Origin of the sequence: Paenibacillus plantiphilus (assembly GCF_927798095.1) — a bacterium.
Classification (GTDB): Bacteria; Bacillota; Bacilli; order Paenibacillales; family Paenibacillaceae; genus Paenibacillus_Z; species Paenibacillus_Z plantiphilus.
In genome coordinates, this window is record NZ_CAKMMF010000002.1 from 240457 (window position 1) to 282066 (window position 41610).

The window sequence follows — 41610 nt, forward strand, 5'->3', positions numbered from 1 at the left end:
ACTTCGGTCCATTCACGCCCGGCTTCCTTACGGTTGCTTACGGGGATGCAGCAGCGCTGGAGCAAGCGATCTCCCCTCGGACAGCCGCATTCCTCGTCGAACCAATCCAGGGCGAGGCCGGCATTCGCATCCCGCCGGACAACTACTTGAAAGAGGTTCGCGAGCTGTGCAGCAAACACAACGTCCTGCTCATTGCTGATGAGGTGCAGACGGGCTTCGGCCGAACTGGCGCCCGATTCGCCTGCGACCACGAAGAGGTCGTTCCCGATCTGTACGTTCTGGGCAAAGCGCTCGGCGGCGGCGTGCTCCCGATATCCGCCGTCGCTGGCGGCACAGACATCCTCGGGCTGTTCGAGCCCGGCTCGCATGGCTCGACATTCGGCGGCAATCCGCTCGCCTGCGCTGTAGCCCTCGCAGCGCTCGATGTTACCGAGGAGGAGCGGCTCGCCGAGCGCTCGCTGCGATTGGGCGAGCAGCTGCTCATACGGCTGCGAAATATAAGAAACCCCGCAATCAAAGATGTGCGGGGTCGCGGCTTGTTCATAGGCATGGAGCTGCATGAGCCGGCTCGCCCCTATTGCGAGCGGCTCATGGCGCTTGGTTTGCTGTGCAAAGAAACGCACAAGCACACCATTCGTTTCGCGCCGCCGCTAATCATTACGGAAGCGGAGCTGGACTACGCAGCTTCCAAGGTTCAGGAAGCGTTCATGCCCCTTGACTTAAGGAACAGCAGCATATTGAACTGATTATGATTTGATATCAAATGAGCTTTTGAGTGAAACAATCCGATTAAACACCAGTCGCTCCGCGCCGGTATGCTTGGGATCGACGTTGAAGTAGCCGTGGCGGAAGAACTGGAACTTGTCTTGTCCGACTGCATCCTTCATGTTCGGCTCGACAAAGCCTTGCAGCACTTCCAATGAATTAGGATTGATACGCTCCAGAAACGGCTTGCCCGCATCCTCCGCATCATCAAGGATCAGCGGCTCATACAGACGGAATTCCGCCGGCACCGCTTGGGATGCCTCCACCCAATGGATCGTTCCCTTCACCTTGCGTCCAGTAAATCCGCTTCCGCTCTTCGTCTCCGGATCGTAGGTGCAGCGCAGCTCGACAACATTGCCCGCCTCGTCCTTGATGACCTCTTGGCATGTAATGAAATACGCATGCTTGAGCCGCACCTCGTTGCCTGGGAACAAACGGAAATATTTGCTCGGCGGATTCTCCATGAAATCGTCTCGTTCAATATAAATCTCGCGCGAGAATGGAATTTCACGGCTGCCCATCTCTTCGTTCTCCGCATTATTCTCAGCTGGCAGCAGCTCAACTTGCCCCTCTGGATAGTTCGTAATGACCACCTTGAGCGGCTGCAGCACAGCCATCGTACGCAGCGCCTTCAACTTCAGATCCTCGCGGATAAAATGCTCCAGCATCCGCTCGTCCACGACGCTGTAAGCTCTCGCCACACCGATCTCGCGGCAGAAGGCGCGCAGCGCCTCCGCTGTGTAGCCCCGTCTGCGCAAGCCGCTGATCGTCGGCATGCGGGGATCATCCCAGCTCTCAACGACTCCTTCGTCTACGAGCATCTTGAGATAACGCTTGCTCATGATCGTATTCGTCACATTCAAGCGAGCGAATTCATATTGATGCGGCTCGGATTCCATCTCGCATTCTGCAATGGTCCAGTCGTACAACGGACGATGGTCCTCGAATTCCAGCGTGCAAATGGAATGCGTTACGCCTTCAATCGCATCGCCGAGCGGGTGGGCATAGTCGTACATCGGATAGATGCACCATGCATCGCCAGTCCGATGATGATGCGCATGCGCAATACGATATAGTACAGGGTCGCGCAGATTGATATTCGGAGACGCCATATCAATCTTGGCGCGGAGCACCCGCTCCCCATCCTTGAATTCGCCTGCGCGCATCCGAGCGAACAGATCGAGGTTCTCTTCCACGCCGCGGTCGCGGTATGGGCTGTTCTTGCCCGGCTGAGTCAGCGTCCCGCGAGCCTCGCGAGTCTCCTCTGCAGACAGGTCGCACACATACGCCTTGCCTTTCTTGATCAGCCGCACAGCACGGTCGTACATTTCCTCGAAGTAATCCGAAGCAAAACGGAGATTATCCCATTCAAAGCCAAGCCAGCGAACATCCTCCTGGATCGCGTCCACATATTCCGTATCTTCCTTGAGCGGATTCGTATCGTCAAAGCGCAGATTCGTAATCCCTTTCAGCTCATCCGCAAGCTCGAAATTCAGACAGATCGACTTGGCATGGCCGATATGCAGATAACCGTTAGGCTCCGGCGGGAACCGCGTCACAATCTCGCTTACTTTACCGGTTTTCAAATCTTCTGCAGCAATATTTTTAATAAAATTCGAGGATGATGTCTTGTTGTCCACAGCGACCAACCTTTCCCAACGTAAATTTCTATTCTACTATAATACACAATTTCCCGGTTGATTATAAGAGAGAACGCAATCCTTGGAGCCTCAGAACCGATGAATGATACAAGAAAATAAGCAGGCTGTCGGGGTCCGCACCGAGCGCCTCACCGAGCGCTGCTCCCAGCGCACGTTGTTTCGCTGCATCACGGCATCGGCGGGCCACACCCTAAGACATGGAGCCATCCTCTCGCGAAGGAGTTGCTTCCGCTGATCGCTTTTGATTGCAGGGCGGCTCTTTGCAGTGCCCATATGCCTTAGCTCGCCTCGTTTGGATATTTACAGTAGTATGGCCTTCGGCAGCAATGTCAATCCAGCGCTCATTACCCTATAAGTACTTTCATACGAACCTGTTGAAACCAACCGCTGAATAGGCTTCAGCAGGCATAAAATTGAATACATGAGGCCACGACGAACAAAGAAGAACCTTCAGGCTGCTGCATCATGCATAGCCTCGAAGGTTCTTTGGTATAGTCTTGAAGATTCTTCTTTTACAACCTCAAAGGTTCCTTTGTACAGCCCTTGAAAAGTTCTGCTTGTATAGGTATAGCGAGCGAGTGGCAGGGGAACCTGCTAATAAAGCGAAGGTTACAGCAGCGCTTCAATATCCGCCTTCATATCGAGCGGCTCCACCGTCGATTCAAAGCGCTTGACAACCCGCCCCTCACGGTCGACGAGGAACTTCGTGAAGTTCCATTTGATCGAATTATCGATCATCCAGTGCGGAAGCTTTTCATTCAAAAATGAATGCAGCATTTTACCGCTAGGCTGCGTAGTGTCGAAGCCCTGGAACGGAGCAGCTTCCGTCAAATATTGAAACACCGGATGCGCATTCTCATCCCGGACATCCGTTTTCGCGAATAACGGGAACGTAACACCGTAATTAATCTGGCAAAAGCTTTGCACATCCGAGTTGCTGCCCGGCTCCTGCTCTCCAAACTGATTAGAAGGAAACCCAATGATTTCAAGTCCTTCGCTTTGATACTGCTCATACAGCTTCTGAAGGTCTGTATATTGCGGCGTAAATCCGCATTTGCTGGCGGTATTGACTACGAGCAGCACCTTGCCCTTATAATCGGACAATGCCTTAGCCCCTCCATTAATCGTCTCTGCTTGAAAATCATATAGTGTAGTCATCGTTGGTATCCTCCTATAATTTAATTTCTTGCGAAGGCAGTGCGTTCTAGCAGTCCGAAGCACGTCCGGGCGTTAAGCCAAGCGATAGCAGTCTCCATCCAAACTGCCGAAGCTCGTTCTGGCAGCGCACACAGTCGCCTCCGCTTAGTCCAAATTGCTGTACTCGCTTTGATGAATCGTCTCGGTCAGCTTGTGAAGCTGCTCTCTTAGCAGCGATAATTCTTCCAGCGGCAAGCTAGTCTGACATAGCACCTTGTCTGGAATTTCAAGAACAAGAGACTCCAGCGCCCGGCCTTGCTCCGTTAATCGGACAATAACACTTCGTTCGTCAGCGGCATTCCGTTCTCGAATAATCAACCCCGCTGCCTGAAGCTTCTTCAGCAAGGGTGTGAGCGTTCCAGAATCGAGATGCAATCGCTGCCCCAGTGTTTTCACTGGTATTTCATCTGTCTCCCACAGGACGAGCATCGTCACATACTGGGTATAGGTCAGCCCGAGCTCATCAAGAAAAGGCCGATACAGCTTCGTCACCTCTCTGGCACAAGCATACAGGGCAAAACAAAGCTGATTATCCAATCGAAGCCTGTCATTACGACTCATACCTTCCGCCTCACCCCCTGTTTTGTCGACTGTCGATATCATTAGTATTTAATAAAATTAAATTGTATACAATCAATATACATATAATATCAAGTACCGCTGCACGAGTCAAGCGTCCTGTCTATTCAACCTGAATGTGTACCGGCTGGGTATGCTCCTCCGCTTCTGCAGGTGATATTTTATGAAAACCATTGTCTCCCCAACCCCACATCGTTCCATCTCGTTTCATCGCTAACGAATGGTTCATGCCTGCAGCAATGGAGGCCACATGGTCAAGTCCTGCAACTTGCTTCGGAATAGAACGGCTGCCGTGCTCCTTCAGATGCCCTTCACCCAAGTAACTTTTCTCCTGATCGCCCCACTCCCACACATTTCCGCTGCCATCAAGAGCCAGAGCGTAACTCAATCCGGCAGAGATCTCTACAATATTGCTTAGATCTTTGGTTTGGGAGGGCAGCTTGATGTTGTTATCCAGTCCGTTCCGATCGATAGGAGTGCCATCGCCAATCTCTCCTGAAGAATTGCTTCCCCAGGCCCATACCTCTCCTTCCTTGGTTAATGCCATGGAAAAGTCGTAGCCAGCATCAATAGCCGTTATATTGCTCAATGATTCAATTTGTTTCGGAGAAGACTTAGGAACGTCAGTCCCGTCTCCGAGCTGCCCGGATTCGTTGGCCCCCCATGCCCATACCGTTCCGTTCTCAGCCAATGCCAAAGCATGCTTATCACCTGCGGCAATATCCATCATCTTAGGTATTCCCGTAATTTGTGCAGGTACAAAAACTTCCTTGTAATCAAACGTGTCCGGATCAGAACCCAAATCAATCTCATCGCCATTGCCCAGTTGGCCTGTATAGTTCGTCCCCAACGACCACACCGTACCATCCTCCTGCAAAACAACGAGAAAGGAGTTGCCGATCGCCACTTTACTTACATGGGCTAATCCTTCCACCCGCCGGGGAGAGATTTCTCTTTCCTCCGTATCGAATATCGAACCATTGCTCCCCCAAACCCATAAAGCCCCGTCATGCGCAGCAGCAACGCCCCATTTGGCGTCTATGAATTTGATATCCTCTATCTCTTCAACAAGCTGTGGCGCATCGTTAGCTACATCTGGAGTGAAATAGACTGCATCATGCAGTTTCATGCCCCAATGATACACGCTGCCTCCTTCCATAAGCGCCAAGGAGAACAGACTCCCAGCAGCGATGTCTTTGATCTTGTTGTCTGAATTCCCCAATGCTGCTTTATCTAAAAGGGTATTACGATCTGACGCAACCATATAAACGGAAACAGCCACGATCAGAATGCCTGCCACGATTCCAATGTATAGCTTGCTTGCGAACCTCATGCCACTCTTCCCTTCCTTCCAATCCTAATCAGCTATTTATACTTCTACGAAAAAATGTAAAATCCTGCGAGTGATAGCTGCAACGCGCGGTCACCCCCTGTCCTCCTCAGAATCGGGACGATTCTCGCCCTGAGCCAAGGGGATAGTGGCCATAAGGCGCTCCCCCTCCAGCAGAACCCCCTCTTTACAGTGAGCCTATTGTTTGATAAACTGGCTACGCTAATTGTTAACCAACATTATTTATACATGGTTAACAATTAAAAGAATCGGAGCGTGATCCCTCATGGCATTGGAATATGAATATTTGGCGGCTATGAACAAGGCGCACTTATGGCATCCTTTTACGCAAATGAAAGACTACAACAGCACGGACCCGCTCATTATTGAACGGGGTGAGGGCGTTAAGCTGTACGATGTGCAGGGACGCGCCTATTATGATGGATTCTCGTCGGTTTGGCTCAATGTGCACGGTCATAATGTGCCCGAGCTGAATCAGGCTATCATCGATCAACTACAGAAGGTTGCTCACTCCACCCTGCTCGGCATGGCGAACGTGCCTGCCATCGAACTCGCAGGAAAGCTGTCAGCTATCGCTCCCGAAGGTTTGACGAAGGTGTTCTTCTCAGACTCTGGCGCGACAGGCGTGGAGATCGCATTGAAGATGGCTTTTCAATATTGGCACAATCGAGGCATAACGGGGAAACAAAATTTCATAACGATGAGAGAAGCCTATCATGGAGATACCATCGGCGCGGTAAGCGTGGGCGCGATTCCGCTCTATCATGAACGGTTCCGCCCGCTGCTTTTTCAACCCTATGTCATTCCATATCCGCAAGCCTATCGCCACTCCGGCGGTGCTGCTGGCGCAATGGAGGATACTCTCGCCTCCTTGCGCGACACCCTGCAGAAACATGGCCATGAAATTGCGGCGCTCATCGTCGAGCCCATTGTACAGGGAGCCAGCGGCATGATGATTATGCCTTCCGGCTGCCTCACTGAAATCGCGGCGTTATGCCGCCAGCACGATGTGCTGCTCATTGCCGATGAGGTGGCGACCGGCTTTGGACGGACAGGAGCCATGTTCGCTTGTGATCTGGAGCAAGTGTCTCCCGATCTGATGGTTGTCGGCAAAGGGTTGACAGGCGGCTACCTGCCTGTTGCCGCGACGCTGGCTACGGATGAGGTTTACAGCTCTTTTTATGCTGATTATGAGGAACAGAAAACTTTTTTCCATGGCCATTCATTTACCGGCAATCCGCTTGGCTGCGCTGTGGCGCTTGCCAGCATCAAGCTGTTCGAGGAACGCCGCATTGTAGAGGGTACTGTGGCCAAAGCCGCCAGTGTGGCTCGAAGACTTGCCCCTCTCGCCCAATGGCCTCATGTCGGTGATATTCGGCAGCAGGGACTTATGATCGGCATTGAGCTGGTGCGCGATAAGGCAACCAAAGAGCCCTACGCTTGGGAAGATCGCATCGGCGTTCGCACCTCGCTGCGGGCAAGAGAGCTCGGAATGCTGACGCGTCCACTCGGCAATATCGTCGTCTTTATTCCACCGCTGTCCAGTACGGAGGCAGAGCTTGCAGCCATGACAGACATTCTCGCTGCCGCCATCCAAGATGTGACTCAGAAGGATTGGCGGCCATGACTCTGAGTCAAGCGCGTGGACTTTTCGTGACAGGCACTGACACAGGTGTCGGCAAAACGGTCATTACCGCAGCGCTTGCCGCCGCCTTGCGGGCTGAAGGCCGAAACATCGGCGTATGGAAGCCTGTTCAATCCGGGGCGCTGCTGGGGAGCGGCATTACCGATGCCGAGCGGCTGCTGCAAGGCTCAGGCATCAATGAGCTTCCCGAATCGGTAGCTCCCTATACCTTCGAAGCTCCCTTGACACCGTTGCTCGCGGCTCGGGCCGCCCATGTGGAGCTCACGCTGGAGGCTCTGAGCGCAAGCGGACTCCCGCTCATGGCGCGTTACGATTCACTGCTCATTGAGGGCGCGGGCGGCATTGCCGTTCCGCTGACGAATGAGGCGCTCGTCATTGATTGGATCGCTGAGCTCGGTACGCCCGTGTTGATCGTTGCCCGTTCCTCTCTTGGCACCATCAACCATACGCTGCTGACAGCAGCTATGCTCAAGCAGCGCGGCATTCCCGTCGTTGGTGTCGTATTGAATGATGGTTTTGAGGAGGCCATCCATGACGCAGAAGACCCCAGCACTTCTACGAATGCAGCTCTAATTGAGCAGTTTGGCGACGGCCTGCGAGTGCTTGGCCGATTCCCCCGAATTGTGGAGGAAAGGCCGAGCCCTGCGAAGCTGGCGGACCTCATCGGTCGAACGATAGATTTGTCGCCTGTGAGACAGGCTTTGGAATAGACAGTTACCTTGGGAGGATGATTAGATGACAACTTTATCAGCCACAACAGATTGGCAGCTTTTAGCACAAAAAGCACTGAGTGGAGCAAGATTGACGATGGAAGAAGCGTTGGCTGTTCTGGAGGCGGATAATGATGAGGTGCTGCCGATTCTGCAGGCCGCCTTCACGGTGCGGAAGCATTACTACGGCAAGAAGGTAAAGCTCAATATGATCATTAATGCCAAAAGCGGCCTGTGCCCGGAAGACTGCGGCTACTGCTCGCAATCCATTGTTTCGACTGCGCCCGTGAAGAAGTACACCTTGCTTGACAAGGATACGCTGCTGGCAGGCGCTCGTGAAGCGATGTCGCGAAAAGCAGGCACATACTGCATCGTAGCAGCAGGCAAAGGTCCGACAGACAAGGAGCTGGAGCAGGTCGTAGAAGCAGTTAAGGAAATCCGCGACACGATGCCGCTCAAAATCTGCGCATGCCTTGGCATCCTCAAGGACGGACAAGCGAAGAAGCTGGCTGAAGCCGGTGTTCACCGCTACAATCACAATCTGAATACGAGCCGAGCGAACTATCCCTCCATCACAACAACCCACACCTATGATCAGCGGATCGAAACGGTCGAGGAGGTCAAATCCTATGGCATGTCCCCTTGCTCCGGCGTTATTATCGGCATGGGCGAATCGATGCAGGAAATCGTCGAGATGGCTTATTCGCTTCGCGACCTGGATGCGGACTCCATACCGATTAACTTCCTCAATGCAATCCCGGGAACTCCCTTGGAAAATGCAGGGCGCACGCCAGCTATGACAGCATTGAAGGTGCTGGCCTTATTCCGTTTCATCTGTCCATCCAAAGAAATCCGTGTAGCTGGCGGACGTGAAGTTAATCTGCGCACCCTGCAGCCCCTGTCGCTCTATGCAGCCAACTCGCTGTTCGTCGGTGATTATTTGACCACAGCGGGCCAGGAAGTAACGTCCGACCATCACATCATTGAAGATATGGGCTTCGAGATCGAAATGTGTGCGCTCTAGGCGGTGCATGGTATGACGATGAAATGGATGGAGCAGGAGCTCCAATCACTGGCTGGCGAAGCGCTCGAACGGAAGCTCCGCGACAGCGCCCCTGTCTCCGGTCGGCCAGGCTACATATTGCGGGACGGGCAGGAGCTGCTCAATCTGTCGTCCAACGATTACCTTGGTCTTGCACAGCATCCCGCGATTATTGAAGCTATGCGCACGGCGCTCTTGACCGAAGGCGCAGGATCAGGGGCATCGCGCCTCGTCACCGGCAATCGGACACCCTATCGCGAGCTGGAGGATGCGCTTGCGGATTGGCAGCAATGCGGCGCGGCGCTTGTTGCCGCGAATGGCTATATGGCCAACACAGGCGTCATAAGCGCCCTCGTCGGTCGTGGCGATGTCGTGTTCAGCGACCGGCTTAACCATGCGAGCATTGTGGATGGCGTGGCGCTTAGCCGTGCGGAGCATGCCCGTTATCGCCATAACGATATGGAGCATTTGCGCCATCTGCTGCACAAGCATCGCGGGGCAAGGCGCAAGCTCATTGTGACAGACACGATTTTCTCGATGGATGGCGATCAAGCGCTGCTGCATGAGCTGGTGCAGCTCAAAGGACAGCACGGCGCGATGCTCATGGTAGACGAGGCGCATAGCGGCGGCATATACGGCGGGAACGGCGAAGGTCTATGCCATTCACTCGGCATACATAGCGACATCGACATCCATATGGGAACGTTCAGCAAAGCCTTCGGCTTATACGGCGCATATGTATGCGGCAGTGAAACGCTTGTACGCTGGCTCGTCAACAGAGCAAGGCCATTTATTTACTCTACAGCGCTGCCCCCCTCCATCTTAGCCGGTATTTCGCAATCGCTTGAGATTGTGCGAAGTGAGAGTGACAGACGCCGGCTGCTCCTCGCAGCAAGCCGCAAATTCCGCACTATGCTGAGGGACGGCGGCTTCCAGACCAGCGACGGCGACTCGCCCATTGTGCCCGTCATTGTCGGCGACAATGCGGCAGCTCTGCGGTTCAGCGCAGAGCTGCAAGAGGCGGGCATCGCAGCTGTTGCGATTCGCCCGCCCACTGTGCCGGAGGGGACAGCCCGGATCCGCTTCTCGCTGTCCGCTGTCCACACAGAGCGCGAGCTGGAGCAAGCGGCCTCATGCATCCGCAGCATCGGCTTGAAGCTGGGGGTGCTGCCGCTATGACAGTGGGGACAGAACAGCACTCGCATCCGGCTGTGACCGTACTTTGGCTCAGCGGCTGGAGCTTCGACGATGCTGCATTCACCACGCTCAGAGGCCATCTGCCGGCAGAATGGCGGCATGTGCCGGTTCGCTATGAGCATGCGGACTCGCCTGAGCAGTTCTATGCGATGGCCTCCACAGCGGCGGAGGCTTGCCGTCGCTCGGCAGCAGGGCGACTGCTCATCATCGGCTGGTCTCTCGGCTCCCTGCTTGCGCTTCGCATCGCAGCAGACGGCTTGGCGGACGGCATTGTCCTGCTGAATGGAACAGCCCGCTTCGTCCGACCCAAAGGAGAGACGGAGCTCGGCTGGCTGGATGCCTATGTCAGGCAGATGGGAACGGAGATCAAGCATGACCGCGCAGCCGTCGAGCTGAAATTTCGCGAAGCTCTATTGACAGCGCAAGAGCTTGAGAACGGCTGCGTTCAGGAGTTGCCGCCAGCGGAGAGCTGGTCCACCGAAGCGCTGCTAGCCGGCCTTAATGTCCTTCGCAATGAGGATTGCAGAGGCCTGCTGTCCACAATTACCCTCCCGGCACTGCTCATTCATGGTGTGGAGGATACGATTTGTCCGATTGGCGCAGCTCTGGAATTACAAGTTAGGCTGCCCCATGCGAGGCTGATCACATTGGAAGCCAGCGGACATGCGGTCTGTATAACCCGACATCAGGAAGCATCAGATGAGATAAGGAGATGGTGGCATGAATGGCAAGCTGCGAGCGATACAGCGGCGATTTGATCGAAGCGCGGATAGCTCATACGATGCACATGCCAGTGTACAGCGGTTAATGTCGCACTCACTTTCCACCGCTATCTCCCCGCTAACCCACGGTTTACATCCAGGCCCAATCAATATTTTGGAGATTGGCTGCGGTACGGGAGCATTGACGGAGAAGCTCGCGTCATTATTTCCAGAGGCATCGATAACGGCGCTTGATCTGTCTCCCGCCATGCTGGAAGCGGCAAAGCAGCGTCTCGCAGGCAGACGCCTGACCGCTGTTACTCATGCCAGCATCCGCGCCGGGCAAATGAACTGGATACTTTCTGATGCTGATAGCTGGCTCGCCAAGCAGAGCGCGGAGAGCTGCTCCTTCGACCTGATCGTCTCTAATGCCTGCTTCCAATGGCTGCCAGATCCTGCAGGGACGCTCTCGAAACTTGCCCAACTGCTTCAGAAGCGGGGCGGGTCACTCGCCTTCACTACCTTCGGACCGAAAACATTCCATGAGCTGCACCAATCGTTCGCAGATGCTTACAGCTCAAACAATCTGCCTCCCCAGAGGCATGGGCTGTCCTTTCACTCTCCTGATCAGTGGCAGCAGCTCCTGGTGGAAGCCGGGCTCGCAGACATCGTGATTGAGCGCAACGTCCACTGTGAACGGCATGCCTCGGTGCGCGATTTCCTCCTTTCGATTAAAGCAGTCGGGGCCAGCACTTCAGAAGCAGCACCCCTTCATGGAATATCGCGGCGTATGCTTTTCACGCAAATGTATCGTTCATACGAAGCTCGATACCGCGCGCCAGACAGCAGCATTCCCGCTACCTATGATCTCATGCTGCTGCATGCGCGCACCCGCTCATAAACATAGGCCCGCACGCTGCAGTAGCCGTTGCTTGTATTTACGTTGCTGCAAAAATACAGGTAATTGGACCAGAAAGGACCATTTCAAGTCACTTACCTGCAAAAATACACCAAAAAATCAGAAAAGCACCGTATATGCGGGATTCCGGAAATATTTGATGTATTATTGAAGTTACTCTGGCTGCAAGCAGCAGTTTTGGATACAGGAGGTGTATTTTTGCAGGTGCGCGCGAAGATAGTTGCTTTTACCCGTCATTCACATTCCATACATCTACCCGACAAATAAACAAGCAGCTGCCCGAGGTGTCATCCGCCTCGTACAGCTGCTTCTTGCTTCTATGCTCATAGGTTCAACTCTTTCGCCGATTGCTTGACCATTCCACGAACAGCTCATAATCAAGCTCGACCTGTTCGGCATAAGACAATGCCCACTGTGCGATAGACGCGCAGAACGTATCCTCGTCATTGCCCATCGCGCGCACAATCTCTGTTTCACTGTGATAGTCGAGCACGCCATGCTCCACATCCGCATCTGCCCGTGCGTGCATTTTGGCGGTGATGCCGCCCATCCCCTGAACAACCTTCAGCAGGTCCTGCTCCGTCTCCAACTGCTCCAGCTTCAGACGCTTCTTGTAAGGGGACCGCTCCCTCACGTAGAAATCACGGTCATCAAGCGACATATAGCCGAGATAAGGGTCTGCCTCATGGTGCATCGCTTGCTGAGTCATCGTAACCCGTTTGCCCTGATGCCCGAATGCTCGCCAGAACATTTCGTCGTAAGGAAGGAAATACGCCGGCACGGGTACGCGAACCTCCTTCACTTCCAGAACTACATCGTCCAAGCCCTGCTCCCCATCGCCGCCTTCAATCAGGACATAGAACCGGTCAAGTCCAATGGAGGCCGTGCCAGAGCCGTGCTTGACAGCAATATCCTTAATTCGAAAATGCCGTTCCTCCGCCCCGCCGCGTTCACTCATGCCCTGCAAATATTGCGGCCAGGCCGCAAGCAGCGCCGCCCGCTCCTCCACTGTCGCCGGCACGATTTCCTCACTGGCCGAAAATTGACGATCCTCCTGCTGCATCATCGCCGTCACCTTCTCAAGGAAGTGCTGCTCCTTGCGCTTGCGCAGCTTCTTGAGCAGCTTGCGGATAGGCCCGTCCGCCCGTTCCTCGTTCATATAGAACGTTGCAGGATCTTCCTTCCCCTTGGCGAATCGGCGCATCTGAGCGGAATATGCACGCAGATAAGCAACGATGATATGTGATTGAGACTCTGCTGGCAGCTCCTTGATCCGGCATACGAGCGTAATACTGACTGACATGCGAAGCAGATCATATAGATACGAGCCCAAGTAGCCCTCGTCAAAATCATTCACATCATAGACAAGCTCCCCTGTCTCGCTGCGAAAAGCGCCGAAGTTCTCGAAGTGCAGATCGCCTTGTATCCATGTCGGCCGATCCGGCTGCGAATGATAAGGAAACCATTCCCGCGTCACGTCAAAATAAAATAAATAAGCGCTGCCCCGAAAAAAAGAAAACGGCCCGCTCGACATTTTCTTATATTTTTCCGTCCGTTTCTTCCTATCGAGCTCCATCAGCTTGCCGTCAAATTCATCAAAAATAGCGGTCAACGTTTGTTTTCTTAGCTTCCGCTGGGTTTGCTTCACTCGGTCAGTCATTTGCGCATTCATAGAGCAGCTCCCTACTTGTCAAATGTCGTCATTATATAAAGGATTCTCCTTTATTCCGACATTTCCTGCTCTACAAGCCGATCCGCGCTTCTAGCTCCTCCTTCTGCCACATATGATGACGGAAATGCATGGCGGTGAGCTGATGTCATTCTGATTGAGTGGGGTTGTTTCGACCCAACGCCGAGACGAGAACCGACTTAACATAAGGGAGACGATGGAAGTGAGACCGACAAGACGCGATTCGATGGAGTCGATGGGCTTACCGTTGGTGAACAGCCATAGTGTGCGAATAACGGCATGCGCTGCACATAGCTGTCCCGCTAATTAAGCAGCCTCTTGCCATAGTACACACCGCGCGCGGTGTTTCGCTGCATGACGGTGGTCGATCAACCGCAGCTCCCAGCGCGCACGGTGTCGCGCTGCATGACAGAGGTCGACTATTGACAGGTCGACGTACTTTCTGCACCGCGAGCAGAGCGCGGTGGGGCGGTACAGGCGCCCCAACAATTCATCCTTGCATTTACTGCGATATCGTAGTAACATATGTTTTAGATAATACGATATCGTAATAAAGAGGATAAATATGGACCAATTAATTGAATTATTGTTCAAGCAAGGATTGCGGCCTCTTAGTGTTTTTCCCGATGCTTCTGCGCTGGAGGAGCAATTGAGCAGTACAGATTTGGGCGCATTGATGGTGCTGCAATTCCATGGAGAGATGACGATGTCAGATTTCGCTGGCGAGCTTGGCGCACCGCTTAGTACTGCCACTAGCATTGCGAAGCGGCTTCAGAAGAAAGACTGGATTGCGCGCAACCCCTCAGATATTGACCAGCGTAGTATTCTGATCTCGTTGACAGCCGAGGGCAAGCGGCTTGCGGACAAGGGCAAGGCAACCCTGACCACGATGTTCGAACGCGTGCAGGAGGCGCTGACACCGGAGGAAATCGCTCAATTCGTGCAGCTTATGATTAAAGTCGGCAAGGCGCTGCAACAGCAACCGTCCGGCAAACCGGCGGGATCGGCACAGAAGCCGCGCAGCATTCAAATCGAGGACTAAATTTTTTTGCTCATATACTACGATTTCGTAGTAATTCGCATGAACAATCTGGAGGGATTTGAGATGAGGATTATTATATACACCGGCAAGGGCGGCGTCGGCAAGACAAGCATCGCTGCAGCGACAGCGGTGCGTCTTGCAGCACAAGGCAAGAAGACGCTCGTCATGAGCACAGATGCGGCGCATAGTTTATCAGATGCGCTTGATCTGCCGCTTGGTCCAGATCCGGTCCAAGTTGCGCCTGATCTGTGGGCCCAGGAAATTGACAGCATGCAGGAGACCGAGCGCAATTGGGGCGCTGTGCAGAGCTGGCTGGCGCAGTTCATGAACTGGGCCAAGCTGAATGATGTGACAACCGAGGAGATGCTTGTTTTTCCTGGAATGGAGGAGCTGTTCTGTCTGCTTCAGATTAAACGGCAAGCGGACAGCGGCCTGTTCGACACATTAATCGTCGATTGTGCTCCTACCGGCGAAACGCTGCGGCTGCTGAGCTATCCCAATGTGCTGAACTGGTGGCTGGAGAAAATCTTCCCTTACGAGCGCCGTCTCATTAAAGTAGTACGCCCTGTCGCCAAGCTGGTGACTGGCGGTCTGGAGCTGCCTAGCGATGAGACGCTGGAAAGTGTAGAGCGCTTCATTCGTGACCTGGAGGATCTGCAAACCATGCTGCTCAATCCAGAGGTTACTTCTGTGAGAATCGTGCTCAACCCGGAGAAAATGGTCATCTCCGAAGCAAGGCGTTCCTTCACCTATTTGAATTTATTCGGCTTTCATACCGATGCGGTAATCGTGAATCGCGTGCTGCAGGGAGATGTGGGTGAAGGGTTCATGTCCCAATGGAAGGAGCTTCACGAGCGATATGCGGAGGAGATCGAGCAATGCTTCAGCCCGCTGCCGATTCTGCGCGTACCGCTAATGCCGGGCGAAGTATTCGGACTTCAACCGCTTCAGCAGGTTGGCGAGGAAGCATTCAGAGATGCGGATGCCGGGTCCATCCTATACGCCAGCCGCTCTGAGACCATTCGCAAGGACGGTGAAGCTTATTCGCTTGAACTCCTGCTGCCCTTTATTAGCAAGGAGGAGGTGCAGCTCACTCAGCTTGGCGACGAGTTGACTGTGCATGTCGGCTCCTACAAGCGGAAAATCCATCTGCCGCGAACACTTATGGGCCGACCGATTGAAGGCGCGCGCTTCCGCGACGATGCCCTCCATATCCGCTTCGGCGGCCGCGAGCCGCAGCACTAGCATGATCAACGATTGAGTCGAGGCTTTGCGATTGTATCGCAAAAACTTGGCGCATGCTTACGTAGCTAGTTTTTGCTCGCCGGAGGCCTCTACGTTTGTATCGCAAAAACTTGGCATATGCTTATGTAGCTAGTTTTTGCTCGCTGGAGGCCTCTACGTTTGTATCGCAAAAACTTGGCATATGCTTACGTAGCTAGTTTTTGCTCGCTGGAGGCCTCTACGTTTGTATCGCAAAAACTTGGCATATGCTTACGTAGCTAGTTTTTGCTCGCTGGAGGTCTCTACGTTTGTATCGCAAAAACTTTTGGGAGGAATAAAAAAATGGACACTCACTTGGTTAGGTTGGCACGATTGGTGTCAGAAGTAAGCGGGGCTGTAGGCCGTGAGATGGTCCCTGAGGAGGCAAAAGAGCATTTTCGCACCTCAGCTCGTGAAGCCTTGCTCGGTGGAAAAGCCATACTAAACAGTCTGATTGAGCAGTTGGACAACTCCAGTCATTCCATGAAAGAGAAGACCGGCTCCAAGCGAACTACCGGTTCTGCTGTGTCCGTCGTCATAGAAGACTAAATATCCGCCACTCTCTCTTTCTACAAATATCGTCCCAAACTACTTGAGAACCATTAGACTATTGAGCAATCCCGATGGACAACGAGCAAAAACTATATACGAAAATAGAAGGTTACTCCCAGCCCCTATTTTGATTCTAGTGGGGGATGTCGTCGACGTACGTTATGTGAGCATCGCATTCTGTTTGAAAAAATCCATGGGGACATTTTTCAGCGGGGCGGAATCCACACCAGCCGTCGTCTTGCATTTCGAAAATGCTCGTGTTACTTTTCCGTGCTGTAATGCGGTATTTCCGCCTTATGGAGATAAACGAGGAGCTTTCTGCTATGCCTTGCCAGCTGTAAGAGGGTTTTTCAGCCTTTCAGCGCTCCTCACTCCCTTTTTTCGTGCTGTAACGCGGTATTTCCGCCTTATGGAGATAGTTGAGGAGCTTTCTGCTGCGCTTTGTCATCTGTAAGAGGGTTTTTCAGCCTTTCAGCGTACTTCGCTCCCTTTTTTCGTGCTGTAACGCGGTATTTCCGCCTTATGGAGATAGTCGAGGAGCTTTCTGCTGCGCTTTGTCATCTGTAAGAGGGTTTTTCAGCCTTTCAGCGTACTTCGCTCCCTTTTTTCGTGCTGTAACGCGGTATTTCCGCCTTATGGAGTTTCCGTGCTGCAACACTGCATTTCCATTTCCGTCATATACAGCAAATATCAGGACCGACTTTCTCTACAGCCTGACTTTATAAGAAAGTAGAAGGTAACTCCCAGCTCCCATTGTCATTCTGGGTGATGTCGTCGACGTCATGAGAGTTTTTGCATCTACGCGTAGTAATTCAGAAGCAAGCAACGGCTAGTGCAGCGCACCCAGGGGCTATGGTACTGAGGGGATATGGCATCGGCGGGCTATGGTACTGGGGGATATGGAATCGGTGGGCTATGGTACTGAGGGCTATGGCATCGGCGGGCTATGTGTACCAGCAGGCTATGGAATTATTAAAGCCGCAACGTGCTGCTTCTGCCAAGTTGAGAAAGGGGAACATGACTATGAAAAGCATTCAGCGGTACAGTCCGCTTATGATGGAGCTTACAGCGTACATTCACAGTGCGCTAGGTCTTATTCTTGCGTGGGGAACTATTCGGACCATCGGCTCCGAGGGGTTCGTGAATACCATTGCCGGCCAACATGATCGGGAAGCCGCCTTCTGGTTTCTATTCGCAGGCGCGATGATGTGGCTGCTCGCCCGCTTCATGCGCTGGACGGTTGTCCAGCAGCGCCAGCCGCTTCCTGCCAGCCTTGGCTGGCATCTTATCACGATCTCCGCTGTCGGCGCTATTATGATGCCAATTTCCGGCTTCTGGCTTGTGCTGGCCCAGGGAATTATTATGGTTTGGAATCGCCGCTGACGATAGCTTTTATTCGTCCCACCTCGCCGCTCTGCAGTCTAACTTTAATGCCATGGGGATGGTTCGGGGATTTGGTCAAAAGATCCTTCACTACGCCGCGGGTCGTCTTCCCCGTGGCTTGGTCCTGTTTCAATACAATATCAACGACCAGACCGGGATGTATAGCCGACCGCTGCTGTCCATTGCTGCTCATATCTCCGTCACGCTCCTTTGTTGTTCGACCGTTCGACCTCAGAGGGGAACAGACCGGGCCATCACAGCCCAACCCTTATCATACGGCAGCAGCAAGCTCACCCGCAACTTGCGCGGCTGCCTGTCCTCTTTGTTCCATGCTGGCTTTACCCGACATCCTCTATCATTATCTTCCTCATTCTTCTATATTCCTGTACAATCTTCTATATTCCTGTACAATCAAGTGGTACAGCAACCATCCTCTACTTCTATCAGAAAGACGGTGTTCTCTTCATGCGCAAATGGCTCCTTGCTTGCAGTGTACTGACTCTGCTGCTAACTGGATTCCACGAGGCGGTCGCCGCTTCACCAACGAGAACGATTACGAATATTGCTCAGTGGCAGCATCCCACCAAAGAAATTTTCACTGCTTATGACGTCGAGCTTTTGAAGGTCGTCATTAAAAACGGGAATTACCCCGTATTCAGCATCAAGCTGCCGCAGCCCTCCGGCCTTCAGGCAGAAAATCTGTTCAATAAGTTCATCAAAGATATCGCCAAAGCGAACGGCTACTGGCCGTTCAAGATCGTCCAAGGCGAATTCGCCGCAACGGTTGGAACTATTCAGCAATCCAAGCTTGTTACGTCCATCTCATATGCCCAGAAATATACCTATATTACGAGCGCATCTGCCGCCATTCCGACAAATCTAGCCAAGGCAGGCCTGCATCCCGTACCGATTGCCGCCACGTTCAAGCATGCCATCGACAAGCGGATTGCTGCGCTTTTGAGCCAGCCGTCCTCTTATACGGATAGCGATTGGTCGAGCGGTCTCATCCAGACCGATTCAAACAACATGATTATTAATGACAGGTTCAAGGCTGCTATTGTAGGAACCGTCCGCATCGGCGATACGATCAAGGACATTCGGACAAAGCTCGGAACGCCCGGCTTCTCCGAAGGAGACATGATTTTCTACCGGACAAGCAACTACTATATCGGCTTCAAAGGCAAGAACCGGCTGGAGCAGGCGATTATCGGCCGCAGCCCTGCTCTTGGCGCTACCGATAAAGACATATTGAAGAAGCTTCTCGTCACAATGAATGGCTCGCCCAAGGTCCCTGATGTGTTATCGGCGGTCACTGCCGATCCTTCTCTGGATGCGTTCTTCGACCAGCTCTATCATTTGCACGGAATCGGCGGATACCATGCCTCCTCCAAGCATGGCATTGAGATGAGTGATGGCGAAGAGCAGCATATTGGCATCTACAATAATTTTACAGGGAATCTGTATGCCAATGCCTCAGGCGGCTCATACAAGATATCCTACATCGACAAGGACCTGACGATTGAGCGTCTTACGAGCGACAATAGTGTGTTTGATTATAGCAATGAACAGTTCCGCTCCGCCGGAACCCTTTCACCAAGCGGCAACTATACGATGTATTACGAGTGGGTATATTCCATGCTGCAATATTTTCATATCCGAACCGTGGACAACAGCAAGCCTGACTTCAAAATCCATATTGCATCCCTGGATTCACGCTGGATTACGGATCAATATCTGCTCACAATTGATTTCTACAGCAGCAAGCCGGAGCTGATTCCAGTCCTTCCTGACGGGGATGGGAATTCCGCGAAGCGCATCGATGTGTTCAAGGCAGTCGGCATCCCATTCGATGAGGACGCCTACTCTGCTGTTGAGATTGTTAAAGCAACAGACTCCTCCTTCACCCTGAAGGTCGATGAGACCAGCTTCACAATCGCCTACCGCCTCTATAAGAACGGCGATATCAAGCTCCAACGAATCTGATCGGGCTATCTGGCATACACTTGTAAAAATATCGCAATCACATCCTGATCCATTCCCGAAACCCTCAGCCGCACTCATTCGCAGCTGGGGGTTTTGCTCGTCCTCCGAAACAAGCATGCAAAGAAAGAGATTGACTTTTATAATGAGAATGAATATCATTGAGAAAGAAAATCAACAGTTACCTCAGAGAGGTTGATACGGACGATGAAGAAAATCAATTACTGCTGCAAAAACTTCAAGAACGGCTCCAAGTCGGTCTACAAGTCACTCAAGAGCAAATTCCCTGACGTCAAGCAGAAGAAGAAGGATTGCCTTGGCAACTGCCGCCTCTGCTCCAAGCAATGTATCGTCAGAATCGGGAAATCAGAGATCCTCGTCGCTCCCTCCGCCAAAATCTTGTATAAAGAGCTCAAGAAGCGGATAGGCTAGTCGAGTAAAATGTGATAACATATAGCATATATTGTTAAACCCCTCGCTGAAGGTGCAGATTCGCACTTTATAGCGCAGGGGTATATATTGGTTAGGAACGAATAGAGAGGTGTGTGCGACAGATGATGAACGATACACTTAGTGAAGCTCTGAATGAACAGATGAATTTCGAATTCTACTCTGCTCATGTCTACTTGGCCATTGCAGCCTACTGTTCTGGAGAAAGTCTGGATGGATTCGCCAACTTCTTTATCGTACAGGCTGAGGAAGAACGATTCCACGCAATGAAGATTTACAAATTTCTGAACGACCGCGGGAAACGCGCCACTCTGGCCGGCATGGATACGCCTGATAATGAATACAGCTCCATTCTGGCAGCCTTCGAGCATGCCTATGAGCATGAGCAGGCTGTTACGAAGCGCATCTACAACCTTTCGGATATCGCGATGAATGACCGTGAGCATGCCACCATTCAGTTCTTGAAATGGTTCATCGATGAGCAGGTAGAGGAAGAATCCATGTTCGACAGCATCATCAATAAGCTTAAGCGGATTGACAAGGACAGCAACGCATTCTTCATGCTTGATAATGAGTTTGCACAGCGCACCTTCACACCGCCAGCCGTATAATAAGTTTAGCATCAACGGGGCTGTCTCCCAGTAGTTCATCAAACTACTGGGAGACAGCCCTTTCTGCATGCTTTTCTATGCGCCCATGGGCTGCTGTTCCACGATAACTCCCCGCTGGCTCCCCGATCGCCCTGCTCAATACCCCGAAGCCCTGGATTGTAACCAACATGCTAGAAATGGACAATTATTGAAACCAATCATGATGTGAAACGTCTCTATAAAAGGATGCATCCAAATGAGGAGAGGAAGTTGATTCATGAACAAGGTTACTGCACTACTAATGTCGCTCGTCCTGTTGCTGGCATTCGGAACAGCTGCACAAGGCGCAGCGGAGCCTGCAAAGCCGATTTCCGTCTGGCTTGGCGAGCATCAGCTTCAACTGGACAGCCAAGTGCCGCTCATCCAGCAGAGCACGACGCTAGTCCCGGTAGAGCCGCTGCTGAAAGAGCTTGGCTTCACCGTGAGCCGTGATGAACAGAGCAAGGCTGTCAGCGGCGCCAAAGATAATCTGACGATTTCTATACAGGCCGGCAAGCATGCGGCTGTCGTGAACGGTCAGCAGGTCGCGCTTCTAGTCGCACCGAAGACAATAGGAAAGGTTACATATGCGCCTGTCCGGTTCATTGCCGAGGCGGCGGGCTACAAGGTCCTTTGGAACGCCGAACTGCGCACAGTCGTGCTTCAGACACAGCAAGCGAGCAAAGGTTTTCTCTGGAAGGTGGAGAATAACGGCAGCACCGTGTATTTGCTCGGCTCAATCCATGTGGCCAGCAAGGAGATGTATCCGCTACGTCCAGCTATTGAGCAAGCCTTCTCGGAGGCGGATTATTTGACGGTTGAGGTCGATATTTCGAAGCCCATTGATGCAGAGACGCAAAGCCTGGTTGCCTCGCTTAGTACCTATTCGGACGGAACGAAGCTGCAGGATCATATCTCGCCGGAGTCTTATAAGAAGGTGGGCGAGTTTTTAACGGGAATTGGGCAGAAGGCAGATGCATTCGATGCATTCAAGCCCTGGAATATTTCGCTTGCGCTGAACCAGATCAAATGGATGAACTTAGGGTATGACAGCTCGCTTGGCATTGATGCCTATTTTCTAAATAAGGCGAAGGAAAGCATGCTGCCTGTGCTTGAGCTGGAATCGATCAAGCTTCAACTCGAACTGTTTGACGGCTTCTCCCCTGAGTTTCAGGAGAAACAGCTGCTGAGCTCGCTCGAATCCCTCACAAGCGGAGATTCCGACATCAAGCAAATGTCCGAGGCGTGGGCTGCAGGCGATGAAAAGGCGCTGCTTGAAAGCATCCAATCCTTAGACGAGGAAGAGGAAGAATATACTCAAAAATTGCTTGTTGACCGCAATATACCGATGACCGAGCATATCGACGCGTATTTGAAAAAGGGAGACAACAAAACTTATTTTGTCGTAGTCGGGGCCGCCCATTTAATAGGTGAATGGGGCATTGTTCCATTGCTTGAGGGGAAGGGCTACACCGTAGCAAGACAGTAGTCCTATAATATTGCAATAGCCGTCTACCATGCAGCGCAGACGGCCTGAGAAGGGGCGAACGAGACAGCAGTTCGCTCCTTCATTTTTTAATTCTTTTATGGAACCGCATTTATTCCCCATATGGATTTCTTCATCGATTACAGACATTTGTATTCCTATACGTATCATTCCGTCTCCATGGATAAAAATGCATGAACAGAAGCGCAGCACCACTACCTTCAGGACATGCGTTCTTCCCTACTAGTTGATTCTTCCTATCTGGGATGCTCTGTCCTATAAAATCAGTTCTCCACTCCGACGATCTCGCCAGCGAGCGAGGATGCCCGTTGGGCGTAGGGATGCTGGTGGCTATGGTCGGGCAGCTGAAATGGCGCAAACCTGAAATTTGACTGCACTGCAGCAACGCGCTCTCCAGCGCCAATAACGGTGACATCGCCATTCGGGCTGCCTATAACCGCACCATCCTCCACGTACGCACCTTCCCCCAGAATGACCCGTGACAAGCTGGCGTTCCGTCCGATGCGCGCATTGGGCATAATGATGCTCTCACGAATATCTGCCCCGCTTCCAATCGCAACATCGCCGAAAATAAAGGAGCGATTCACATTTCCTTCTACCGTACTGCCGGAATGGATATAGGAGTTCCGGACGTCCACTTGAGGACTGACATAGCTTTTGAACGAGCTTGTCCATCGACGTGTCTGGATCGGCCATACCTCCTCATCATGAGCTTCGCCGTCGATAATATCCATATGAGCTTCCCATAGACTCTCCACTGTGCCGACATCGCGCCAATACCCATCGAATGGATGCGCCTGGAGCGTCATTCCACTGCGCAGCAAGCGAGGAATGATATCTTTGCCGAAGTCACGGCTGGAAGCATCGTCATTCCGATCCTCCAGCAGCACCTCGCGCAGATTCGCCCATCGGAACATATAGATCCCCATCGATGCAAGATTGCTCTCCGGCCGTCCAGGCTTCTCCACAAAGTCAACAATTCGATTGCTCTCATCTGTATTCATAATGCCGAACCGGCTCGCATCCTTCCATGGCACGCGCTTGACCGCAACCGTAGCCGCTGCGCCGCTGGCGATATGAGTCCTCAGCAGTTCATCATAATCCATCCGGTAAATATGGTCGCCTGACAAAATTAGCACATGCTCCGGTCCATGCCACTCGATATAATCCATGTTCTGATAAATGGCATCTGCTGTTCCTGCATAGCCCTCGCTGCTGATTCGACTTGACGGCAGCAGCGTAATATCGGCAGCGGCCTCGCTGTCCCTCATCTGCCACGCTGTCCCATCCCCGATATGCCGATGAAGCGACGATGCTTCATATTGCGTAAGCACGCCAATCGTGCCGATGCCGGAGTTGACACAGTTGCTCAGCGTATAATCGATGATGCGGCAGCGGCCTCCGAACGGAACTGCCGGCTTCGCCATATTGGATGTTAACGGAGATAAGCGGCGGCCTTCTCCGCCGGCAAGCAGCATAGCCAAGCAAGTACGATTCTTTGTCATTCCATATACCTCCCGGTGTCTATTGTAATAGGTTAATACACTCCCCGTTCAGCAATGAAACGACACCTAAAAATTTCCTTGTCCGCATCCGATTTCATGTGTCAACAATGCGCGGGTTGGGTATGGCGATGACGGTGCAGTGGTTGACCACCGTCATGTGACGCCAAGCACCGCGCGCCGGGAGCTGCGCGCGGTGCGGAAACAGACAGCCGGAACAAATCCTCGGCAGCATTATAAATGACGATGGAGAATGCGGTATCCGTATGGCTCCAGCTCCACACGCTGCTCTCCGTCCGTCACCGGGACATGGTCGCCGGTCAGCGCGTCCTTCCAGTCATCGGTATTCATCGCGTGTGAAAGCACGGCATGCTCACCGGTATTGTTCATCCAGATCGTGAAGTGCTCGCCCTCGCCCAATCGCTCATAGATCAGCCGCCCATTGTCATCCTCCGCTTGGAGGAAACGGAACCGTCCGCTTCGAAGGACCGGATGCTCCTTGCGCAGATCAATGAGCAGCTTGTAAAAGTCGTACAGCTCGCGATCCTGCCCCTCCTCCTCCCAAACCATGCATACACGGCAATCGGGATCGTCACCGCCCTTCAATCCGATCTCATCACCGTAGAAAATACAGGGTGTGCCAATATAGGTCAGCAGGAATACGACAGCCAGCTTCAGCCGCTGCTTATTCTCTCCGACTCGCGTCAGAACGCGGGCGGTGTCATGGCTTGACAGCACGTTGAAGATGACCTCATTCGTCTGCTGCGGGTAACGCATCAGCAAATTATTCATCTGCTCTGCAAATTCACGCCCGCTCACATCGTCAGAGGTGAAGAAGCCCATCACTTTGTTCGCGAATGGATAGTTCATGACTGAGTCGAACTGGTCGCCCAGCAGCCACATCCGCGAATCGCTCCACACTTCACCGATGATGTAGGCATCGGGCTTCGCTCCCTTGACCGTTTTGCGGAAATCGCGCCAGAAGTGATGATCCACCTCATTGGCTACATCCAGCCGCCAGCCGTCGATATCCGTATCCTCAATCCACTTCTTGGCTACATCGAGCAAATATTCCTTCACCTCGGGGTTGGACGTATTCAGCTTGGGCATATGCCCAAAGAAGCCGAATGTATCATAGGTCGCCCCGCCGTCCTCCTTCACCTCAACGGGATAGGAGCGGATATGGAACCAGTCGGCATATCGGGATGCCTCTCCGTTCCTCACAACATCCTGAAAGTGCGGGAACTGCTCGCTTGTATGGTTGAACACAGCGTCCAGCACGACGCGAATGCCGCGTTCGTGGCATTCCTGCACCAGCTTGCGCAGCAGCTCCGCATCACCGAAATGAGGGTCAATCTTGCGGTAGTCTATCGTATCGTATTTGTGATTGGAGGGCGATTCAAATATCGGTGTCAAATACAGCGCGGTAATGCCAAGGTCCGTCAAATGATCCAGCTTGTCAATCACGCCTTGCAAATCGCCGCCAAAATAATTGTCATGCGTAGGCGGCGAGCCCCAATCCGCAATCTCCTCCGGGTTCAGTTTATCGTTGCCGTTTGCGAAGCGGTCAGGCATAATTTGATAGAAGACCGCTTCCTTGGCCCACTCCGGAGCGGTGAAGATATCAATCTCATGCAGGTACGGAAATTCATAATAGCCGCCTGCCGGATGAGGCTGCTCCCCATAAATTCCGGATTCTGTCATGTATACAGCCTCATCCCCGCTGCGCAGGCGAAACCCATAGGAGAACCGTTTGTATTGCGGCCGGACGGCGGTCTCCCAATAGTCGTAATAACGATCAGCAGCCACCTTCTCCATCGGGATATCCTCATGATGCTGATCCCAATCGTATTTGTCCCCTGTAATCGCCGTAACTTCCTCGACATCATCCCGTTTGGTCTGCACTCTAAGATGGATGGTGTCCTTGTCATACGCATAAGCCCAATTGCTTCTTGGCGAGTGGTGGAAACATTCTATAAACATGGCTCTCCAACTCCTTTATCCCTCTATCCGCCATCCGTTATGCGGTTATATGGAATATACACCGGACAAACGCGCAGTGAATCGAGATATTTAATTGCGCTTGTTTCAAAAAGGGAAACGGGTGGGTAAGAACAGACTAGCCTCACTTGGCAAATCCAAATTGAAATGGAATGCGGAGGGATTTAGGATGGAACAAATGAAACCGAGTGTTCAAATTGTGACCACTGCCATGGATGCGCTGCATGCTGTGCGGGAGCTTAACAGAAGAGGATACAAGCAGGATGACATATACGTACTCGCCCATGACAGTGAGCAGACCAAGGAGCTGGCGGATGCCACTGATGCCAATCAGATCAGTATGACCGAGGAAGGTGTACTGAACTCCGTTGCCAATGTGTTCCGCTCGCGGGGTGAAGAAATTCGTTCGAAGCTCCAGTCTATCGGTATCACCGAGACGGAAGCCGAACGCTATGAAGAGGAGCTTGATCAAGGCCGTGTGCTTGTCATTACGCATAACCATTAACCGGAAACCGAAACCGAAGCTATCCATCATGCGTTAAGGTCGTTACCCTCCAGGGTATACGGCCTGTTCGCATGTTGTTATCATTGTTTCCCCTAATTCCATGATGCTGGTATCAAGTGAGGAGCGAGAAATGAAGATCAAGACAAAGCTAATGATCAGTTTTTTTGTAATGATATTTCTCCTGCTGGCTATTTCAGTGGCAGGCTTGAACAACTTTTCGCTTCTGGGCGATAAGCTCGACGAGGTATATGAGAACCGCTATCAGAAGCTGATGATCGCTTACGATATCCGCGGCAATGTGAACGATACAGCCAAAGGGCTGGCCAATGTGCTCACAGTTCCGACAACAGAGGTACTAATGAAGAATGAGACGCTTCTAGTCGTAGGCCCTCAAGGCGCTCATGATTATATGACGCAGCTTAGCAGCCTCGTCTCTACAGATGCGGAGAGGACGATTCTGCGCGAGCTTGAACGAAGCATGAATCAATTCACCGGATTTACAGATCAAGTCGTCCAGTTGATCCGGGACGGCAAGGGAGCAGCTGCCGTCAACCTTCGCGAAAGCGAGGGGCTGCGTTATCAGGAGGAGACGATTTCGCTTATCGATGATCTTACAGCGTATCACCGTCAAGCGATGGACACTGCTGTATCGGAAGCGACAGATACGAATCAGAACACGCGCATATTAATGATTGGAACAACGATTATCGGACTCCTCCTCGGCCTTGCTACTATGCTGTGGAATTTGACAGGTGTTACACGCGGCTTGAACGGACTGTCCGAGCTGATTGAATCCTTTGCGAAGGGGACACTGGCCCGAATCAATCGCGAGAAGATCACGACTCCTGATGAATTCGGCGCAGTTGCCAGTGCATTCTACTTGCTTGCAGACGATCTGTCTCACAAAACAGCGATCGAACAAGCCTACAACAAGAAGGTAGAGGATGAGAACTGGGTCAAATCCAATACGTCTGCCATCTCTCTTGAGCTGCAAAGCGAGCAGGATCTCAGGCTGCTCAGCCAAACCTTCATCGATCGGCTCGTGCCGCTTGTCGGTGCAATATACGCCGGACTATATGTGCGGGAAGGGCTTGGCGAAGACAATCGCCTCAAGCTCCACGGCTCATATGCGACGTATGATGAGCATTTGTTCGAGCAGTCCTTTGCCTTGGGCGAGGGTCTGGTCGGTCAGTGCGCACGCGGCCACGATATGATCGAGATTACGGATTTGCCGCCGTCCTATGTGAAGCTCCGCTCAGGAATAGGCGAAGCCGTCCCAGGATCGCTGCTGCTGCTGCCGGTTATGTATCAGTCCCGCCAGCTCGCTGTTATCGAGCTTGCTTCCATGGAGCCATTCAGCGCCACGCATCGCGAGCTGCTGCGCGGGCTTGCCGAGAACTGCGGCATTATCCTCAACAATCTGTTCGGAAGAATGCGGATAGAAGAGCTGCTGCGCGAGTCGCAGGCACTTGGCGAGGAGCTGCAGGTTCAATCGGAGGAGCTTGTATCCCAGCAGGAAGAGCTGCGCAGCTCTAATGAACGTCTGGAGGAGCAGACGAGCACGCTCAAGAAATCGGAGGAGCTGCTTCAGAGCCAGCAGGAAGAGCTGGAGCAGAGCAATGAGGAGCTGCTTCAGAAGACGCATATGCTGGAACAGCAAATGCGCAAGACCGAGCAGAAGAATGAGCAGATCGAGCGAACGAAGATCGCACTGGAGAAGCAGACGGTGCAGCTCGCTCTCTCTTCCAAATATAAATCCGAGTTTCTCGCCAATATGTCCCATGAGCTGCGGACGCCGCTCAACAGCCTGCTGATCCTGTCACAGATGCTGATGGATAACAAAGACGGCAATATGACGGGGAAACAGGTCGAATTCGCTTCGACGATCCATTCCTCTGGCGGTGATCTGCTCAAGCTCATCGATGAGATTCTCGATCTGTCGAAGATCGGCGCAGGCAAGATGAATCTCGTAACAGAGCGCGTGCCGCTCTCGGAACTGATAAATGCGCTGCGCAACGGCTTTCTGCCGATCAGCCAGCAGAAAGGGCTGCAATTCGAAATCACGATCCAGCAGGACGTGCCGGAAGAGCTGTACACAGACAGCCACCGCGTCAAGCAGGTGCTGAAGAACCTGCTGTCCAATGCGATTAAATTCACGGAATCCGGCTCCGTTCACCTCAATGTTCGTATCGAAGATTCGGATGCGGCCTCCGCAATTGCCGGCAAAGGCCGTATCCTTGCCTTTGAGGTGCGGGATACAGGCATCGGCATTCCGCAGGATAAGCAGGAGATGATATTCGAGGCCTTCCAGCAGGTGGATGGCTCAACCAGCCGGATCTATGGCGGCACCGGACTTGGTCTGGCCATTAGCCGCGATCTGTCCGTCCTGCTTGGCGGCTCGCTCGCTGTCGAGAGCACCGAGGGAAGCGGCAGTCTGTTCACGCTGTTCCTGCCGGAATTCCATGTCGTCGAGACCGCTGGCGCGAACAATGCGCTGAGCGGCTCAGTCTCCATTCCCCAAAGTCTGGGCTATCAGATAGAGGAAGCGGCTATGCAAGCCGCGCCTTCCCTGCTTATGGGGGACACGGCTCCAAGGCAGCTGGAGCTGAGCCAGACAGGATCATTCGTCGAGGATGACCGTGACGGGATTGAGACTGGCGATCAGGTCGTGCTTATCATTGAGGACGACCTGCATTTTGTCCGCGTACTGCTCGATATTACCCGCTCCCGCGGCTTCAAGGGCATCGTCGCGATGCAGGGCGATGATGGGCTGGCCTATGCAAGAACGTATAAACCCGATGCGATTCTGCTCGATATTATGCTGCCGGTTATGGATGGCTGGTCGGTGCTTCATCATCTGAAGCATGACCCTGATACACGCCATATTCCGGTGCATGTAATCTCTGTTATGGAGGATGTCCAACAGGGTCTGGCTATGGGCGCAATCGCTTATCTCAAGAAGCCGGCTACGAAGGAGAAGCTGGATCAGCTGTTCCTGCAGATTGAGTCCTTCCTGAACCGCAATCTCAAGCATCTGCTCCTCGTCGAGGATGATGCTGTCCTGCGTACAAGCATTGTTGAGCTTGTCGGACACGACGATGTTGCCATCTCGGCTGTCTCAACGGGGCAGGAGGCGCTGTCGCTGCTTGCCTCCCAGCACTTCGACTGCATGGTGCTTGATCTTGGCCTGCCGGATATCAACGGCTTCGATCTGCTCGACGACATCCGACAGAACGAGGAGCTGCGCGACCTGCCGATCATTATCTACACAGGACGCGAGCTGGACAAGAAGGAAGAAATGCAGCTTCGCAAATATGCGGAGACGATTATTATTAAAGATGTGAAATCGCCGGAACGGCTGCTTGATGAAACGACGCTGTTCCTGCATCGGGTTGTCGCAGAGCTGCCCGAGGAGAAGCGCAACGTGCTGCGCAAGCTGCATAGTGTGGAAGCGATTTTCGAAGGAAAAGCGATTCTGATCGTCGATGACGATATCCGCAACGTATTCGCGTTGTCCAGCGCATTGGAAGGCTATAATATGAATATTCATTTTGCCGAGAACGGACTTGAAGCGCTGGATATGATGGAGAAGCATCCTGATATACAGCTCATTCTGATGGATATGATGATGCCGGAGATGGATGGCTATGAGACGATGAGCCGCATCAGAATGATGCCGGAGTTCGAACGCCTCCCGATCATCGCCATTACAGCCAAAGCAATGAAGGAAGACCGCGACAAATGCATTGAAGCCGGCGCCTCCGATTATATCGCCAAGCCGGTTAATATTGACCAACTGCTGTCATTGATGAGGGTGTGGTTGTATAAATAGCCAAGACATACAAAGCGCAGCCGGGGAGCGAGAGCGAATCGAGATCGAGCTGCTCCTCGAAGGACTGTTCCAGCTGTATGGATATGATTTTCGCAATTATGCATTCTCTTCCGTAAGAAGGCGCATCTGGCATCGTGTCCACGCAGAAAGGCTGCCCACGATTACAGCGCTGCTGGAGCGCGTGCTGCATGACCGCAGCACGATGCTGAGACTGCTCTCGGATCTGACGATCCATGTCACGGAGATGTTCCGCGATCCTGCAATGTTTCGCTCCTTCCGCCAGCATGTCGTGCCGCTGCTGCGCACCTATCCGTTCATTCGGATCTGGCACGCAGGCTGCTCCACAGGCGAGGAGGTCTATTCCATGGCCATTCTGCTCAAGGAGGAAGGGCTCTACGACAAGGCGCGCATCTATGCCACCGATATGAACGAGCATGTGCTGGATTCCGCCCGGGGGGGCGTCTTCCCTATCGAGCGGATGCAGACCTTCACCCGCAACTACCTGGAGGCAGGCGGCAAGGAAGCATTCAGCCAATATTATACGGCCAAGTATGACTCCGCTCTTTTTCATTCGGAGCTTAAGTCGAATATCGTATTCGCGCAGCATAATCTGGTCACCGATCGCTCCTTCAATGAGTTCAACGTGATCTTCTGCCGCAACGTTATGATCTATTTCAATAAAGAGCTGCAAAATCATGTTCACAGCCTGCTATACGAAAGTCTGAGCACCTTCGGCGTACTGGCGCTAGGTACGAAGGAATCGATCTCATTCACCCGCCATGCTGGCGCTTATGAGGAGCTGTGTCCGCAAAGCCGGCTGTATCGCAAAATCAAATAGGGGCAGGTGCAACAGCCATATGATTGTTTACGACGGACCTATCAATGTGCTGCTAGTAGACGACCATCGCGATAATCTGCTGGCCTTGGAAGCTGTACTGGGGGATTTGAACTACAATCTTGTCAAATGTCTGTCCGGCGAAGAGGCGCTTCGTTGTCTGCTTAAGGATGAATTCGCCGTTATTCTGCTGGATGTGCAGATGCCGGAGATGGATGGCTTCGAGACAGCGCGGCTTATTAAGTCGCGGAAGAAAACGCAGGAAGTGCCCATTATCTTCATCTCTGCAACGAGCAACGAAACCGAGCATTTCTTTACCGGGTACGAGGCCGGGGCGATCGACTATATGCTGAAGCCATTCGTACCGCAAATTTTGCGGAGCAAGATCGAAGGCTTCGTCCGATTGTATGTCAACAGCAAGACGCTGCAGCTTCAGACAGAGATGCTTCATCAGAAGACTCAGGAACTGGAGCAGATCAATCGCGAGCTGAGACAAACCGCTTATCAGCTAACCAAAACGCAGGCTCTCGCCCGCGTCATTCAAGAGACGAGCGGCGATACGATGATGACCTTCGACGCTGAAGGCACGATTCTGACGATTAATCCGGCCGTAACAGCAATGTTCGGCTACGACGAGGATGAGGTGCTGGGGCAGCCGATCAAGCTGCTGCTGCCCTCCTTCTGCTGCGAGGCCTTCGACGAGCAGATGGGCAGTGAAGCAGGCGATCCGGCCATTGGTGTCCGGTTCGAGCTGGAGCCCGTGCGCAAGAACGGCAGCGTCTTCCCGGCGGAGGTTCAAATGGGGGTCGCCATCATTGATGCGGAGCGGATCTACGCCTGCACGATCTGTGATATGACAGAGCGCAAGCAGTTCGAGCAGGATTTGATGGCCGCCAAGGATACAGCAGAAATCGCTGCGAGGGCGAAGACGAACTTCCTTGCCATGGTCAGTCACGAAATCCGCACACCTATGAACGGGGTATTGGGCATGACGAACCTGCTGCTGGATACCACGCTTGATGAAGAGCAGCGTGAATATGCAGATATTATCCGCAAAAGCGGCGATGCATTGATGTCCGTCATTAACGACATTCTCGATTATGCCAAGATCGAAGCCGGCAAGCTGGAGCTTGAGGAGCTTCCCTTCAGGCTCGACCTCATTGTCGCGGAAACTTTCGAGCTGTTCCTGCCGAGCTCCAAGCCATGCGGACTGGAGCTGACCTGCCATCTGGACCCGTCGCTGCCTCTATCACTGGTCGGTGATGGCCTTAAGCTCAGACAAATTCTCATCAACCTCGTAGGCAATGCCGTAAAATTCACCTCAGAGGGCAGCATCACAGTCAGCGCCAAATTGCTTGCGGAGCATGGAGAGGCAATCGTGCTTGAATTTACAGTGAAGGATACAGGCGTCGGCATTCCGGAGGATAAGCTGCCTCTGCTGTTCCAGCCGTTCACCCAGGTTGATGCTTCCTTAACGCGTCAGTATAACGGAACAGGACTAGGCCTTGCCATTTGCAAAAATCTCGTTGAGCTTATGAGCGGCACTATAGAAGTGGAGTCGGAATTTCAGAAGGGCACTACTTTCCGGTTTTCAGTCATGTTCAGCCGTCACGATGATACCCCCTCTTCGGAAGAAAATGCTTCCCATGGAGCCCCTGCGAAAATTGGCAATGCGCAGCCGCAGCAGCTCCTTTCAAGAGAGGGCAACAAAAATAACGCCTCATACATATCCTTGCAGGAAGCGCTGGAGGAAACGTCCTGCGGCAGCGAGGAAGCAAGCGAGCTCTCCCGCGTACTTATTGTGGATGATAACGAAGTGAATCAACGGTTAACGCAGCGTCTGCTGGGCAAGCTTGGGGTTGCTGCGGATATCGCTGACGATGGCAGCGTTGCGGTTAAGAAATCAGCCGCCAGCAGCTATGATTTGATTCTAATGGACATGCGCATGCCGGTCATGGATGGCTTGGAAGCGACCAAGCGGGTATTGGCGGAATCCAAGCACGGCAAGCAGCCGATTATTGTCGCTATGACGGCCAATGCGCTGCCAACTGACCGCGAACGCTGTCTGGATGCAGGCATGACGGACTTTCTGACGAAACCAATCCAATTCGAGACTGTCGTCAACCTGCTGAAGCAGCACGGAATTCTAGCGCCTACAGCCAATAAGCAGCCGACTTCATCCTAGCATGAAATCGGCTGCTTCGCTGTTGCTTTTGCTGGTCGGCAGAGGCAGCTATCCGCGTTGCAGAGAAACCACTCCGGGAGGGCGGATTTGGCTATCCGCGTTGCAGAGAGCCACTCCAAGGGACGGATGCGGCTATCCGCGTTGCAGAGAGCCACTCCAAGGGACGGATGCGGCATCCGCGCAGCTGCGGCTCTGCTAACGGTGACGGACGGCTATCCGCGCAGCAGAGACTCTGCGCCGTCGATGTATATGTCGGTTCCAGTAATATGGCTCGATTCATCCGAGCCGAGGAACAGGACCAGACTGGCAACCTGTGATGGCTTGCCCGGTCCATCCTGCAGCGGCTGATCCCCCTCAGGGAATTCGACGGGAATAATGATCTCATCAAGCTCCGGCTTACGCTCGGTGCTCTCGTCAATGAGCGTGCTGATCGCTCCCGGACAAATGGCATTGACCCGGATATCATATTGCGCCAGCTCCAGCGCCGCCATCTTCATGAAAGCCACTTGCCCCGCCTTGGAGGTGCTGTAAGCGCTCATCCCGAAGTTCGAGAATACGCGATTGCCGTTAATTGAGCTTGTAATAATAATGCTTCCTCCATTAGCCTTGAGCGGTGGCACTGCATATTTAACCGTCAGGAAAGTACCCTTCAAATTGATATCCAGCGTACGGCTCCATTCCTCCGGCGTCATCGTCTCAATCGGAGAGAGTGTGCCATTGACGCCTGCATTGGCGAAAAGAATATCCATCCTCCCCCACTTCTCCAGAATCTGTGCCACTGCCTGCTCCATATCTTCCGGCTTCGATATATCGGCGCTGATCGCTATCGCCTCTCCACCTGCGCTCTCGATTCGCCTGCGCACCTCGACAAGCCGCTCCATCTCCCGATCTAAAAGCGCAACTTTAGCACCCTCCTCCGCCAATCGAAATGCTGAAGCACGCCCGATCCCCGCGCCAGCTCCAGTAACCAGTGCGACTTTATGCTGTACTCTGCCAACCGGGTTAGATAGAGATCGCGGTTGCGGGCTCGATTGTGAGCTAGATTGAGATCGCAGTTGCGAGTGTGATTGCGAGTTCGATTGAGAATGTGCCATTTTTGAACAGCCTCCTACAATGAGCAAAGTGTATTGCTCTCTCTTACCCTTCTGTTCGCAGCCAAAAACAGCTCGTTCCTTGCGGTTCTCTTCAGTGTCAGCGCACAGATTCATTGCGCGCGGTGCGCTGTAAGGCTGGAAGCCGCCTAATAGCGGACAAGGGGCCATCGACACTGCACGGACTTGTGCTGATCAAGCATGAAGCTTGATGAGTGGTATCGGACTGCAAGTTTCATGCTTATGACAATCGACTCATCGCCTTCATATGCGGTATCGGGCTGAATGTTCCACCCTTATGACAATCGACTCATCGCCTCGATATGCGATATAATGTGTGAGATTCTAGATGCAGTCCCACTTCGAGCGTTCAACTTAGAAAGAAGCCTCCGGCTCCACATATTCGTGGATTTGGAGGCTTCATGGTTTCATATTCGGGCCGGTATCATCGCTAATTCCCTTTGGAGACGGTCCCTTGAGGTTTCAAAACAATCATAAAAGGAGCACGCACATGTCTAAAACAGATAATCTGCTCGCCATTCTCTGGCTGCTCACCTCGCGCAAACGAATGACAGCCCCCCAGCTCGCAGAGGAGCTGGAAATGAGCGTTCGCACCGTTTATCGCTATATCGATGCACTATGCGCCAGCGGGGTCCCCATTGTCGCCGAATTCGGACGCGAAGGCGGATACAGCCTGCTCAGCCAGTTTGTAGAATCTCCGCTGTTCTTCGATGAAGATGAGCGCAAGGCGATCGTGCATGCCGCCATGTTTGCCCAGCAAGCCGGCTATCCTTATGGAGATGCGCTGGAGCGATCCTTGAGCAAAATTAAACGGTACACCAATGAAGAACAGCTTGATGCGCTGGAGCGATATACACGCGGGTTCGACGTTCTGCCCCCTTTGGATGCTGCTCCTATTCATGACGAGCCCATTTTCCGTCAATTGGATGAGGCCATTGCGAATAATCGCACAGTTGCGATTACTTACCGCAAGGAGAACCAGACATCGACAGAGTCCCGCTCCATCAATCCCTATGGTTTTGTTCACTGGACGAACAAATGGTATGTCATCGCCTACTGCCAGCTTCGCTGCGCTGTTCGAAGCTTTCGAGTCGATCGCGTCATCGCCTTGAATCAGACCGACGAGGTGTTCGAGCGGCCGGAAGGCTTCTCTGCCGGCGACTACTTCACCGCCCAGTTCAAGCCGACCCTGCCTCTAGAAGGCACACTCACTACTGTTATCATCGAGGGCAAGCCTGATGCGATCAGACAATTATACAGCAGCAGATACTTGCGCTTCTATGTAACCAAGCGGACAGATGATATGGTAACTTTTCAACTGGACAATGCACTGATGCATAAGTACTTGCCGAATATCCTCACTCAGTACGGCGAACTCATTTGGGTAGTAGAGCCCCAATCGCTGCGGGAAACGCTGGCTAGCCACGTCTCAAATTTGCTGCGCTACTATCAATCCACACCCTAGAAGAAGCTCTGGCTCTCTGTGAATCACATACACACTGCGGGGAGTTCAGGCTTGCTTCCACCGCCCAGGCGGCAGGCGCCGCAACGTGTGCGGCGTTATACGCTGGACGACAGAGCGGAGCAGGGGGAATCGTTTTGGAGAAGCGCCAGCGATCACAAGAGCCTTCCCCTGCGCAGCGGCCGTTTGGTTGTTCAATAGCGCGCGGCAAGCTGCCGATTTCCTCTGCCGCTATGAGCGGACGCGACAAGCTTTTACCGAAAAGATATGTTCTCGGCAGTCTCAGCAGCGCTGTTCCGCAGCCCATCCTTCACGGGATTGATTGAGCTCATTAATTCTTGAATATATTCCACAGTGGACAATTCGCCGAGAATTCGCTCCTGCAGGATTCCGTTCTCGTCCACAAGGAAAGTAACGGGTATGGGCCCGACTTTATAAGCCGCGACAACATCGCCGTCAGCATCCATCAACACGGGAAAATCGATCCCATATTTCTCAACAAAGGCGCTGACAGAAACCGGCGATTCCGGGAGGTTGACCGCTAATATTTCCACATCATCCGGCTTGCTGCGGTAAGCCTCATTCATGCGCGGCATCTCCTTCTCGCATGGTCCGCACCACGTACCCCAGAAGTTAATAATGACACCCTTGCCCCGATAATCCTTCAGCTCTACAGCTTCGCCCTCCATATTCACAAGCGTGAAATCCGGCACGGCTTCACCGACCTTGATCAGATCCCCTTCCTTCTCCAGAAGCGGCTTCATAATCGCATAAGCAGCCGCTATCACCGCTATGAGCAGTATGACGGACTGAAGCGCTTTTCTCGCTTGACCAGCTGCCACAATCTCACCTCCGTATTATCCGGTCACATTCATAACCTTTTGGAACCATATATTGATTGCCACCATTTTATCCAGATACAGCAATACAGCGAGTATAAGCATACACAGCCCGCCAAGCTTCATGAACATGGCGCTATATTTCAGAATCCATTTCAACCGGCCCACGAAGAAGGCCATGAGCAGAAACGGGATGCCAAAGCCGAGCGAGTACGCTGTGATATTAATGAACATTTGACCAGGGTAGACGATGTTGGCATAAATAATCGCACCGAAAATCGGACCTATGCAAGGTGTCCATCCCGCAGCAAAAATAATCCCGACAAGCAGCGAGCTCATCGCACCGTTCTTCTTACGCTTGAACGGCAGCCGGAACTCTTTCATTAATAATTTGGGCTGGAAAATACCGAGCATGAATAGACCCATCAGCCCTATGAATATAGCGCCCAGCATACGTATAACGTCGCTATATGCAAAGAATACATCACCGATTAAACTGGCTGAGTAGCCCAGCACGTAATAAATAAGCGAGAATCCAACCAGAAACAACGAGGCATTCATCAGAATGATCCGCGAGAAGCCCTTGGAGCTGGCCTCTTGCAGCTCTTTGACCGACATTCCTGTTATATAGGATAGAAATGACGGGTAGAGCGGCAATGTGCAAGGAGAGATAAAGGCCAGTAATCCACCGCTAAAAGCCAACCAGAGTGTTACGTTGTCTGCCACTTGTCATCTCCTCTCGCGCAGTTCAACGATCCTATTCACGCCAGTAATTTGTTGTTGCATAGCCATATGATACCGTTCGCCTTTTTCGTTATCAATGTGAATTGGATCGGCTTTGTTACTATTTGTTGACATCTTCATATATTTGTCAGCATGAGGGGCCCCTGACTAATGATTCACGGCAAAAAGAGCGGCCTCAGCATGTTTGGCTGAAGCCGCCCTGTTGTTTTCGGGCTTTAATAATTTTTGCTGGTGAGCTGGTGCAGGCTCTTGAATTCATAGCCCTTCTGCCGTGCAGCATCAATAATACTGCCAAGTGCATCTGCATTATCCTTGGAGACAGCGTGCAGCAGAATGACCGCCCCAGGATGAAGCTGCTCCATCACCTTCGTGTAGGCATAGTTCGACCCTCGCTGGACTTTCGTATCCCAGTCCTTGTAGGCGACAGACCAAAAGACGCTTGTATACCCGGATTCCTTGCTCACCGCCAGCACCCGGTCATTAAATATCCCTCTCGGCGGACGCAGATAGTGCATCTCCTGCTGGCCAGTCAATTGAACAACTGCCTGCTTTACTTTTCCCAGCTCGTTGCTGATTTGCTCCCGCGTAAGTCCGCTCATATCCGGGTGGCTCCATGAATGGTTTCCGATCAGATGCCCTTCGCTCACCATTCGCTTGACCAGCTCTGGCTGATCCTTGATGTAGTGGCCTGTTATGAAAAATATGGAGGGGACCTTCTTCTCCTTCAATACATCCAGCACGCGGCTTGTATAACCGTTCTCGTACCCGTTGTCGAACGTAAGATACAGCTCCTTCTTGGTGCTGTCGCCAAGAAAGATTGCGCCATTCTTCCGGAGCACGCCCTGGAACCCCTCTTCGGCGATAGAAGGCAGAGCTCCGTTCACGCTCCTCTTGAAGCCGAAATGAAACGCACCGCCCGGAGCAGACCCGGCGGCCCGTATTTCCGCTGCCACTGCGGTTGTTGGTTCAGCTGCAATGACAGCCGTGCAGAAAACAGCTATTGCACATGCAACAGCTAACAGGTAGTTGCTATGCTTCCTAGTCAGTTTCATCCACTTCCTTTTCACTTCATGTAAGTACTATTTCACAACAAAGGAAAAGTTATGTGCGGGTTGCACAATCTGTGCGGGTTGCACAAGCTGCCACGGCTGTATAAAGGAAGATCGCCCCTGCCCTCGTCATCTCAGACAAAGGGAGGGGCGATCAGTTGCCGCCGTATGATGTTTAGCGAGAACGAGGCTTGCTGCGGGACTGCGAACGGCCCTTGGAGCCAGCTCCGCCACCACGGTTGCCTTTGGATGCACCCGCACCAGCTTTCGGGCTTGTGCCCCAGCTTCGCGGTCCGCTTGGCGCTCGCTCGCCCGCGAAACTGCCGCGCTCGCCGCGTTGCGTGCGCTCACCAGCCCCGCTGCGCTCACCGCGTTGCGGGCGCTCCTGCTCTGTGCCGCCGCCCCGCACGCTTGCCGCCCGGCCACGCCCACCGCGCTGCGCGCCCCAGCTCTGCTCGCTGCCTGACGCTCGCTCGCCAGCGAAACTACCGCGTTCGCTCCGCTGCGGGCGCTCACTAGCTCCGCTGCGCTCACCGCGCTGCGGACGCTCCTGCTCTGCGCCGCCGCGCACGCTTGCCGTCCGGCCGCGTCCGCCGCGCTGCAGGCCCTTACCCCAGCTCTGCTCGCTGCTTGACGCTCGCTCGCCAGCGAAACCACCGCGCTCACCCCGCTGCGGGCGCTCACTAGCTCCGCTGCGCTCGCCGCGTTTCACGCCACTGCGTTCACCGCCTGCGCGGCGGTCACTGCCACGCGCGCTGCGTTCGCCGCCTGCGTCGCGGTTACTGCCACGCGCGCCGCGCCCACCGCTCGCGCTACTGCGGTCACCGCGCCGCGAGCTGCGCCCACCGCCCGCGCTGCTGCGCTCACCGCCCGCGCTGCTGCGCTCGCTCTTCGGCTGTGTCCCGCCGCCTTCGCGAGGAATGGATTGATTGATCCCCTTCTCAATCGCCGCCAGCTCGGGCTTGTCCTTAGGAACGAAAATCGTAATAGCCAAGCCTTTCTCACCCGCACGGCCCGTCCGGCCAATCCGGTGAATATAGCTCTCGGCATCATGCGGAATATCGTAATTGAACACATGTGTAACGCCCTCGACATCTAGTCCGCGCGCTGCTACATCCGTCGCAATAAGCAGGTGCAGCTTCGCATCGCGAAACCGCTTCATAACCTGCTCCCGCTTGGACTGCGACAAATCACCGTGCAGCTCATCGCTATTGTAGCCAAGCGCCTGCAGATCCTCATTGAGCGACTTCGCCCGCTTTTTCGTCCGGCAGAAAATCAACCCCAAATACGGCTGCTGCTCGTCAATTAAGCGACAAAGCGTCGATTGCTTGCCGCGATCAGTCGTTTCCACGATGAGCTGGCGAATCGCTTTAACAGTCACTTGCGGCGCCTTGACAGTAATATCCCTTGGATCACGCATAAACCGCGCCGCAAGCGATCTCACAAGCGTCGGCATCGTAGCCGAGAACAGCATCGTCTGACGCTTATAGGGCAGTTGGCTGATGATCTCCTCCACTTCATTAAGGAAGCCCATGTGCAGCATTTGATCCGCTTCATCCAGTACAAGCATCTTCACTGCGCCAAGCGATATCGTCCCTCTGCGCATATGATCGAGCAGTCGGCCAGGTGTTGCAACTACCATATGAACACTGCGCTTCAGCTTATGCATCTGCGCTTCCACGTCTTGACCGCCATACACCGCGAGCATGTTGCACTCGGCACGGGATGCCACCCATCGCTTAAGCTCTGCAGTAATCTGCAGCGCCAGCTCCCGTGTTGGCGTCAGGATCAGCCCTTGCAGCGCATCCTTGTTTCCATCTATCTTCTCCAGCATCGGCAGCAGAAAAGCGAGTGTTTTCCCTGTTCCCGTCTGCGCCTGACAGATTACATCATGACCTTGCAAAATAACTGGTATCGAGCTCTCCTGAATCGGCGTCGCAACGTCAATTCCACCGCTGCGAAGCGCGGCAACCCGCTCCGACGATATGCCCAGTTCTGTAAATCCCGCCATTATATCCACCTCATTATATTAAAAGCCTTCCCGTATCTAACATCCGGCATATCCTATCGTACCACAATCTGTCTTTCAGCATGTACCGATATTTGCTCAGCTATGCGAATTCGAAAGGATTAGAATAACACCTCTTTAGCTTAAAAACACCAATTCTTCATTCGTTATCCTGTTTATTTCTTCCATAATACCCCATCTACCGTTTATCGGATATATATCGAGATTCGCAATAACCCGACAGGGCACTGGAGAGACCTGGGGTAGATCCCTTTTTCGGCTGAATATCAACAAGTGATCAGATACTATTCGCAGAATGAAGCTTGCTTGACAGACTTTCAGTAAAGCAGCTGGGCATACACCGTGTTCCTTCAACTTTTCAACCATAGACTATTGTAACGAAGAGCTTAGATTAGATTGAAGACCAGACGGATGTTCGCGGAGGGGATCTCCAATGACTAGTACACCTTCACGCACCCGCATGTTGAATAAAGCGATAAGACAGCTGCGTCGGGCAAAAAGGTGTTTGCAGACAGGTGAGTTGAATCAAGCTGAGAAGACTGTGATGAACACACTTGCATTGCTTCGCAGCAGATGTGGGTCAGCGCGCAGCAGGCGCAAAAAAACGAATTGCGGTTGCACCAGGAGGTGAGCCTGTTTGGACATTCGGAGACGCCGTTACCGCCACTGGAGATGTCTCAGAAAGATAAACATGGCCATCAGGGAGCTGCGCGCAGCGAAAAGGAACCCAAGAAAAGGCTTTTCGTGCAAGCAAAAGTCGGTCCGGCTCACTGTTCAATACCTCTATCAAGCAGTCGGCTGCATTTGCGCTTCCAAATACTCGTGCAAAACACGAAAACAACGAAGCTCGTCTCGGGCTATCGGAGTTACAGGAGTTACAGGAGTTGCAGGAGTTACTGGTGAGACGGGGGCTACGGGCGGAGTCGGAGCAACTGGTGCTACAGGAACGGCGGGAACCACTGGGGAATCGGGAGTAGCAGGAACGCTTGGGAAAATTGGGGCTACAGGCGCGGTTGGGACAACCGGCACCACGGGTAGTACCGGTCCCAAGGGGGAGACCGGCCCTGTCGGCTCAACCGGACCCTCTGGCACCGCCGAAGCGACTGGAGCCATGGGCGACACCGGAGCCACGGGCGACACCGGAGCCACGGGCGACACCGGAGCCACGGGCGACACCGGAGCCACGGGCGACACCGGAGCCACGGGCGACACCGGAGCCACGGGCGACACCGGAGCCACGGGCGACACCGGA

General features: G+C 53.1%; 33 protein-coding genes (1 of these 33 only partly in view). 20 read left to right on the plus strand and 13 right to left on the minus strand.

Annotation, left to right across the window (positions count from 1 at the left end):
* A protein-coding gene (rocD, locus tag L6H65_RS02475; RefSeq protein WP_236338761.1) for an ornithine--oxo-acid transaminase crosses the window boundary here: on the plus strand, window positions 1–746 show its 3' portion. 517 nt of this gene lie to the left of the window's left edge; the window shows 746 of its 1263 coding nt (coding positions 518–1263); the start codon falls outside the window, past its left edge; the stop codon is at window positions 744–746.
* Here rocD and L6H65_RS02480 read toward each other — a convergent pair whose 3' ends face one another.
* From L6H65_RS02480 to L6H65_RS02495, 4 genes are all read right to left on the minus strand, one after another.
* Window positions 747–2405, minus strand: a complete 1659-nt coding sequence (locus L6H65_RS02480) for a glutamine--tRNA ligase/YqeY domain fusion protein (RefSeq protein ID WP_236338762.1) — start codon at window positions 2403–2405, stop codon at window positions 747–749. It lies immediately after the preceding gene.
* A 630-nt stretch (window positions 2406–3035) separates the two neighbouring features.
* Complete coding sequence (locus L6H65_RS02485) at window positions 3036–3584, minus strand: glutathione peroxidase (RefSeq protein ID WP_236338763.1); 549 nt, start codon at window positions 3582–3584, stop codon at window positions 3036–3038.
* Between the two features lie 144 nt (window positions 3585–3728).
* The gene (locus L6H65_RS02490) at window positions 3729–4184 is read right to left on the minus strand and encodes a MarR family winged helix-turn-helix transcriptional regulator (RefSeq protein WP_236338764.1); all 456 of its coding nucleotides are present in this window, start codon (window positions 4182–4184) and stop codon (window positions 3729–3731) included.
* Between the two features lie 121 nt (window positions 4185–4305).
* Window positions 4306–5535 carry an RCC1 domain-containing protein gene (locus tag L6H65_RS02495; protein WP_236338765.1) on the minus strand — a complete coding sequence of 410 codons (1230 nt, stop codon included), beginning with the start codon at window positions 5533–5535 and terminating at the stop codon, window positions 4306–4308.
* Window positions 5536–5818: 283 nt separating this feature from the next.
* On the opposite strand from L6H65_RS02495, the gene bioA reads away from it, so the two are divergent.
* From bioA to bioC, 6 genes are read left to right on the plus strand one after another with little or no spacing between them, the layout of a single operon-like run.
* Complete coding sequence (bioA, locus tag L6H65_RS02500) at window positions 5819–7180, plus strand: adenosylmethionine--8-amino-7-oxononanoate transaminase (RefSeq protein ID WP_236338766.1); 1362 nt, start codon at window positions 5819–5821, stop codon at window positions 7178–7180.
* Complete coding sequence (gene bioD, locus L6H65_RS02505) at window positions 7177–7908, plus strand: dethiobiotin synthase (protein WP_236338767.1); 732 nt, start codon at window positions 7177–7179, stop codon at window positions 7906–7908. The genes bioA and bioD overlap by 4 nt, the downstream gene beginning before the upstream one ends.
* Before the next feature lie 25 nt (window positions 7909–7933).
* Complete coding sequence (gene bioB, locus L6H65_RS02510) at window positions 7934–8932, plus strand: biotin synthase BioB (protein WP_236338768.1); 999 nt, start codon at window positions 7934–7936, stop codon at window positions 8930–8932.
* 18 nt (window positions 8933–8950) lie between these two features.
* A complete protein-coding gene (gene bioF / locus L6H65_RS02515) occupies window positions 8951–10129 on the plus strand; it encodes an 8-amino-7-oxononanoate synthase (protein ID WP_236338841.1) in 1179 nt (392 codons plus the stop codon).
* Window positions 10126–10905: an alpha/beta fold hydrolase gene (locus tag L6H65_RS02520; protein ID WP_236338769.1), complete on the plus strand. Its 780-nt coding sequence runs from the start codon at window positions 10126–10128 to the stop codon at window positions 10903–10905. Before bioF ends, L6H65_RS02520 begins: the two co-directional genes overlap by 4 nt.
* Window positions 10868–11749, plus strand: a complete 882-nt coding sequence (gene bioC / locus L6H65_RS02525) for a malonyl-ACP O-methyltransferase BioC (RefSeq protein ID WP_236338771.1) — start codon at window positions 10868–10870, stop codon at window positions 11747–11749. Before L6H65_RS02520 ends, bioC begins: the two co-directional genes overlap by 38 nt.
* 349 nt (window positions 11750–12098) lie before the next feature.
* Here bioC and L6H65_RS02530 read toward each other — a convergent pair whose 3' ends face one another.
* Window positions 12099–13439 carry a DUF2252 domain-containing protein gene (locus tag L6H65_RS02530; protein ID WP_236338772.1) on the minus strand — a complete coding sequence of 447 codons (1341 nt, stop codon included), beginning with the start codon at window positions 13437–13439 and terminating at the stop codon, window positions 12099–12101.
* A gap of 583 nt (window positions 13440–14022) precedes the next feature.
* Between L6H65_RS02530 and L6H65_RS02535 the strand changes: the two genes are divergently transcribed.
* The 4 genes from L6H65_RS02535 (at window position 14023) to L6H65_RS02550 (ending at window position 17697) form a co-directional block, all read left to right on the plus strand.
* Window positions 14023–14499 carry a MarR family winged helix-turn-helix transcriptional regulator gene (locus tag L6H65_RS02535; protein ID WP_236338774.1) on the plus strand — a complete coding sequence of 159 codons (477 nt, stop codon included), beginning with the start codon at window positions 14023–14025 and terminating at the stop codon, window positions 14497–14499.
* 63 nt (window positions 14500–14562) lie between these two features.
* A complete protein-coding gene (locus tag L6H65_RS02540; RefSeq protein WP_236338776.1) occupies window positions 14563–15744 on the plus strand; it encodes an ArsA family ATPase in 1182 nt (393 codons plus the stop codon).
* A 321-nt stretch (window positions 15745–16065) separates the two neighbouring features.
* Window positions 16066–16311 carry a hypothetical protein gene (locus tag L6H65_RS02545; RefSeq protein ID WP_236338777.1) on the plus strand — a complete coding sequence of 82 codons (246 nt, stop codon included), beginning with the start codon at window positions 16066–16068 and terminating at the stop codon, window positions 16309–16311.
* 1026 nt (window positions 16312–17337) lie between these two features.
* Window positions 17338–17697: a DUF6463 family protein gene (locus L6H65_RS02550; RefSeq protein WP_236338778.1), complete on the plus strand. Its 360-nt coding sequence runs from the start codon at window positions 17338–17340 to the stop codon at window positions 17695–17697.
* Here L6H65_RS02550 and L6H65_RS02555 read toward each other — a convergent pair.
* A complete protein-coding gene (locus tag L6H65_RS02555; RefSeq protein ID WP_236338779.1) occupies window positions 17675–17890 on the minus strand; it encodes a YwbE family protein in 216 nt (71 codons plus the stop codon). The genes L6H65_RS02550 and L6H65_RS02555 overlap by 23 nt on opposite strands.
* A 272-nt stretch (window positions 17891–18162) precedes the next feature.
* Here L6H65_RS02555 and L6H65_RS02560 point away from each other — a divergent pair, with 272 nt between their 5' ends.
* The 4 genes from L6H65_RS02560 to L6H65_RS02575 all read left to right on the plus strand — a co-directional run bounded on the left by L6H65_RS02560 (window position 18163) and on the right by L6H65_RS02575 (window position 22245).
* Window positions 18163–19680, plus strand: coding sequence for a hypothetical protein (locus L6H65_RS02560; RefSeq protein WP_236338780.1), 1518 nt, complete (start codon window positions 18163–18165; stop codon window positions 19678–19680).
* Between the two features lie 204 nt (window positions 19681–19884).
* Window positions 19885–20109, plus strand: a complete 225-nt coding sequence (locus tag L6H65_RS02565) for a DUF1450 domain-containing protein (protein WP_236338781.1) — start codon at window positions 19885–19887, stop codon at window positions 20107–20109.
* A gap of 125 nt (window positions 20110–20234) precedes the next feature.
* On the plus strand, window positions 20235–20738 hold the full coding sequence (locus tag L6H65_RS02570) for a ferritin (RefSeq protein ID WP_290370293.1): 504 nt from the start codon (window positions 20235–20237) through the stop codon (window positions 20736–20738).
* Between the two features lie 256 nt (window positions 20739–20994).
* Entirely contained in the window at window positions 20995–22245 is a 1251-nt protein-coding gene (locus L6H65_RS02575; RefSeq protein ID WP_236338783.1) for a TraB/GumN family protein, read from the plus strand.
* 281 nt (window positions 22246–22526) lie between these two features.
* Here the strand turns inward: L6H65_RS02575 and L6H65_RS02580 are convergent, their stop codons facing one another.
* Window positions 22527–23768, minus strand: a complete 1242-nt coding sequence (locus L6H65_RS02580) for a sugar phosphate nucleotidyltransferase (protein ID WP_290370292.1) — start codon at window positions 23766–23768, stop codon at window positions 22527–22529.
* A gap of 231 nt (window positions 23769–23999) precedes the next feature.
* Complete coding sequence (locus L6H65_RS02585; protein ID WP_236338784.1) at window positions 24000–25748, minus strand: alpha-glycosidase; 1749 nt, start codon at window positions 25746–25748, stop codon at window positions 24000–24002.
* A gap of 187 nt (window positions 25749–25935) precedes the next feature.
* Here L6H65_RS02585 and L6H65_RS02590 point away from each other — a divergent pair, with 187 nt between their 5' ends.
* From L6H65_RS02590 to L6H65_RS02605, 4 genes are all read left to right on the plus strand, one after another.
* Window positions 25936–26271, plus strand: coding sequence for a YflT domain-containing protein (locus tag L6H65_RS02590; protein WP_307728293.1), 336 nt, complete (start codon window positions 25936–25938; stop codon window positions 26269–26271).
* A gap of 130 nt (window positions 26272–26401) precedes the next feature.
* On the plus strand, window positions 26402–30103 hold the full coding sequence (locus L6H65_RS02595) for a response regulator (RefSeq protein WP_236338785.1): 3702 nt from the start codon (window positions 26402–26404) through the stop codon (window positions 30101–30103).
* Window positions 30096–30941, plus strand: a complete 846-nt coding sequence (locus L6H65_RS02600) for a CheR family methyltransferase (RefSeq protein WP_236338843.1) — start codon at window positions 30096–30098, stop codon at window positions 30939–30941. Before L6H65_RS02595 ends, L6H65_RS02600 begins: the two co-directional genes overlap by 8 nt.
* Window positions 30942–30960: 19 nt before the next feature.
* Window positions 30961–33123 (plus strand): response regulator, encoded by a 2163-nt coding sequence (locus L6H65_RS02605; protein WP_236338787.1) that lies wholly within the window; start codon window positions 30961–30963, stop codon window positions 33121–33123.
* A gap of 212 nt (window positions 33124–33335) precedes the next feature.
* On the opposite strand, the gene L6H65_RS02610 is transcribed toward L6H65_RS02605, so the two are convergent.
* A complete protein-coding gene (locus L6H65_RS02610; protein WP_236338788.1) occupies window positions 33336–34217 on the minus strand; it encodes an SDR family oxidoreductase in 882 nt (293 codons plus the stop codon).
* 508 nt (window positions 34218–34725) lie between these two features.
* Between L6H65_RS02610 and L6H65_RS02615 the strand changes: the two genes are divergently transcribed.
* Window positions 34726–35700: a helix-turn-helix transcriptional regulator gene (locus tag L6H65_RS02615; protein WP_236338790.1), complete on the plus strand. Its 975-nt coding sequence runs from the start codon at window positions 34726–34728 to the stop codon at window positions 35698–35700.
* A gap of 251 nt (window positions 35701–35951) precedes the next feature.
* Here L6H65_RS02615 and resA read toward each other — a convergent pair whose 3' ends face one another.
* The 4 genes from resA to L6H65_RS02635 all read right to left on the minus strand — a co-directional run bounded on the left by resA (window position 35952) and on the right by L6H65_RS02635 (window position 40340).
* Window positions 35952–36539 carry a thiol-disulfide oxidoreductase ResA gene (resA, locus tag L6H65_RS02620; protein WP_236338792.1) on the minus strand — a complete coding sequence of 196 codons (588 nt, stop codon included), beginning with the start codon at window positions 36537–36539 and terminating at the stop codon, window positions 35952–35954.
* A gap of 15 nt (window positions 36540–36554) precedes the next feature.
* On the minus strand, window positions 36555–37262 hold the full coding sequence (locus L6H65_RS02625) for a cytochrome c biogenesis CcdA family protein (protein ID WP_236338794.1): 708 nt from the start codon (window positions 37260–37262) through the stop codon (window positions 36555–36557).
* Between the two features lie 233 nt (window positions 37263–37495).
* Window positions 37496–38332, minus strand: coding sequence for a delta-lactam-biosynthetic de-N-acetylase (pdaA, locus tag L6H65_RS02630; RefSeq protein WP_236338796.1), 837 nt, complete (start codon window positions 38330–38332; stop codon window positions 37496–37498).
* A gap of 172 nt (window positions 38333–38504) precedes the next feature.
* The gene (locus L6H65_RS02635) at window positions 38505–40340 is read right to left on the minus strand and encodes a DEAD/DEAH box helicase (RefSeq protein WP_236338798.1); all 1836 of its coding nucleotides are present in this window, start codon (window positions 40338–40340) and stop codon (window positions 38505–38507) included.
* Window positions 40341–41610 lie beyond the last annotated feature (1270 nt).

Coding starts and splice junctions, on each gene's coding strand:
- L6H65_RS02495 (WP_236338765.1), bottom strand. CDS start 5,535: ATGAGGTTCGCAAGCAAGCTATACATTGGAATCGTGGCAGGCATTCTG.
- bioC (WP_236338771.1), top strand. CDS start 10,868: ATGAATGGCAAGCTGCGAGCGATACAGCGGCGATTTGATCGAAGCGCG.
- bioA (WP_236338766.1), top strand. CDS start 5,819: ATGGCATTGGAATATGAATATTTGGCGGCTATGAACAAGGCGCACTTA.
- L6H65_RS02580 (WP_290370292.1), bottom strand. CDS start 23,768: ATGACAAAGAATCGTACTTGCTTGGCTATGCTGCTTGCCGGCGGAGAA.
- bioD (WP_236338767.1), top strand. CDS start 7,177: ATGACTCTGAGTCAAGCGCGTGGACTTTTCGTGACAGGCACTGACACA.
- L6H65_RS02590 (WP_307728293.1), top strand. CDS start 25,936: ATGGAACAAATGAAACCGAGTGTTCAAATTGTGACCACTGCCATGGAT.
- bioB (WP_236338768.1), top strand. CDS start 7,934: ATGACAACTTTATCAGCCACAACAGATTGGCAGCTTTTAGCACAAAAA.
- L6H65_RS02540 (WP_236338776.1), top strand. CDS start 14,563: ATGAGGATTATTATATACACCGGCAAGGGCGGCGTCGGCAAGACAAGC.
- L6H65_RS02595 (WP_236338785.1), top strand. CDS start 26,402: ATGAAGATCAAGACAAAGCTAATGATCAGTTTTTTTGTAATGATATTT.
- L6H65_RS02635 (WP_236338798.1), bottom strand. CDS start 40,340: ATGGCGGGATTTACAGAACTGGGCATATCGTCGGAGCGGGTTGCCGCG.
- L6H65_RS02555 (WP_236338779.1), bottom strand. CDS start 17,890: ATGAGCAGCAATGGACAGCAGCGGTCGGCTATACATCCCGGTCTGGTC.
- L6H65_RS02610 (WP_236338788.1), bottom strand. CDS start 34,217: ATGGCACATTCTCAATCGAACTCGCAATCACACTCGCAACTGCGATCT.
- L6H65_RS02485 (WP_236338763.1), bottom strand. CDS start 3,584: ATGACTACACTATATGATTTTCAAGCAGAGACGATTAATGGAGGGGCT.
- L6H65_RS02585 (WP_236338784.1), bottom strand. CDS start 25,748: ATGTTTATAGAATGTTTCCACCACTCGCCAAGAAGCAATTGGGCTTAT.
- L6H65_RS02535 (WP_236338774.1), top strand. CDS start 14,023: ATGGACCAATTAATTGAATTATTGTTCAAGCAAGGATTGCGGCCTCTT.
- L6H65_RS02605 (WP_236338787.1), top strand. CDS start 30,961: ATGATTGTTTACGACGGACCTATCAATGTGCTGCTAGTAGACGACCAT.
- L6H65_RS02615 (WP_236338790.1), top strand. CDS start 34,726: ATGTCTAAAACAGATAATCTGCTCGCCATTCTCTGGCTGCTCACCTCG.
- L6H65_RS02550 (WP_236338778.1), top strand. CDS start 17,338: ATGAAAAGCATTCAGCGGTACAGTCCGCTTATGATGGAGCTTACAGCG.
- L6H65_RS02565 (WP_236338781.1), top strand. CDS start 19,885: ATGAAGAAAATCAATTACTGCTGCAAAAACTTCAAGAACGGCTCCAAG.
- L6H65_RS02530 (WP_236338772.1), bottom strand. CDS start 13,439: ATGAATGCGCAAATGACTGACCGAGTGAAGCAAACCCAGCGGAAGCTA.
- pdaA (WP_236338796.1), bottom strand. CDS start 38,332: ATGAAACTGACTAGGAAGCATAGCAACTACCTGTTAGCTGTTGCATGT.
- L6H65_RS02520 (WP_236338769.1), top strand. CDS start 10,126: ATGACAGTGGGGACAGAACAGCACTCGCATCCGGCTGTGACCGTACTT.
- L6H65_RS02560 (WP_236338780.1), top strand. CDS start 18,163: ATGCGCAAATGGCTCCTTGCTTGCAGTGTACTGACTCTGCTGCTAACT.
- L6H65_RS02570 (WP_290370293.1), top strand. CDS start 20,235: ATGAACGATACACTTAGTGAAGCTCTGAATGAACAGATGAATTTCGAA.
- L6H65_RS02545 (WP_236338777.1), top strand. CDS start 16,066: ATGGACACTCACTTGGTTAGGTTGGCACGATTGGTGTCAGAAGTAAGC.
- L6H65_RS02575 (WP_236338783.1), top strand. CDS start 20,995: ATGAACAAGGTTACTGCACTACTAATGTCGCTCGTCCTGTTGCTGGCA.
- bioF (WP_236338841.1), top strand. CDS start 8,951: ATGAAATGGATGGAGCAGGAGCTCCAATCACTGGCTGGCGAAGCGCTC.
- L6H65_RS02490 (WP_236338764.1), bottom strand. CDS start 4,184: ATGAGTCGTAATGACAGGCTTCGATTGGATAATCAGCTTTGTTTTGCC.